This window comes from Halomonas sp. ANAO-440 (assembly GCF_019915905.1).
GTDB lineage: Bacteria > Pseudomonadota > Gammaproteobacteria > Pseudomonadales > Halomonadaceae > Halomonas > Halomonas chromatireducens.
On record NZ_JAHXBV010000024.1, the window covers coordinates 57,672 to 115,342 of the forward strand.

Below are 57,671 nucleotides of genomic sequence, written 5' to 3' on the forward strand. Positions count from 1 at the left end.
GCAGCTTGAAGGTCACCGGCGAGTCTCCCTGGCGATAGCTCGAAAAGGGAAAAGCGATACATGCTTGTTATAGGGAAAAATACCGTTTCCCTTGATTTTCCGTGACCTGGTCCCGTGTGCCATCAAGCAGGGTCAACGGGTAGAAGGTCAGGCAGGGCTCGGAGGCTTTCCAGCGGCATTGGCTTGGCGAAGTGGAAACCCTGAAGCAGGTCACACCCGCGCCGGATAAGATCTTGCTGCTGATCATGTTCTTCGACACCTTCGGCCACCACCACCAGGCCCATGTGATGGGCCATGGCGATGATGCCTTGAACGATGGCCGCATTGCTGTGGTTGGTGAGCATGTCACGAATAAAGGCACGGTCCAGCTTGATCTTGTGAATAGGCAGGTCGCGCAGGTAGCTGAGACTGGAGAAACCAGTGCCGAAATCGTCGATGGCAACCGTGATGTTCATGCCACGAAGGGTACGGATCATCTCGATGGCCTGTTTGGCGCCTCCCAGAAGAATGCTCTCGGTCATCTCCAACTCCAGCAGTTCGCTCGGGAGGCCGGTCTCGTCCAGAATGCGTCGTAGCTCATCGAGGAAACCGTCACGGCGGAACTGCAGCGACGAGATGTTGACGGCCACTGGAAACACGCGTTCGCCTTTGGCGTGAAGGTCGGCCAGGTTCTGGCAAGCCTGTCGAAGTACCCAGCGGCCCAGCGGTATGATCTGGCCAGTCTGCTCGGCGATAGGGATGAAAATTCCAGGCGACACCAGCCCATGTCTTGGATGGTGCCACCTGACCAACGCTTCGACGCTGCGGATCCGACCACTGACGGCATCAACGATGGGTTGGTAATAAAGCTCGAACTGGTTTTCGCATAGCGCGGTATAAAGGTCATGACGCAGCAGCGCGTGCTCGCTGATGTTTCGTCTTTCATCTCCTTCATACCACTGCCAGGTGTTGCGTCCCTGCTGTTTGGCCGCTTCCACAGCAATATCAGCGTTCTGTAGCAACTCATGGGCCTGATGAACATCCTCATCATTACTGGCAATCCCAATGCTGGTGCTGATATGCAAGGGGCGCCCTTTGATGTCGAACGGGCGCTCCAAAGCTGAAAGTATCTGCTCAGCGGTGGCTTTCGCTTCGTCTCGGCACTTGAAGTCGGGCATCAGGAAGACGAACTCGTCTCCGGTGAGGCGTGCCAGGGCGTCGTTGGCGCCAAGCAATAGACGAAGACGATCGGCCACCGCCATCAGCAGTTGGTTGCCGATGGCGTGGCCAAGGCCGTCGTTGATTGCCTTGAACCCATCAAGGTCGAGATACATCATCACCAGCAAGCTCTGATTGCGCTTGCTCGAGCGGAAGTCCTGCTCGAGTCGAGCCTCCAGCGCCGACCGGTTGGGCAAGTCAGTGAGCAGGTCGTGGGTGGCTTGATAGGCAATTCGGGCTTCCTGGTTTCGGTCTCGGGTGATGTCTACCATGGTGCCGATGAAGTGGGTGCAGCTGCCTGTCTCGTCGAAAACTGGGCTGATAGCCAGCCGATTCCAGAATGGCGTACCGTCCTTGCGATAATTGACCAGCGTGACTTGAACGCTATTGCAGCTCGACAGGGCTTGCCGGATCGCCTCGACATCGCCAGCGCGGGTATCGTTGCCTTGCAGGAAGCGGCAGTTCAAGCCGAGCACTTCGTCCATTGCATATCCCGTCAGGTGGCTAAAGGCCTCATTGGCATAGACGAGGGGCATGTCTGGCTGGGTGGCATCGGCCATGAGAACCCCATTGGGGCTGGCCTCGATGCCCCGCTGAAGCAGACGGAGCTCGGCTTGCTGACGCTTGCGCTGAGTGATGTCATGGCAAATGCCGTAGACGCCCACGATTTCGCCGTCGACCATCACTGGGAAGTTGGTCACTTCGAGGTGGTAAGGGTGTCCTTCCGCATGGGTGCCCACTGTTTCATATTGACGTGAAGTGCCGGCCTTGGCCGCATCGAAGGATTTCTGGGTCAGCTCGCGGTACTCAGCATCCACAAATTCGTTGAAGTGACGGCCAACCAGTGCCTTCTCGGGATAGCCGGTGATCCATTCCAGGGCGATATTGCCCCGCTGGAACCTGCCCTCGAGATCGAACTCGTAAACCCCATGGGGATGGTTCACGAACAACGAGCGGTGCCACTCGGAAAGCGTTCGGTGATGACGGCTGTCTCGATCCTTGACGATTGCCAGGGCGACCAGGGCCGCGGCTTGGCGAAGTCGTCTCTTGCTCATTTCGCTGGGAGCGCTGGACTCCTTGAAATACGTGCCGAATGTGCCCAGCAGTTCGCCCTTCGCGGTGACCACCGGGCTCGACCAGCAGGCACGAAGTCCCTCGGCAGAAGCCGCGCTACGGAAGCGCTCCCAGCGCGAGTCAGTCTGAATGTCCTCCGTGATGACCTGCCAGCGCAGATAGGCAGCCGCCCCGAAAGAGGCTGCCGCTGAGCCGATGGGAACATGCTGGAGCCGCTCGTAATAGTTTTGAGAAAAGCGACGACTGGGAAACAGGCTGAGGGTGCAATGTACCGGGTCGAAGCGCATGAAGGCCACCACGGCACCGGGGAACTGAATGGCGATCCAATGGGCAATCGCCTCAAGGGTCTGCTCCAGCGGGGCCTGCTGGGCAATGAGTTCGTGGACGCCCTGCTGGGCTTCCAGCAGGCTGAGCTCGTCGGTCACTTCAATATCTCCAGCAGTGTTAGTGCTCTCCCTGGGGTGAGGATCCCAGGGGGGCCCATCGGGCCTCAGGGTAAGCAAATTGTGAGGTCAAAAGGTCCTCTAATACTGCATTGGAGAATGAGTAAAGTAGGAATCACTTAACTGTGCCAACATTCCTGTGGCTGAGAAAAAATGCTTTTTCAGTGCTTTGGTCTGGAATGGATTGTTGGCGTTATTGATGAGGGTTTCATTCGATTCAGGTATGAAATGAAAGTGCAACAGTCAATCGCTGGGCTTATTGTCATTGCTGGTTTAATTAACGCTTATTAAGCGTGGTGTTCTTGGATGTTTTTCTAACTTAACTTTGGCTATGGTAGATGCTAGACGATTTCAGAATACTCTTAATCAAAGTGACCTGCATCAAATTAATGTCAAATATATTTATGATGGTATTGAACTGATGGCGTTTTAAGTGTTCGGGTCGGCTTTCGTCGTTGCGGCAGCAGGAAGACAGGGTGGCAACGGCTGACCGGCTGGTTGAGGCTTGGGCTAGTCGCTTTTGGGCAGTCGCTTTGGGCAGTCGCTTTGGATCGTCGACAAGGACCCGCGAGGTGAGTTTGCGGGTCTGTGTCGTTTCTAGAATTCCTCCAGCCCCTGCTCCCGCTGTGCCAGGGCCCAGCCGCCGAGATCCTTGTAGCGATTGACGATGGCGCAGAAAAGCTCGGCGGTACGTTCGGTGTCGTAGCGCGCCGAGTGGGCTTCCTGGTTGTCGAAGGCGATGCCGGCGGCGCGACACGCCCTGGCCAGTACCGTCTGGCCGTAGATGAGGCCTGAGAGGGTCGCGGTATCGAAACTGGAAAAAGGATGGAAAGGGTTGCGCTTGATGCCGCAGCGAGCGACGGCGGCATTGAGAAAACCGTGATCGAAGGCGGCATTGTGGCCCACCAGCACGGCCCGGGTGCAGCCATGGGACTTGATCGACTTTCGCACCGGCCTGAAGATCTCACCCAGGGCGTCGGATTCGCTGAGAGCGACACGCTGGCGCAGCGGGTCGTCGAGCTTGATGCCGGTAAAGTCGAGAGCCGACTGCTCCACGTTGGCGCCCGTGAAAGGCTGCACATGAAACGCGTAGGTGGCATCCGGGATCAGGTTGCCTTCCGGATCCATGGTCAGCGTTACCGCGGCGATCTCGAGTATGGCGTCGCGTTCGGCATTGAAACCACCGGTTTCCAGGTCTACCACCACGGGCAGGAAGCTCCGGAAGCGCTGGGCCATCAGCTCGCGGGCGATCGCTTCACTCATGCGCCTCTCCTTATCGTGAGCATCGTGTTCCTTATTGGTCGGCTCGAAAGAAGTCGGGGCCAGGCCCCGCCGAATCCGCGAAAGTCTAGCAGTTTGCCGCACGCACGTCCCGCCGCCGGTATTCGCCGGGCAACAGCCACGCTATACTTGATGGCTTATGACGCTTACCAGAAAGGAGCCCCGAATGTCCGATGTCAAGAAGGTCGTGCTTGCCTATTCCGGCGGGCTGGACACATCCGTCATCGTCAAGTGGTTGCAGGAAACCTACAGCTGCGAGGTCGTGACCTTTACCGCCGACATCGGTCAGGGCGAGGAAGTCGAGCCGGCACGCACCAAGGCCGAGGCCCTGGGCGTCAAGGAGATCTACATCGAGGACCTGCGCGAGGAGTTCGTTCGCGACTACGTCTACCCGATGTTCCGTGCCAACACCATCTACGAGGGCGAGTACCTGCTGGGTACCTCCATTGCACGTCCGCTGATCGCCCGGCGCCTGATCGAGATCGCCAACGAGACCGGCGCCGACGCCATCTCCCACGGCGCCACCGGCAAGGGCAACGACCAGGTGCGCTTCGAGCTGGGCGCCTACGCGCTCAAGCCCGGCGTCAAGGTCATTGCACCCTGGCGCGAGTGGGACCTGACGTCCCGCGAAAAGCTGATGGCCTACTGTGAGCAGCACGACATCCCGGTCGATTTCTCCAAGAGCAAGAAGAAGTCGCCGTACTCCATGGATGCCAACCTGCTGCACATCTCCTACGAGGGCGGCATCCTCGAAGACCCCTGGGCCGAGGCGGAAGAGGACATGTGGCGCTGGAGTGTGTCGCCTGAAGCGGCGCCGGATTCGCCCACCTACGTCGAACTCACCTATGAGAAGGGCGACATCGTCGCCCTCGACGGCAAGGCGATGAAGCCCCACGAGGTGCTCGAGACCCTCAACAAGCTGGGTGGCGACAATGGCATCGGCCGTCTCGATATCGTCGAGAATCGCTATGTGGGCATGAAGTCCCGTGGCTGCTACGAGACACCGGGCGGCACCATCATGCTCAAGGCTCACCGGGCCATCGAGTCGATCACCCTGGACCGCGAAGAAGCTCACCTCAAGGATGAGCTGATGCCCAAGTACGCCAAGGTGATCTACAACGGCTACTGGTGGAGCCCGGAGCGCCGCATGCTCCAGGCCGCCATCGACGAGACCCAGAAGAACGTCTCCGGCGTGGTGCGCATCAAGCTCTACAAGGGCAGCGCCAGCGTGGTCGGGCGCAAGTCGGAGCAGTCGCTGTTCGACGAATCCATCGCCACCTTCGAGGACGATGCCGGCGCCTACGACCAGAAGGATGCAGAGGGCTTCATCAAGCTCAACGCCCTGCGCCTGCGTATTGCTGCCGGTAAGGGCCGCAAGCAGGACTGATCCCAGGCGAGTCTCCCTCCGTGCAGGAGGGAGACTATGCTTCGCGAGCGCAGGAGAGACCCATGCTGAAGAAACTGTTTTCTGGCCTGTTCGGTTCAGGTGACGATACGCCCAAAAGCGCGCCGGCTGCCGAGGCCGTCGAGTACAAGGGCTACCAGATCATTTCCGAGCCGGCCGACCAGGGTGGTCAGTGCCGCGTCAGCGGCTGGATCCGCAAGCCGGGCGCTGACGGTGAAATGCTCGAGCACCGCTTCGAGCGTTCCGACCTGGTGCCCGGCCGCGAGGCCTGTGACCAGCTGATGGTCAGCAAGGCACAGCGCTATATCGATCAGGTCGGCGACGAGATGTTCAAGCGGGGCTGATACGCTCTTGCCATGAGGCTTGTCTATCGGAGCCCTCATCCATTCCTGATGACGCATAAGACTCAGCAGGCGCCTGGTGGAGGGCGCCGCGTTGGCGGTGATCGTTGGCGTCGGCAACACCGCTGGGAGGCCTGCGGCCTCCAGTCGTGAGCTAAAGCTACTCCTACAGCGGAGTGGCAACATTGGTGGAGAAAGCAGCTGTTGGAGCGCTCGGTTCGGCGTCCCGAGTCCCCATCGCGACTGGCGCCGATAGGCGCCTCGGCGGAGGCTGAAAGATTGGTTGTTGTCGCGAATACCGGCAACACCGCAGGGAGGCCTGCGGCCTCCAGTCGTGAGCTAAAGCTACTTATATGGACCTGTCCCGTTGAGCAAGCCCGAAACGTATGGGCTCTTATCCATTAGGACAAGGGAAAACAGCACGGTGCAGTCGTAAACTGGGGGTAGCCTATTTTGGGAGCCTCCATGCGCCTACTGCACCGTGCCTCGCCTTGGCGTGAACTCTTTGCCGCCGACACTTTGCCCGCCCCCGAGACGCTTTCTACCTTGCTTGCCCCCCTGCGTGATGCGCTGACCGAGCTGGGCTCCGCCCCGGACCTGGCGGTGGCTCATGCCTGGCAAACACGTCTGGTCGAGGCGCTGCAGCGGCTCGATATTCCCGCCTGGCGCATCAGCCAACTGATCAGTGACCATAACGAACTGCTCTACCGCAGGGCCATCCAGCTTTCGCTCAACGAGATGAAGGGACTGGGTTGGGGAGTGCCACCGGTCGCTTATTGTGTGTTGGTCCTCGGTTCCGGTGCCCGCCATGAGAGCCTCCTGGGCCCGGACCAGGACAACGCCATGATCATCGCCGACTACCCTGATACACGGCATACCGAGATCGATGGTTTCTTCCAGTCACTGGGGGAGCGGTTCACGGCACGGCTGGATGAGGCGGGGATCCCGCTATGCACCGGCCATGTCATGGCGCGCTGGCCGATGTGGCGAAAGCGGCTCTCGGAATGGCGCGATCAGTTGACGCTGTGGACCAGCGATCGGCGCATCAAGCGCGTCCAGCAGAGCAATATCCTACTCGATTTCCACCCGGTGCATGGCGACGTTGGCCTCGCCGAATCACTGAGCGACCACGTTCAGCAACTGATGCCTCGCTCGAGCCTGTTCCTCGATGAGATGGCGGCACTGCTGAATGAGATACCCGTGGCCCTGGACCGTTTCGGGCGCCTGGCGGGCAACGGGGAGGGAGCGCCCCACGAGAATGCCATCAACCTGAAGCTGCAGGGCTTGATGCCGCTGGTCAATGCCGTACGGCTGCTGGCGCTTCGCCATGGAGTGAGTGTCATGGACACGCGGCTGCGCCTGCCCGCATTGGTGCTGAAGGACGCACTGACAGCTGCCCAGGCCCGCGGTCTTATCGCCGCACTGGACCGACTTCAGGACATCCTGTTGACAGCGCAACAGGCCAGCGTCAAGGCCGAGTCCACTCCCGATGGGTGGATCGATCTGGCGCGTCTGGAAGATGACCAGCGCCTGTTGCTTCGCCATGACATGCAGGCGATCCGCAGCCTGGTCAGGCTGGCACAGAGCCAGTGAGCAGCAGGGAGAGAAGGGCACCCCTTGCTCTCTCTGCTTTTACTGGCAGGTAGAAGCGACGGCCTCAAGCAGGTCATACGATGGGCAGCCCTGCCGCTTTCCACTCGGGATACCCCTCCTCGAAGCGTCGAACTCGATAGCCGAGTTGACGCAGGCGCTGTACGGCCTCGTGCGACAGGACGCAATAGGGGCCTCGGCAGTAGGCCACGATCTCCCTGTCTTTAGGCAGCTTGCCCAGCATATCTTCCAACTGCTCCAGTGGGATGTTGATTGCCTGGGGCAGATGGCCGGCCTCGTACTCCTCCTCGGGGCGCACATCCAGCAGTGCCACCTTGCCGCTTGCAAGCGCTGCCAGCAGTTCGTCCCGGCTGACCGCCTCCATAGCGCTATCGGCGTCATCCTCCGCGAATAGCCGACCGACGAGACGCTCCATCTCCGCCAGGTTGGTCTCGGCCACCTGCCTGAGCAGGCCCAGCAGGTTGACGATCCGTTCGTCGGTCAGGCGGTAGATCATCTGCTTGCCTGAACGCTGGGCAGTGACGAGCCCCGCCCGACGCAGGTGTTGAAGGTGCTGGGAGGCATTGCCGATGGTCAGGTCGGCGGTGTTGGCCAGGGTTTCGACCGAGGCATCACCCTGGGCCAGGCGTTCCAGTAACGCCAGCCGATGCCCGTTTCCCAAAGCGCGGGCGACCAGGGCCAGCGTATCGAGCAGATCCTGTTGTGAGGTCATGGCGTCTCTCCGGGGGCATAAGCAACACAGCGTACGACTTGACAGGTGATGATATTTCTATCCATCATTCTATCAACTAACTGAATGATAGCAAGGAGGCGCCATGCAGACGCTAATCATTATCAACGATCCTCCCTATGGCACCGAACGGCTCTACAACGGCCTGCGGTTGGCGCATGCACTGCTGAAGCGCGAGGATGAGGTTACGGTCTTCCTGATGGGGGATGCCGTGTCAGGCGCCAAGGCAGGGCAGAAGACCCCGGACGGCTTCTACAACGCCGAGCGCATGATCAAGCGCGTCACCACCAAGGGCAGCGTGCTGTTATGTGGTACCTGCATGGATGCCAGGGGCATTACCGACGAGGAGGTGGTAAAGGGCGCCGAGCGCAGCACCATGGACGCCCTGGCTGAAGCCACCGAGCAGGCTGACAAGGTGCTGGTGTTCTAGTCCCATCCAAATAATCTCATTCCTCACGACCCATGGAGAGCATTGCTATGGCGCCGGTAAGCCGGGAAAAACAGAACGTGGCCATCCTGGTGACCAGCCAGGTGTTGTTCATGGTGGCGTCGATCACCGTGATGACGCTGAGTGGTGTGGTCGGCCAACAGCTGAGCCCCGATCCCGGTCTGGCCACGCTGCCCATCGCCATGATGATGCTGGGCACCGTGGTCTCGACCCTGCCGGCGTCCCTCTACATGAAGCGGGTGGGTCGTCGACATGGCTTCATCACCGGGGCCAGCCTGGGTGGCGTGGCCGGTGGCCTGCTGAGCTTCGGTGCCATTGCGCTGGGGTCCTTCTGGCTGTTTTGCGCCGGCAATCTCCTGTTGGGGCTCTACCAGGGCTTCGCCATGTACTACCGCTTCGCCGCTGCCGACGTGGCAAGTCCCGCCTTTCGCAGCCGGGCGATCTCCTTCGTCATGGCTGGCGGGGTTGCCGCCGCCTTCCTCGGCCCCTGGAACGCCAGCGCAGCCACCGGCCTGATCGCCAGCGTGCCCTCCGGTGGACCTTATCTGGTGATTGCCATCCTTGCGCTGCTGGCCATCGGCCTGCTGACTCAGTTGCGCGTACCGGCCAGCGGCGAGCCCCAGCCCGGCGAGACATCTCGCCCCATGGCGGTCATCGCCACCCAGCCCAAATTCAGGGTAGCGGTACTGGCCGGCGCGGTGGGCTACGCCATCATGGTATTGGTGATGACCGCCACGCCGCTGGCGATGCGCGCCCGAGGTTTCGAGATGAGCCAGGTTGCCTTCATCATGCAGTGGCACGTGCTGGGCATGTTCGCGCCGTCCTTCGTGACCGGCAGCCTGATCGCCCGTTTCGGCGTGCAGCGTATCCTGCTCAGCGGGGCGACGCTGCTCATCGGCACGGTGCTGGTGGCCAACCTGGGTACCAGCCTGGCGCACTTCTGGGTGGCACTGGTGCTGCTGGGGGTTGGCTGGAACTTTCTGTTCGTGGGTGGCAGCGCCATGCTCTCCACGGTTCATAGCGAGGCAGAGCGGGGCAAGGTACAGGGGGTCAACGACCTGATCATCTTCACGTTGGTGGCCATCGGCTCGCTGATGGCCGGGCAACTGCTGCACCACCTGGGTTGGGAAGCTCTCAACCTGGCCATGCTGCCGGCTATACTCCTGGTGGCCCTGGCCACCCTCTGGTTCAGCTTGAAAGCCAAATCACAGCTGGCCAGCCAAGTCTCTGGGCCACCTGAGCCATAAGGAACCCTCCACCGTGCGTGACGTCCTGTTGCATACCGATGGCTGCTGGCACCAGGCTACCATGACCCGGAGAAGTGGTGTCCAGGTCTCGAAAGGAACTTCACGTAATCCAGCTACCCAGTGAAAAACAGGAAACTGCGTTGGCGATTATTGGTAATCCGCTTCCCTCCCTGGAAGCGGCTCGGCTCAGTGGCTCTTTCTTCCAGCCGTCTTAAAAGGTCTCCCAATCCTCTTCCAGCTCGCGTGCGGACTGCTGACGCTTGGGCGCTGGCTTCACCGCCTGCTGCGAGGGGTTAGTGACCGCCGAGGGCAGGGCAAGCGCCGGCCGGTTCACCGCCGGGCCTGGCCGCGCTTCGGTCAATTCGGCTTCTCCGAGAATGAATTCGGACATTAGCTCATCAAGGCGACGGGCATTGTCTCGCATGGTGGCGGCCAGACCGGCGTTCTGATGCACCATGGAGGCATTCTGCTGCGTCATGGTATCCATCTCCGCCACGGCAGTGTTGACCTGCTCGATTCCCGACGTCTGCTCGCGGGCGCCGGCGGTAATTTCGCTGATCACGTCAGAGACCTGAATCACGCTCTGGCGCAGCTCCTGCATGCGTTCTGCCGCACCCTTGACGATCTGGCTGCCTTCCTGGGTGTGTTTGACGGAAGTATCGATCAGTCCGCGAATGTCCTTGGCGGCGTCGGCTGAACGGCTGGCGAGGTTGCGGACTTCCTGGGCGACCACGGCAAAGCCCCTGCCGTGCTCGCCGGCGCGAGCAGCTTCCACCGAGGCATTCAACGCCAGAATGTTGGTCTGGAAGGCGATCGAGTCGATCAGGCCGATGATGTCGCTGATCTTGTTGGCCGAGGCGTCGATGGATGCCATCTTGGCCTGCATCTCGGTCATGGCCTCATTGCCGCGCTCGGCAACCCCGGCGGCATTGGTGGCCAGCCCGTTGGCCTGCTCGGATGCCTGGGCGGTGTGCGAGACGGTGGAGTGAATCTCCTCCATCGATGCCGAGGTTTCCTGCAGGTTGGCGGCGGCCTGCTCGGTGCGCGAGGAGAGTTCCTGGGTGCCGTCGGCCATGTCGCTGGCACCGGCGAGGACGGTACGGGCGTTCCCGCGGACTTCCTGCAGGGTTCGCTGCATGCGCTCGACGAAACCGTTGAACTGTACGGCGAGTTCGCCCACTTCATCCTGGCTGTGGGCCGTCAGCCGGCGGGTCAGGTCGCCCTTGCCCTGGGCGATATCGGCCATGGCCTGGGCGGTCTGCTTGATCGGCGCCAGTGCCTTGCGCGCCGAGAAACCGACGATGACAAGCAGCACCAGCAGGATCACTGCACCCACGATCAGTAGGGAGAACAGCAGGTTCGTCGAGACAGCGGTAAAGACATTGCTGGGAATGGCCGCCGCCAGCGCCCAGCCACCGGTGCCTGGAATCGGGTTCCAGACCATGGTCACGTTGCCACCGAAAGGCGACACCACCTGCCCGATGCCGGCTTCACCGGAGAGCATGCGCTGGCCCAGGGCATTGGCACCCTGGAAACCGGCCTGGTCGGCTTCGGTGACGTTGAGGTTCATGCGCAGGTCGGGGTCGGGATGGGCCACGACCATGCCGCTGCTGTCGACCATGTAGCCGTAGCTACCTTCGCCCACGTCGATGGCGGAGGTGATCTCCGACACGGCTTCCATGGACAGGGTGATGCCCAGCAGCCCGACGCGGTTTCCCGCCTCGTCGAAGATCGTCTCGGCGATTATCGCAGTGGGCAGGCCGCTCACCAGGGAGAGCACCGGGTCGGCCAGCAGCCGGTCCGTGGTGCCATCGGTGACCAGCTCCTGGAAATAGCCGCGACCGGAGATGTCCGCCCTGGCGCCGCTATGGGTCACGGTATCGCCGCTGGCGTCAGCGAAGTAGAACGATTCAATGGTGGCATCGCCCGGATGACGGCTGGCCAGCCACTCGAGGTGCTCTTCCACGGGCACCGATGCGGCGAGTCGTTCGTCCTTGGCAAGCCCGGTCAGCAGGGTCCGGTAACCCTCGATCCAGCGGCCGACTTCATTGGCCCGGGCTTCGACCTGTCGGGCACTGGTGTCTTCCAGCATTGGCGGGATGGCATTGTTCAACTGGGTATTGACGATCAGGCCCAGCGCGATGAATGCCAGCAGTAGCGGCAGGCCGATCGCGCCCAGCAGCTTCTGCGTGAGTGATAGACGTGTGAGTCGACTCATTGTTGGGGGCTCTCTATAGGACAGTGCTTTTATGCTGGTCTGCATGTGCATGGCAAAGCAGCGAAACGAAATAAACGGTCTGGCCATCGCATCGCGTCAAGGCCACGAAATGCGTATGACCTTGCTGTCCGATTTCTTTTTGTTTTTTGGGATAAGCGGGCTGACCGAGGGCCTGGGCTGGCTGTTACGTCATTCCCTGGCACAAAGAGGTATCGGCGGAAGAGAGGGTTTCTTTAGCACATGCAGCAAAATCAGACTTGTCGCATGAAGTGGGCGGGATTGTGAGTCACTCAGGTGCCTGGGGTAGCTCCATGACCAGACAGGCGCCCTGGAGCTGGGGGGCATCCTCTACCCAGAGCCTGCCGCCCAAGTGGACGACAATGCCCCGGCTGATCGGCAGTCCCAGGCCGCTGCCCCTGGGGCGTCCCTTGGCCTTGCCGGCGCTGCTGCTCAGGCGTTTTATCTGGTGGAACTTCTCGAAGACTCGCTCGCGCTCCTCTTCGGCGATACCGGGACCATTGTCCTCCACGCTGAGCCGATAGTGTTGCTCGTGTCGAGTCAGCAGGAGACGCACCTGTGGATCGTCGTCGTCGGCAAACTTGCCGGCGTTGTCGAGCAGGTTGATGATGACCTGCTCCAGGCGGTCCGGGTCGCCGATGACCGGAGCCTCGTCCACCTCGATGTCAACTTGAAGCGTCACCCCGCGATCCTCCTGCAGGCGGTGGACGGCGTCGACGCTATGCCGGGTCAGCGACACCAGGTCCAGTTGCTGCGGCGTCAGGGTCAGCCTGCCGCTCTCCAGCCGTGCCAGGTCGAGTATCTCCTCGATCAGGCGGGAGAGCCGTTGGCTTTCGAGCACCACCACTTCGAGGAAGTGGGTGCGCTTGTCTTCCGGCAGGTCCTTGCCGTCGCGCAGGATTTCGGCAAAGGCGCGAATCGAGGTGAGCGGCGTCCGGAGTTCGTGACTGACCATGGCGACGAATTCGTCCTTCAATCGGTCGAGTTCGCGCAGTCGCTCGTTGGCGGCACGCAGCTCCTCGCCGATCTTGGCGAGTTCGTTGGACTTCTGTTCCAGTCGGCGGTTGTACTCGAGCGTCTGGGAGGTGGTGTCGAGAATGCTGAGGATCGACTCCAGGTCCAGGGCCTCGCCACGCACCACGGAATTGATCAGCACCCTTGCCGAGGCGCTGCCCAGTGCACCCGACAGGGCCTGTTCGGCGCGGGCGATCATCGCCGGGGGGGCCGGATCGGAGTTGTCCCGGCTGCTCTTCTGGTCGGCGAGTATCCGGGCGGTGGCGTTGGCCCCCAGGTAGCGGCTGAGCAGGCTCTGGAGCTCGCCGCGGGTTGTCTGGCCACGCCACAGGGAGGTGTGCTGCAGCCCCGGGTTCATGGCATTGGTGAACAGCGCCGCCTGGGTCTGCTCCAGCGGACTCTGTCGGGTAAACAGGGAAACGCCGACCAGAATCCCGACGTTGGCCAGCATGCTCCACAGCAGCGAGTGGCTGTAGATGTCCCAACCCTCGAGGCCGAACAGCGCATAGGGGCGCAGCCAGCCCAGCCCCCAGAGGCCTTGTTCGACAAAGCCGGGGTTCAGCCACCCTGACTGGGCAAAGCCCGGCAGCAGCAGGGTGTAGACCCAGATGAGAAAGCCGGCGATCAAGCCCAGGCTGGCGCCCAGCCGGGTTGCCCCCCGCCAGTACATGCCGATCAACAGGGCGGGGGCGAACTGGGCGGCGGCAGCGAAGGAGACCAGCCCAATGGTGACCAGGCTATAGGAGTCGCCGATCAGCGCATGATAGAGGTAGCCCAGCAGCAGGATCAGCACGATGGCTACCCGGCGAATGCCCAGCAGCCAGCCGGCCAGCTCGCCCTGGGAGCTGAGCTGCAGGCGCTTGGAGCGCAGCAGCAGCGGCATCACCAGCTGGTTACTGACCATGGTGGAGAGGGCGATGGTTTCGACAATGACCATGCCGGTTGCCGCCGAGAGTCCGCCGATGAAGACCAGCAGCGGTATGCCCTCCAGCCCTGCGGAGAGGGGCAGTGTCAGCACGAAGCTGTCCGGGTCGCTGTTGCCGACGGGCAGCAGCATGCCGGCCATGGCGATGGGAATCACGAACAGATTAATGGCGACCAGGTAGAGAGGGAAGAGCCAGCTGGCGCGGCGGAGGTGGCGTTCGTCCACGTTCTCCACCACCAGCACCTGGAACTGCCGGGGCAGGGTGAGAAACGCCAGGAACGCCAGCACCAGGGTGCCGACCCAGCCGGTGGCACCGCCCGGCACCGCATCCAGACCCAGGGCGCCAACCAGTCGCGGGCTATCGGCCACTTGGCTGAACAGGTCCATCGGGCCGTTGAACATCACGAACACCACGAATACGCCGACGGTCAGGAAGGCGACCAGCTTGACCAGCGACTCGAAGGCAATCGCCGCCACCATGCCTTCGTGACGCTCGCTGGCATCGAGGTGGCGTGTGCCGAAGAGGATGATGAACACCGCCAGGACCAGGGCGACCCAGAAGGACTTGTCGACCCAGAAGCTCTCGTCCGCCAGCTGGAATTCGGCGGCTTCCGGATAGTTGACCAGTACGGCATGGCTCAGGGTGATGGCCTTGAGCTGCAGGGCGATATAGGGGGTGATGCCGATCAGGGCGATCAGGGCCACCAGGGCGCCGAGGCTCGAACTCTTGCCGTAGCGGGCACTGATGAAGTCGGCAATGGAAGTGATGCGCTGGGTGCTGGCGATGCGCACCATCTTGCGAATCATGAAGGGGGCCATGAGCATGGCCAGGGTCGGCCCCAGGTAGATCAACAGGAAGCTGGGACCGGACTCTGCGGCACGCCCTACGCTGCCGTAGAAGGTCCAGGCGGTGCAGTAGACCGCAATCGAGAGGGCGTAGACGGTGGGCGACCCGATCACCGAGCGGCCCTTTTCGGCACGCCGGTCGCCCCAGGCAGCAATGACGAACAGCAGCGCCAGGTAGCCGAAGGCCACCGTCAGCACTACCGGATCCGTTCTCATCGCGTCAGCTATCCTCCTGCCGGTGTTCCATCAGCCAGGCTGCCAGTCCAATCACGATCAGCCAGATGACGAAGAGATAGAGAGGCAGCCAGGACAGGCCCTGCGCGGCGGGACGGTCGAAGATCAGTACCAGAGGGGGGGAGAAAAAAAGCACGGCTAGGCATATCAAGGCGATGAGCCGGGCATGAGTTCGGGCTTCACGCCTTGATTCGTTCATGTGCAGGCATCCTCCTTGTCGAAGGCGCTGGCCTGAAGGGCAAGCGCCTGCTCCAGGGTCTCGATGCCTCTCGCCTCGAGCCGCGGCAGCAGCGCCAGCCACAGCTCAGCCGTGACCCGGGCATCGCCCAGTGCGGTATGTCGCGTTCCGGGGGGAAACCTGAGGCTGTAACGGTCGGCAAGGGTGTCCAGGTCATGGCCGTCAAGACTCTCGTCCAGCGCACGCGATATGAGCAGGGTGTCCAGCACCGGCATATCCAGGGTGACACTGGCCCCCGGGGGCTGCAAGGCAAGCAGGTCGAAGGCGGCGTTGTGCGCCAGTACCACCGCGTCGCCGATATAGTTGCGAAAACGTGGCAGCAGGACGGGTAGAGGAGGCGCGCCGCTGACGTCACTATCGGTGAGGCCGTGGATGGCCGTGCTGGCCGGGGGAATCGGCTTGCCGGGGTCGACCCGAACGTCGAAGACGTCGCTGGCCAGCAGCCGGGCATTGACGATGCGGCAGGCGCCGATGCTGATGACCGTATCGCCGCGGCGCAGTTCCAGGCCCGTGGTTTCGGTATCGAAGGCCACGATCTCCAGGGCACGCAGGGGCCGGCGGGCGAGTTCGGCATCGGGCGGTGGCAGGTCGGCAATGCCGAAGTCGTGGAATTCCGGGCGGGGAGCCGCCAGCGTGCGGGGGGCGCCGACTCTTTCCACGGCGGGCAGCGGCAAGCGCAGCCTGGCGTACTTGCCGTCACTGTCGGCCAGGCTCCAGGCATCGCTGGCGTGCTGGCGCAGCAGGTCGCCGACACGGGGCGACAGCGGCAGGGCGGCCAGACGCTGATCGCTCCAGGTGGTCAGCTCGCGCTGGGAAAGCGGCTTTCCGGGCCAGATGAGGTCGAGATAGACACGCCGATTGCCGAGCAGCATCTCCCCTTCGAAGGAGGTGGTGCCGGCATGCTCCCGTAGTCGCTCCAGCAGCGACTCCAGAAGCACCAGCAGCGCGGGAGCGTCGCCCTTGAACCAGGCAGGCATGCCGATGGGTAGCACTTCCAGCGGGTCGTCACCGAGCCGCTCATTTAGCGATTGCCAGAGGTCGTTGGACCACAGCGGCACCAGACGCTCACCCTGTTGCTGCATGTCCTCGATCAACTTGCCGAGACTTTCGATGCCTTGTCCCAGGGCGAGGCTCTCCTCGTCGATCACCGACTCGAGACGGTTGCGAAGCGTGTCGTCCAGGCGGCCGGCATGGCGTGCGCTGCTCAGCGCCTCTGCGGCGCTGCTCAGACTGGCACCGTGGCGACGCAGTGGCGGAAGCATGTCGGCAAGTCCCGCCCGGGCCCCCATTTCGCTAGTCCATGCGGCAGTGGCATCGGTCAGGGTGAGCAGCGTTTCACCGTTACTGTTGGGCACCCGGCGCATGACCACGTGCAGCCAGCGCTCATCACAGGGAATCAGCAGTTCTCGTGGGGCACCGTCCTCCGGCAGCTGGGCCAAAGTATCCTGCAGGCTTGAGACTGGCAGCAGGGCGTCGAGCCGCTTGCCGAGTCCAAGGCCTGGGTTATCATCGAAGAGCGTCTCGGCCGCCTGATTGAACAGTAACAGGCGCCGGTGATGATCGCTGAGCAGCAGGGGGGTGTCGAGGACCTGCAGCAGCGTCTCGAGCTCCTGGCGGATACGCGCGGCGCTCCGGGCGCCCTCGGCGTGGGCGGTGGCCAGGCGCTGGCGGTCGGCTCGCCAGGCTTCGCGGACCCGCATCAGATCGGGACCCAGCCCGCGCAGCCAGCCCTCGGGGGGGTAGTCCTCGCGGGCGTCGGGGTTGGCGACGAGGCGAGCGAGCTGAACCTGCAGGTGGCGCAATGGGGTGAAGAGCATTCTTTCGAGCAGCAACCCCACCAGAAAGATGGTGCCGCCACCGGAGAAGCAGCCCAGCCAGAGTACCAGCCGGGCCAGTCCTTGAGGCTGAAACAGGCTATCCAGCCAGGCGGCGAAGATGGCTCCACCAAAGAGGCTGATTCCGCTGAGCAGCAGCCATAGCCCGATCAGGCGCTGGCGCCTGGGGAGCTTGCCACGCATCATCAGGCATCCTCGGCCAGCAGGGTCTTCACCTTCTCGACCAGCGCCTGGGTAGAGAAGGGTTTGGTCACGTAATCATCGGCCCCCAGGGCCAATCCCTTCTCTTTCTCTACCTCGCGACCATGGGCCGTGAGCATGATGATTGGCAGCCTGGCATGTTGTGGATCGTTGCGCAGCTGTTCCAGGACGTCGAAACCACTGATGCCAGGCAGGCTGATATCGAGCAGGATGAGATCCGGTGGCGAATCGGTAACGCTTTTGAGAGCGCTTTCACCATCCTCGGCGGTAACCACGTCGAAGCCGGCCTGCTGCATCAGGAACTCGATCGACAGAACGATGTTGGGCTCATCGTCTACCACCAGAACCTTGGCCATCGGTCACTCCTCATATAGGGTCTTTTATAGATTATTACCCATCAGTCTAGTGGGCATGGGGGTGCCGGCAAAGACGACCTTGGGCCAAACAGACTCTGTCATCCTTCGTTGCTTCCTAAAGAGAGAGCTGCCCAATGGTATACGGACCATCCATCGGGCTAGCGAATCGTTACGGCGCCCCTGTGCGGATTCGGTCCATGATGACTGATGCAATATCCTTGCGAGCCTGCGGATCGTGTTCGACGAGCTCCAACAGGGCATCGCGCTGGATAGCGAGGGTCTCTACGGGGCCATCCGGCGTAACCTGTACCGTTGCCGTTCGTGCTCTTGATTCGATAATGCCGATTTCACCAAAGTGGTCGCCTGCTTCAAGCGTCGCCACTTGCTGTGTCCCATTTGCATCCTCGATCAGGACTGCAACCTTCCCGGTGAGAAGAATGTAAAACCAGTCGGCCTCATCCCCCTGGCGAATGATGGTGTCGTCGGCCTCGAAGCGTTTCAGCGAGCCGGTCCCGGCCAGCGTTCTCAGCTGCTCTGAGGTGAGCGCAGGCAGGGCTTTGTGCATACGGGTGGTCAGGTAGCGCTGGCGCAGCGCAGCCGCGATTTCACCGGGCACCAGGTCATCCTTTAGCACGATGGCCAGGAAGTCTTCCCGCGTCATCTCCAGCACCAGTGTGCGGGTAGTCGACAGACAGTTGGCGGTTCTGCGACCCTCTCCGAGCAGGCCGATTTCGCCAAAGTAGCTGCCTGGCTCCAGGGTGGCCAGATGTTCATCCGACCCCGACGTCACCTCGACGGTGCCTTCAATCAGAACATGGAATGTCTCGGCCCGCTCTCCCTTGCGCAGGATGTAATCACCCGGCTCATGGCGGCGGGCGGTCACATGGTCCAGCCGCTCGCGCATGGCGGGCTTCGCCAGGCGGCCACTCTCGAAAAGCTCATCGAGTGCGTTGACGGCGAGTTGCGTGTGATCCGTCTTTCCCGCGGCATGCTTGCTGCGCTCTTCATTAAAACGGATACGGAACTTGCGATCCGGTGCTGGCAGCGGAGCGAGGACGGTGCGCAGCGGATCATTGGCCGGTACGCGCTCGAAGGTGCGTCGGTGAATGATCCGGCTGATCGAAACCAGGGTACACGTCTCCACCAGCCCCCCTGCGGGGCAGACGCGTTTGCCATATCCGTAAGGCGCGTATGCCCGGCGCTGTTTGTGTTCATTGCGTGGTGCGCGGCACCGGTCTGGATCGAATCGGTGTGGTTCCGGATAAAAGTCGGCACTAAAGTGGTTAGGGACCCCGCTATAGACGCAGAATTGCCCCTTGGGAACCGTGTGGCCGTTGAACTCGAAGGGTTCATCGACCATGAATGGCATGCCAAGCGACACCGGGTGTAGCCGCATCGACTCCTTGAGCGCCGCATTCAGCGTGCTCATGCCGCGCAGATCGAGGCTGTCGGGCAGCCCGTTGGCATAGGCGCCGTCGACTTCTTCGCGTACGCGTTCGTAGTGTTCGGGGTTCGATAGCAGGTCGTGCAGAAGGAAGGCGACGGTGCGGTTCATATACACCACGGTGCCGATAATGCCGTACTGCAACGTTGCCACCAGATCCTTGCGCGGCAACGGGTTTCCGTCATCGTCTGTGGCGCTGACGAGGGCATCCAGGATCGTGTACGGCATGCCATGGTCTGCCGGGCGATTTTCATAACGCGTGAGTACTTCATCCGCCATCTTCATGACGTCCCGGCGCAGCTTCTTGTAGGCCGGCAGATGGACGCTGAACTCCGGCACCTTCTTGACGCCTATGTTCATTACCCACACCGCGTAGCGGTTGGCGGTATCGAAGTAGGCGTCCAGGCTCTCACCACACAGTAACCGGCTGTATTGATCGAAGCTTACGCGTGTGCATAGATCCATCACCGACACGGTGCTGCCCGGCGGATGCCGATCCAGGCCCTCATCCACGCAGCCGACGAGATCGGGAATAAACTCTGCGGCCAGCTGGCGGGAAAACGCGAGACGTGCCTGATTGCGTAGATTCTGATACGCCCCAACGGGCTGCGTCAGCAGCACGACCCCCCCGATCTGTTTGTCCACCGGACCGAAAAACGCCTCTCGGCTCATGCCCTGTTCGCGGAATTCCAGCAGATGGTTCAGCGATTCCGGCCCCGCCATGATGGTGTAATTGCGAAACAGGTAGTTGACCTGAAACACCGGGCCGAGCTTCTCGTAGGCCTCACTGAAAAACCGATTGGCGTCTTTGGTCAGCAACTCGATGGTGTTGCCGAGCAGGGGTAAGCCAGGCAGGCTGGGTGGGGGCGTGGACTCGGTGGGCTTCGAATCAGTCATCAAGCGGATTCCTGTTATTGGGTGCTTGTCCGGCTATATGCCGCATGCGGGTGGCGTTGCGCCAGAATAAGAAAAGCGTGGGGCGCATCTTCATGCATTTCCGTCATGGCCCGCCTGCAGGCGGCCGAGTTCCTGTTCCTGAACGCTGGGCAGTCGGTAGCAGCTCAGCCGAAAGACACCTCGCAGCAGCATATCGTTGACGACCGTGAGGTTATTCGTGGCCACGATCATTCGCAGGCGTCGCCGCGATATCTTGACCTGCTCGCCGGCAGTGAAACCTGGGTTGTCGGCAATGTTGCGCAGCGTCGAGAGCGCCATGCCGATCGACCAGCTGCAGAAGCGGCGAATGCCGACCTCAGAGGCGGGAATGCGCAGCGTGTACTCTTGCGCCTGGCGCAGATGATGATGCGCAACGGCCACCAGAAAGCGGATCCCGTCGCGATAGCCGGGATGGTCCTGCCAGTCATGTGTCCGCCTCAGGTCAATGCCACGCGCCTCGAAGACGTCACGCGGGAGCCAGCAAATATTGCGCTGGCGATCATCCCAGACGTCTTTCAGAATGTTGGTCAACTGCAGTCCCTGGCCGAAGGCCAACGACAGGCGCCGAAGCTCTTCGCGCTGGGCGTGGATTTTCGGATTGATGTCGGCGAACAGGCGAGTCAGCATTTCGCCAACGCAGCCAGCAGCCACGTAGCAGTAATCGCGCAGGCTGTCACTGTCTTCGAGCCCATAGGGGTTCTTGAGACGTTCGAAATTCGCCATGCCGTGGCACATGGTGGTTAAGCAATCGCGCAATGCCCTCTGCTGATCGACCGGCAATTCTCCGAAGGCGAGCAGCACGCCGGGTGTCTGAACGATGAGTTCCCGTTCCAGGGGGTCTTGTACCAGCCTGGTATCGAGCAGCGCCTCGGAGAACTTCCGGGCGGCGATGGGGTCACTCAGCCCTTCCAGCAGGCGCTGGTAATGAGCGTCTTTTTCGTCGGGCGCCATGGCGGTGCTATCTTCCACCGTGTCGGCAATACGACACAGGAGATAGGCATTGGTGATCGCCGGGCGCAGGGGCATCGGTAACTGTGGAATGGTCAGAGCAAACGTCCGGGAGACACCGGGCAGCAGCCGGTTCTGTAGGGCGAGCGAGGCAGGCCTCATAGCAGTCTCATCTCCGATGTCGGGAACAGGGTATTTCCCGCTCGAGCCAGATCATGTTGAATGTCTCCGATATCTCGGGATTGGCGTGAAAAAAGCGATGAGCGCTAAAAAAAGGCACATTTTTCCACGAGCATGCAGCTGGGCTATTCTAATCAATTGGCCGCATCAACAGGCGTTAACCAGTCATACACTGAAGGAGGCCGTCGGAATGAAAGCGTACCGGTCCGCCCAGCGACCTGCAACGGCCCCGTTCATGTTACCCCAGCTTTTTCATCAGGGTGTCAGACCGGCCCTTTCTGCTGGTGCGGGGCAGGCGCTGGCCACTGAGACGTGATCAAGCCACCTGATGATCATCAGTTCTCTTGCATTTCTATCTACGGCTTTTCCGGAAAAATGCTGTGCATAAGCGTAGGCGGGCTCATCGACCATCGACAGGCTTTCCCTGTTTGTGATTGGATTGATGGGGAAGGCCAGAGCGGATAGCGGCGCGGTTGTGGCGCTGGTAGTGTGTCGACGATTCAATCGGGAAGGCCTTTAACCAGACGCTGGCAGGGCGTAACCTGATTTTTGAGATCGACAATTCCGTCGTTGAGCTGGGGCTGACCCCATTAAACGCGCTGTTTATTGTTAACGGCACTCTCCATTTTTTTGCGATGCAGTGGCATCAAGGGGTGAGCATGGCTTCTAAAACAGCTTCCAAGACGCTCCCGGAGACGACATCTGAAGCCCCTGTGCAGATCAAACTGGCCAACCCGCGCGGTTTTTGCGCAGGAGTCAACCGGGCAATCGATATCGTCAATCGCGCGCTAGATGTGTTTGGCCCGCCAATTTACGTGCGCCATGAGGTCGTCCACAACCGTTTTGTGGTCCAATCGCTGCGCGAGCGTGGCGCGGTGTTCGTCGAAGAGCTGGATGAAGTGCCGGATGACGTCATCGTGATTTTCTCCGCCCATGGCGTGTCGCGTGCGGTGCAGCAAGATGCAGAACGGCGCGGGCTGAAAGTCTTCGACGCCACCTGCCCATTGGTCACTAAGGTTCACATGGAAGTGCTGCGCTACGCCAAGCGCGGCCAGGAGTGTGTTCTGATTGGCCACGAAGGACACCCCGAAGTGGAAGGCACCATGGGGCGCTACGACACCTCCCATGGTGGCCGCATCTATCTAGTCGAGAATGAACACGACGCGGCCAATCTGGATGTCAAGGATCCCACCCGGCTGGCATTCGTGACCCAGACTACGCTCTCGATGGATGACACCGCCAAGGTTATTGACGTCTTGCGGAATAAATTCCCCGAGATCAGCGGCCCGCGAACGGATGATATTTGCTATGCCACCCAGAACCGCCAAGATGCGGTGCGTGAGTTGGCCGCAGAGAGCGATTTGGTGCTGGTGGTCGGTAGTGCCAATAGTTCCAACTCCAATCGGCTGCGTGAGCTATCAGAGAGCATGGGAAAACCAGCGTACTTGATCGACAGCGCCGAGCAGATCGATGCGAGCTGGCTGGATAACGTGCAGCGCGTGGGTGTCACCGCCGGGGCCAGCGCGCCCGAGGTGCTGGTAAAAGACGTAATTGAACGCTTGAAGTCACTCGGCGCCGCCGCACCAAAAGAACTGGAAGGCCGCGAAGAAACCATCACTTTTTCCATGCCCCGTGAGCTGCATCAGCTGGTAATTGCCAGGAGCTGATGAAAAGGGATCCTACCCAGTTGCAGTGGACACCCCGTTAACGTGGCTCACTACAACGAGGTACCGCATGGCGAAGCAAGCTATCCGAAGGAAGTCGTATATTGCAATTATGGCAGCATCGTTTTATATATTCATGCTGCTTATGTTGTGGCATATTTCATAAAATGATTGACGCAAATAAAGTTTCATTTATCAGGATAAGTCTTTGCTGAGTCGGTCGGATTAAAATGCAGCGGATTTGTACTAGTTGTTAGCATCGATAGGACGGATGATTGATATGCTGGAGCTATTTTTATTCGTAGGGGATGTTGCGCAGAAGCTTCAGGTCAGTCAGCCGCGTGACGTAATGTTTTGGAGGGTCATGTGCACACAGTAGCATTGTTTTTCTTTGCTAATGTATTGTTCTGTCTTGCTTATATGGTTCGTGATATGGCCTATTTGCGCGCCATTACAATTCTTGCAGCGTGTAGTACGCTGCCTTATTTTTATTTTCAAGCAGTACCGCTCTATTCTGCAATGGGGTGGCAGGTGGCTTTTATCGTTATTAATTCCTTTAACCTGATTGTTCTGCTGCTTCATCGCCGCCCCATCAAGCTTAATGAACAGGAGCAATGGCTGCATGAAAGCACACTGCGTTTCCTCAAGCCAAGAAAAATGCGTCGTTTGCTGCGGCTGGCCAAGACCCATGATAGAAAAAAGGGCGAGGTCCTCATCATGAAAGACCAGGAGCTGAATGCGCTGCTGCTTATACTGTCTGGGAGAGCCAGGGTCGAAGCCAACGGCCAGCAACGCGCTATGCTATATCCTGGTGATTTTGTCGGTGAGATGAGCTTTGTCAGCCGCAAGCCTACCAGTGCAGATGTTATTGCTGAAGAGCCACTACGCTATTTAGTGTGGGAGGCTGAAACCCTTGAGCAGTTGTATGTGCGTGACCCCGAAATGAAAGATGCCTTGCAAAGCGCTATTGGCATGGATATGGCGAATAAACTTGCCCGTTGATTGTTGGCCTTGATGTCTGTGTGCCGAACCCAGGAAGATGGCCGAACGAAATGGTTGATTTCCGCTCATCCTGGTACTGGAGGTTATTTACGCTGTCGGCCCCACCAGTAGTGACCAGGCTTCTGTTTCAATAAGCTAATCGTGGTAGGGTGAAGAAAACCTTGAGGAATGTTCGGGCATGGCGTCAAAGGCTCCCATCCATACCCGCAAGCGCTATTGGCACTGGCTGCAGTACGCTGGCGGTCTGCTGATCGTGATGCTGTTGCTTGTCGAGAAAACCGGCCTGTTGCCCTTTCCGTTGTTGGAACGCCTGGAGTGGCAGGCATACGACATGAAGGTGCGCAGCACCTTGTCGGAACAAGCGGACCCCTCACTGGCCATCATCGATATTGATGAACGCAGCCTGTACGAGGTGGGCCAATGGCCATGGCCGCGGGCTACGCTTGCGGATTTGGTGGACACGCTGTTCACCGAGTACGAGGCTGGGTTGCTGGGTATCGATGTGGTCTTCGCTGAACCGGAAACCTCACTATGGCAACAGCACTGGGAGGAGCTCTCCCGCGATTATCCTGCGCTCGGTGAACTGCCGCCGCCTGTCGATGGCGATGAGCAGTTGTCGAACGTCTTGGCGGCCCACCCCGTTGTACTTGGGTACTATTTCCAGGCATCACGCCAACCCAGTGATCCGCCATCTGTCGGGCAGTTGCCCCGCCCCGCAATGGTTGAAGAAACCGACCCACTTCCGTTTCCTGCGCCCGAACGCTATACCGCCAACCTGCCGGTTCTGCAGCAGAGTGCGATGAGTGCGGGGTTTTTCGATAATCCCCGTGTGGACGATGACGGCGTGTTTCGTCGTGTCCCCATGTTGCAGCGCTGGGAGGGGGAGCTTTACCCCAACCTTCCGCTTGCGATGTTGCTCACGCTGCTGGGCGAACCCCCGGTTACACCGGTACTGGGGGAGGGCGCTGGGGTGACACAGCTGGAAGCCCTCGACGCGGGCGGATTTGAAATTCCGGTTGATGGCCGTGGCGCCGCGCTGGTGCCGTGGTACGGACCGCGTGGGCATTTTGACTATTTTTCGGCAGTCGATGTGCTGGAGGGGCGCCTGGAACCGGGGACGCTGGCGGGTAAGACGCTGATACTGGGGGCCTCCGCCCCGGGATTGATGGATTTGCGCTCCACGCCGGTGGGGGGCGTCTATCCCGGGCCCGAGATCAATCTAAGTCTGCTGGCCGGCATGCTGCACCAGAGCATCCACGCCCAGCCGCCGTGGGTACTCGGGTTCGAGCTTGTGAGCCTGGCGGCCCTGGGCATTCTGATGGTGCTGCTCTATCCGCATCTCAATGCGCTGCTGCTGGTCGCAATCAGTAGCGTACTGTTGGCGACGGCGATAGGCGGTAACCTCTGGGCGTGGTACCAGGGTCTTGCATTGCCAGTTGCCGGGTTGCTGGTGCTGCTGGTGGCCCAGTTGATGTGGCACCTGGCGATGAACTTCCTGCGAGAAACCCAGCAGAAGCGCTGGGTGGCCGAGCGCTTCGGGCAGTATATTCCGCCACAGCTGGTGGAGGACATGGTCGATAGCGGCGAAAGCTTCGGGCTGGAAGGAGAGGAGCGTGAACTCACTGTGCTGTTCTCGGATGTGCGCGGCTTTACTGCCTTCTCGGAGGCCATTGCGCCTGCAGAGCTTACTGAGGTGATGAACCGGCTGTTGACGCCCCTGACCGGTGCGATCCATCAGCACCGCGGTACCATCGACAAGTACATGGGCGATGCCATCATGGCGTTCTGGGGCGCACCGCTGCACGACGCGCGACACGCCGAACATGCGCTCGAGGGCGCCTTTGCCATGCTCGACGCGCTCGACGCCGTCAACCGCGAATTCATTGCCGAGGGCAAACCCGCACTGGCAATGGGAGTCGGACTCAATACCGGCCCCATGAGCGTGGGTAACATGGGCTCCAGCTTCCGCATGGCATATACGGTGATGGGCGATAACGTCAACCTTGGCTCGCGCCTGGAGGGGTTGACCAAGGCCTATGGCGTGAGTGTGATCGTCAGCGAAACCACAGCCGAGCGGGTGCCCAACTGGTGTTTTCGGCGCTTGGATAAAGTACGGGTGAAAGGTCGCAGCGCGCCGCTGTGGATTCTCGAACCGCTCGGCCGCCGGGAGGCGCTTGGTGATTCACGGCGCGAGTGGCACGCCGCGTACGAGCAGGCGCTGGAACTCTACCACGCGGCGGAATTCGATTCCTCTGAGGGCGCCTTCAAGGCGCTGACCGACCAGCAAGACGCCCCCACGCAGATGTACCTTGAACGGATCGAGCAGTTCAAGGCAGATCCACCCCCATCCGACTGGGATGGGGTATGGACCCATACGGAGAAGTGAGGATTATTCCGGAATGCCTTCGTTGAATCGCTCGAAGACGCCGGTACCGCTGTAGTTGCCGATATCGCCCCAGGCTTCAATCAGGCTCATTATGGCGGTAGCTTCTGCACCAATATATCGGCCTGTTAACCTTCCCTCATCGAAGCAGCCGCTAGCCTCGCAGTTCGCATGCTCAAGCGGGATTTCAGTGAGATTGAAAGACTCCCCGGCTCCCCATAGCGTGCCAAAGTCATCCAGGAGAATCTCAATCTCAATACCCTCCATGTTGGAAAGCGTAATAGAACTGTCGCTGAGAATGGGTATGACATCGCCTCCCTCGGTGGACACCAGGCCAGTGCCACCCACCCAGCTAAAGGTGACGAACGTCTCTCCCAAATCATCAATCACCTCTGGACTTAGCGTCGGGCTTAGTAAGTCTGAAAGTTCATCGGAGGCAGCGATAAAGACCACCGACTCCGGCAATACATCGGTAAAGCCATCCAGAGTCACTTCCTGGCCGCTTTCCCAGTAGCCCCAAACCACTTCGCCCGAGTCATTAGCCGTTTCAATCACGGTCGACCCCTGAGCAGTAGGCGGGGTATTGGAATCATATAGAGAGCCTATAAAGTCAGTTCCGGCTGCTGTGGTTAGGGTGTTTTCAAAAGCAACGGGCTCAAAGTCTATCCAGCGCTCTGGCTTAGGCTCGCGTCCAAAACCGAGGCTGCCGTAGCCACTGCGGGCGCCATCATCAATTTCGACATAGAGGTTGCCGATCACACCGTCGACAGTGCCAGCTTCTTCGTCACTACCAAAAGTGCCGAGAAAGCGAGAAGTAAAATAGCCGCCGCTAACAGGAGTCGGTGACTCAGGATCTATAGATTCGGGAGTCAACTCACCACCATCATCGCCGAATAGCAAGCGCTGTGAACCTTCATCGCCATCGAAGAAGAAATTTTCTAGCCACTGACTCGCCTGAGCAAGATAGACGTTACCGGAATCATCAATAAGATAAAAACGGGCCTGGGCATGGAGTTGTGGCACGAACGTATCTAACCCCTCTACGTATGCCAGAGAGAACGTCGAGTCATCGCGGACTGAGAGTGTGCCGTCGTTGGCGGTAATTTCTCCGGGAGTGACTAGAGAAAAGTCGACGCGGTTCAGTGGGTCGTGTGGCGCTTCAGGGTCCAGTCTGGCTAAGTTTTCAATAAACTGGGCAGGGCTGTCTATGTTGTCAATGTCGAGGGTCTGGTTACTACCGATATAGTGGAGGTCGCCCACGTTGCCTAGCGGTGTCAGCAGGGTTTCACCATCACTGCTTAGCTGCGCAACATCCTCGCTGGCCCAGCGGCCCCAATAGATTACTGTGGTGCTATCTGTGGTGGCATCACGTTCGCTGAGTGATATCACTTGAAAGTCCCCTGACGCCGCATCCGCACGGGTTTGAAGGCGCTCATCATTAATTTCAGCTGAGCGCAGGCGACTGTTCCAGCGGGTGGCGTCTGGGGAGAGCACTTGATCATTCTCGCCGGTGGTGAGCATGAGCTTTCCGCTCTCACCAAGCAGGCTTTCATCGCTACCGCTAACGCCTTGTTGGAGCATTGTATCGGTATCTTCAAAGCCGATTTGTTGGGCTGGCTCGGGTTCCGGTTCTGGCTCGGGTTCCGGTTCGGGCTCAGGTTCCGGTTCGGGCTCAGGTTCCGGTTCGGGCTCAGGTTCCGGTTCGGGCTCAGGTTCCGGTTCGGGCTCTGGTTCGGGCTCTGGTTCGGGCTCTGGTTCGGGCTCAGGCTCTGGCTCAGGCTCTGGCTCTGGTTCGGGTTCGGGCTCAGGTTCGGGCTCGGGCTCCGGTGTGGACACTATGCGCTCCTCGGCATCACGCTCTATCTCGATCAGTTGCTCATCGGTGCCGGATTCACTCAAGGTGGCCTGCAGATCCGTCGTGTCCAGTGGTATCAGCGCTAAATCGTCGAAAAACGTGCCCTGTGTGGCAGCCGTATCGGTAGGGGCGTCCGGGTCGGTAGGTGTGGTGCCGCCTTGTGACGCCGGCGTTGGCGATGCGGTGTCATCTTCCTCGCGGCCCTGGGGCATGCTCTCATCCAACTGCTCGAAAATACTGACACCACCGGGTACCAGACGCGGCGGTTCACCCCGTTCCGGGGAGAAAAAGACCTGGCCGGGTCGCACCAGGGTTTCACCGGCGTCGGTGGACATGACCAGTAGTCCGCTTTCCACGTATAGATAACTGCCGGCTTCGACGCCGGGCGGGGAAGGGCTCCCTTCCTCGGGAATATGCAGCATCTGGAAGCTGGTGCCGCGAATGCCCATGGTGGCGACCGGTGTGCTGTTAGTGACATTGTTCGGCGCGTTTCGACCAATGGCTCCAGTGATGGCACGCAAGCCGCCGCGCACAAGTTCGCCACTCTGGGCGGACTCTTCCGGGCTATCGTCATCGAGCTCATAGCGCTCGAGCGTGTAGGTGCTGCCTGGGCGAATGGCCTTGGTGCCGCCATCGCTGTAGCGCAGCTGCAGCGTGCTGGCATCGGCGGTATGGAAGGTGTCACCGGCAAAGAAGTCGGCACCGCGCTCAGCGGCTAGGCGCTCGCCATTGCGTTCGATGGTGGCGTCACCGTGAATGAACATGACTTGCCCGGCAGGCGTATCTGCATAGGCGAACACGGGCAGCAGCGCGAAACCGCCGACACTCAGGGACATGAAGCATGACAGGGGGGGCTTGGGGAAGTGACTCATGACCGGCTCCGTCAGAAAAGGTAGCGAATGCCGACTTGTGTCTGGCGGCGGCGGTTATCAAAGAAGTCGACCGACGAACGTCGGCGCTCGACATCGGCACTGGCTTCCACCAGCCAGTCGCTGCTGAGCTGGTAAAGCCAGGTGAGGCGCGCCTGCCAGATGCGGTCGCGGCGCTGAATGGCGTAAAAATCATTGAAGCGTGCGAAGCCATCGTCTTGATAGGTGCGCACGCGATGATTCAGGTCGGCGCGCAAAAGTTGACGGTCGCCGATGGGGTAGTCTATGCCGCCACCCAGACGAAGCTGGGTCAAGTCGCCCCCCTCGCGGTCGTCGTTGGCCCACTCGTGTTCGATCTGGGCAACCAGGCGTGTGCGCCATGCCGAGTGTCGGCTGTTGAGTTGAATGCCAAGCAGGCCGGTATCGTGGTCGTTTCTCGCTTCACTATAGCGGTTGTGCTGCGCGCCCAACTGCCATCTCAGCTCGCTATCGAGCCCAATGGGTTGGCTCAGTTCCGCGTGGCTGCCCCAGCGAGTCAGCAGTCGGTCCTGGCTGCGCCCACTCCAGCCCTGCAGCGCAGAGCCCCGCAGCGTAAAGACACGCTGGTGAGGCAGATCGCGTTGGTAGCCCAATTGGGCCTGCGCCAGGGTAAGGTCGTAATCCTGAGCTGATTCCTGGGTGTAGCGCTGCGCCTGGCCCACGGCATTGATTAGCCAGCGTGACTGCTCGTCCACTGGGAATGTCCCTTGGTAGCTCCCTTCTAACCGCTGGTATGTGCTGGAATCAGGGCTGAATACCTGCTCATCCAACCGAGACAGGTCGCCATCGGGTACCAGTCCCATCTCGCTCAGCGCTTCAATCGCGCTACGTAAGCTCGGTTGCAATGGATCAATCGCGACCTCACTGGGAAACCGCTGGGGGTTAGTGTCGTAGCCGATGTCGATGCCAAAACGCCCCTGATGTTTCGGGCTGTCTTCCACGTGCCGGCGCTGCGTGATTACGGCTTGAAACCGAGCGATCGCTGCCTGTGCTTCAGGGGGCGGCGAGAGTGCCTGCAGGCGCTCGATCTCACGCTCTGCGGCGGCACGCTGGTCGAGTTGCAATAGCGCCGCCACACGCTCCATGCGGGCACCTGCGTGGCTTGGTTGTCGGAGAATTACGCGGTCCAGCGCGATCAGGGCGTGGCTTGGCGACCCGGCACGTAGAGCGGCCACGCCCAGCCAGTAATCGAATTCAGGTTCTCCACCGTGTTCAAGTTCAAGTCGTTGAAGCTGGTCGTAGGCGGCCAGATGTTCGCCTTGTTCGAGGGCCTGGCGGGCTTCATTGAGATCGGCTTGATACGCCAAGGCGTTTGAGCAGAGCAGTACGAAGAGAACACTCGCCCAGGAGGCGATCCGGGCCGGCGAGAACGTGAAAATGCGCCTCATGATGGAAGGCTCCAGGTCAATGTATCGGGTAGCGCATGCTGCAGTTCGGTAAAAATCTGCTCGCGAAGGCCAGGCTTCAGGTGGGTGACCCAGAGCGTCTTGGGAGGTGAATCGAGCGTGGCAAGCAGTGCCGCAAGGCGTTGTGGCGTCAAGTGGCACGCGATTTCGGCTAGGTCATCAAGGTGGTTGGCAAAGGCGCACTCGATGACCAGGCAGTCGAGGGCGCCTAACCGATTGAGTGATGTTGTCACGCTGACATCCAGGCCGGTGTCGCCACTGAAAGCAAATTTCATTGTGTCGTCACTCACCAGGTAGCCGCATGCGGGCACACTGTGGGAGACGGGAAAGGGGGTGATGGTTAGTGGCTCTCCCTCATCAGTGGGGAGCGTGAGGGATTCCCATGGGCTTAGGGGGGAAAAGCGCAATACGGCTTTCTCGGAAGAGGGCAGCACGCTGAAGTCCGGCCAGATGGCGTCATTGAAGACATGCTGCTTGAGTGTCTCGATCACCTGGGGCAGTGCGTAGACAGTCAGGGCTTTCCCTTGCTCGATCATTCTTTCGTATTGGGTGTCGATGAGCAGAGGCAGGCTTGCAATGTGATCGAGATGGGCATGGGTGAGGAGCACGCTATCGATACGTGCCATCTGGGCCGGGGTGAGTTGCTGGGCGCCGGTGCCAGCATCCAATAGCAGGTTAGGCGCGAGCAGGAAAGCGGTAGTGCCTTCCCGGCTTTCCATTCCGCCGCTGGCCCCGAGTGTTTGAATGTGCATTGTCTCTGTCCGTAAGCGATGGTTGTCAAATCAGCACTATCGAAGGCACCATCGCTGCCTTAAGAGGGAGGCCAATTGAATGAGGCTTTCTTTCCATGTTGTCAGCTGAAGTCAAGCCCTAGGCTATACGGAATGATCGGTGAGTGTCGAGTTATAGGGATGGAGCTCTGTGAGATCGTGGGAGAGCGCTCCTTTCGGGCAAGCTCAATGCTCTCCTGGCACCAGTTTGCCTCTTGAGTCAAGGCGTATCAGGTGGAGTTCGCGGGGCCATTTTTGCAGTGTCTCGATCGTTGCTGCGAGCGTAGTGGCTACCATCGATTGGCGGAAAAGGGCGCTGAGTTCCGTATCACCGACATTCAGCATTAACGGCTTTCATCGCCGTTTTCCGCTTTGCGAAACTTCGGCCCCAACGGTCCGAGCCATAGCCAAACCTGAAGCACGATGAGTATTGGCAGCAGCCACGTGGGTGCGCCGGTGGTTGAGGCGAGGACATAAAAGATCATGTAGGCGGTAATTCCGGCGATCAGACCCACGACCGGAAACATGAACGGACGCTCGTAGCCGGGCCGGCGGGTAAGACGGAACAGCGAGCCGGTAAAGGCACCGAAGGTGGCGGCCATGGCGAAGTGAAGCAGGATCTCTTGCATTGGAATCTCATTGTCTTGTGAGCGATCGACCGTTGTGAGCAGCGTAGCGTGTTCGCCATGGTAAGGGCATTACGACCTTGGACTAGCCACCTGTCGACGCTGACGCGGATCTGATTTCCATCCCCCTGAACCGTGCCTCATCCTGATGTCCCATTTTGACCGTTGTGTAATGGAATGGTGAAAATGACCAATCGTGGTCTAGGCTTTGGGTGATCCGACGCCACCTTGGGGTGATTCTGGCCTTTGCCTTTCATCCTCGATCTTGCATTCCCGTTGGACTGCATGGTCCAGCGCTCGCGCAACACGTGAGCCGACAAGAACCAAGAATCCTGACAAAGGAGCCGACCAAAATGAGCGCAATCATCTTATTGGTTCTGGGTCTTGCCGCGATGGCAGCGGGGTACTTCCTGTACTCCAAGTTCATCGCCGAGAAGATCTACCGCCTGGACCCGGACTTCAGGACGCCCGCCCACGAGTACGAAGATGGCGTCGACTTCGTGCCAACCAATCGCTTCATCCTCTGGGGGCATCACTTCACCTCGGTGGCCGGGGCGGCTCCCATCGTGGGGCCCGCTATCGCCGTGATCTGGGGCTGGCTTCCGGCCTTTCTCTGGGTGGTCTTCGGGACCATCTTCTTTGCCGGTGTACATGACTTCGGCGCCATCTGGGCCAGCGTGCGCAACAAGGCGAAGTCCGTCGGGGCCTTGACCGGTGACGTGGTCGGCAAGCGCGCCCGCAGCATCTTCATGATCGTCATCTTCCTCGTGCTGCTGATGGTCAATGCGGTATTCGCCGTGGTGATCGCGGGCCTGATGATGAACTTCTCCAGCGCCGTGGTGCCGGTATGGGGCGCCATCCTGGTGGCGTTGATCATCGGGCAACTGATCTATCGTCGCGTGCTGAGCCTGCCCATGGTTTCGATCATCGGGGTCATTGCGCTCTATGCCCTGATCGGCATCGGACCCTCCGTGCCGTTGCAGATGCCAGCCGAGGTGGGCGGGCTTTCCGGCAATGCGGTATGGATTCTGATCCTTTTTGCCTATGCGGCCATCGCCTCGCTGCTGCCGGTGTGGGTTTTGCTGCAGCCCCGCGACTACATCAACGGGCTACAGCTGTTCATCGGCCTGATCGTGCTGTACGGCGCAATCGTGCTGCTCAACCCGACCCTGGTGGCGCCGATGGTCAACGACAACGTGCCCGCCGGGACGCCCTCGATGCTGCCGCTGCTGTTCGTCACCATCGCCTGTGGTGCCATCTCGGGTTTCCATGGCCTGGTCTCCTCCGGCACGACTTCCAAGCAGCTCAACAAGGAAACCGACGCGCGCTTCGTGGGCTATTTTGGGGCGGTGGGCGAAGGCATGCTGGCGCTGGCCGCGATCCTTGCCGCCACCGCCGGTTTTGCCACCTTTGCCGATTGGGAAGCCATGTACACCGCCTTCGGAGCGGGTGGCGTCACGGCGTTCGTGGAAGGCGGAGCCTTCATGATCCACAACGGCCTTGGCCTGCCGGAAGCGACGGCCGCGACCCTGCTCACGGTGATGGCGGCGCTGTTTGCCGGCACCACCATGGATACCGGGCTGCGCCTGCAGCGCTATATCTTTCAGGAGTGGGGCGAGATATATAACCAGCCCTGGATGAAGAAGAACGTGCCGGCAACGCTGCTGGCGGTGGGTAGCTGCCTGCTGCTGGCCTTTGGTGCCGGTGGCGCCGACGGCACCGGTGGCATGATCATCTGGCCGCTCTTCGGCACCACCAACCAGCTGCTTGCCGGCCTGACGCTGCTGGTCATCACCGTGATGCTGGTGCGCCTGCGTCGTCCCATGTGGTACACGCTGGTGCCGCTCTGCTTCCTGCTGGTAATGACCATAGCGGCCCTGTTGATCCAGCTGCGCACCTTCTTCGAGCAGGGCAACTATTTCCTGCTGGTTGTCGATATCGTGGTGCTGATTGCCGCGATCATGGTGGCAATGGAGTGCGCGTCGGCCCTCAAGCGTTCGCGGGCCGAGATGGCTGAGCAGGGCGACAATTGACAGTGGAGGAGCAGCGTATGCACGACGATCATGGCAGCGGTCATGATCCTCGTCTCGAACGGATTCGGGCCTGGCTCGGCCAGGCCCGTTTCTTCGCGGAGGAGGTCTACTCTTCGCGCTACCGCGGTGCAATTGCCCGGGCACGGCGAGACGAAGACGACCTGTTCATGCTGCTGGTGTTCTCCGAGATGATGGGCGTACCCAATCCCGCCGCCTACTACACCCTGGAGCTCCAGCCGCTATTGCTCGAGCGCTTCCACGACTGGCACTGTCGCATGGGCATGGAGCGCTCGCCGCTGGATCATTTCAAGTGCTGTTAGGCACATGTTGAGAAAAGCATGCCAAGAGGCCCGGGGACAGGTCATAGAGGAGGTCATTTGCCATGGATGGCAAATGTAGCGTCCAGGGAAGGATTCACAGCGCCTCCTCAATGACCTTTGTCGTCGGGGCTCACCTCGGCATCGGCCAAAGGCTGAGAATGCATGAAGGATCTTCTAGATAAACGCCTGCTCTGGGTCGGCGGCAAGGGCGGTGTCGGCAAGACCACCGTGGCCGCCTCGCTGGCGGTGCTGGCGGCGCGGCGCGACCGCCGCGTGCTGGTGGTTTCCACCGACCCGGCGCACAGCCTGGGCGACGTCTTCGACCGTGAACTGGGCGACACCCCGCGTCGGCTGCTGCCGAACCTGGATGCCATGGAGATCGACCCGGACATCGAGGTCGAAGCGCACCTGTCCCGTGTCACCGAGCAGATGCGCCGCTATGCCGCGCCGGAGATGATGAAGGAACTCGAGCGGCAGATGCGTTTGACGCGGCAGTCGCCCGGCACCCAGGAGGCCGCGCTGCTGGAGCGACTCTCGCGACTGGTGACTGACGACGAGGCGCCCTATGACCTGATCATTTTCGATACCGCGCCCACCGGCCATACGCTGCGGCTGCTGACGCTGCCGGAGGCGATGGCCGCCTGGACCGATGGGCTGCTGTCCCATAATCGCAAGTCCGAAGAGTTGGGCAAGGTCCTCTCGCACCTGACGCCCAGGCGTGGCCGCGATGTGGCGACCCCCTTCGACGACCCTCAGGAAGATCCGCTGAGCGACCTGGATGAGAAGACCCGGGATGTGGCTCGCACCCTGATCGACCGGCGGCGGCTGTTTCATCGCGCACGTCGACGGATCGAAAATCCGGAAGAGACGAGCTTTCTGTTCGTCATGACACCGGAGCGACTGCCGATCCTGGAGACGGTGCGTGCCGTCGAGGCGCTGGAGGCAGCCAATATTCCGGTGGCCGGTACCCTGGTCAATCGGGTGATACCCGATGATGCCGATGGGGAGTTCCTGCGTGCTCGTCGCGAGCAGGAGGCTACCTATCTGGCACGTATCGATGACCAGCTGACAAGACTGCCACGCCCGCGCCTTCCCTGGCTGCCCACCGACGTGCAGGGAATCGACGTCCTCGAAGGGCTGGCCGATCGACTGGAGGCGCTGGGTTTTTGAGGGGTTTTGTTGCTGCTACAGCGGCAGCCTGTCGCGCATGGCTAGCCAGGCGCGACCCAACCACTCGTTCAGTGCCCGGGTACTCTGATTGAGGTGATACGCCCGCGGTATCCAGGCGTGCCACCCCTGTGGCGGCGGGCTGGTGAATTCCGTCGGCGCAGGGATGACGGTCAGCCCGGCGGCTTCGAACTCCGCCACGGCACGGGGCAGGTGCCAGGCCTGGGATACCAGTACCACATGGCTGATATCCGCGGCGAGCAACATGTCGGCGCTGAAGCGGGCGTTCTCGGTGGTATTTCGGCTCTCGCCCTCCATCCAGTGAACCGGCACGTCGAAGACCTCGCGCAGCGCTGCCGCCATCAGGCTGGCTTCGGCGCTGTGCTCGTCATGCACACGGCCACCGCTGACCAGTATTGGCAAGTCGGTGCCACGATGCAGATGCGTCCCGTAGGCAAGGCGTCGCCAGGTGGCGTTGGCGGGGGCATCGCCCCAATCGAATTCCGGGGCATTGTAGTCACGGCCGCCGCCCAGGATCACGATGGCCTGTGCGGTCTCCAGCTGGCTGGGCAACGGTACGGGGTAGGGCTCCAAACCCTGGCGCAGGGCGTGGCTGGCCAGAGGGGTAGCGAGAGCGAGCAGCCCGACCAGGCCCAGCATTGCCAGCAGTGCGCCAAGCAGACGCCGAAGCCCGAGCATCAGCCCGAGCAATACCAGCAGCACATTGATGGTGGGGGGCAGCAGCAGGAGTTTGAGTAGGCTCATGTCGATCTCCGGCGAGTTCAGGCGTCGCTGAGCAGTTCCAGTCGGCGGCTGGGCCAATGAACAATGGCGGTGCGCCGGATCATGCGCTTGGCCAGTTTTGGATGTTCGCGGGCAATGACCTGGGTGGCGAACTCCGCGAGAAAGTGGGATTTCATTTCGGCTCGAGCACGGTCCACGCCGACCTCCTGGTAGGGGGTCGAGGCCAGCAGGAGAAAGCCGTCATCGGGAATGCGGCCGGTTTTCATATTCGCATCGATAATGGCGGCAGCGGTGCCGATGGGCTCCGAAAGATCCGGACTATAGGGTCCGACGATCAGTGCGGTATTGGGCAGGTGGAGGAAGTCGAAGCCACGGCCCACGCAGATTACCCACTCTCTATGCTCGATATCGAGCTTGCGGGGGACGCCTCGAAGCGAGTCCACATGCTGTAGGTTGCCTTCCAGTAGTGGCAGCAGGTCGCGACGAATATCGGAAGGCATGTCGGGGCACAGGGCGGCGACCCGGCGGTCAAGGTCGCTGGAATCGGCCAGGCTCAGTTCGCCGATGTCGAGACGGGTATCGGTATTGCCATGCACGATCAAGGCGTCGCCGTCGGTTTCGAAGCCACAGACCAGGGGATAGACATGGCGGTGGTCATGGCCGAAGAGTTGCTCGGCCTGGGCACGGATCGCTCGGGCATGGGCCAGGGCCGCCTCGGCGTCACAGTCAAAGCCAGCACAGCCGCGTTTTTTCTCGCCCCGCGAAAAGTGGTAGGTGATGATCATCAGGACCCCATGGCCGCTGTGGGTCGCTTCGTAAACCGTGTCGGTCAGCATGTCACCCAGATAGGGCCAGCCGAGATTAAAGATGCCGCCAAGGTTACGGAAGGGCGTGATGATCCCCAGCGGGGTGCGGGTGGCATGAGGAAGATGAATGCGGCCATCCATGCATTTCATCACCACAATACGGGTGGGATGTGCCGCCAGATAGCGCTCTCGAGCCAGCCCGGCAGAGGGGCTGCAGAAGGTGTCGGCGTGCTCCCGGGAGAGGGAGAGCAGGGCCTCGATTCGTTCTTGAATGGGGCGGTCGTGGATGCGCATGGAGCGGCTCGATAGTTGTTGTTGTCGACTTGCCGAGTGGCTATCGTCCAACAGCTTGCGCGAATATGCAAAGCCGCCCTTGGTCGCAGATGGCTCAGGCGATGTCGACCTTGTCCTTGAATTCGCAGAGATCCTCGATGACACAGCTGCCGCAGCGCGGCTTGCGTGCCACGCATGTGTAGCGTCCGTGCAGGATCAACCAATGGTGGGCATCCTGCAGGAACTCCCGGGGGACATGACGCAGTAGCTTCTTTTCCACCTCTACCACATCCTTGCCCTTGGCAAGGCCGGTGCGATTCGACACCCTGAAGATGTGCGTGTCTACGGCAATGGTAGGTTCGCCAAAGGCGGTATTGAGGATCACGTTCGCGGTCTTGCGGCCGACGCCGGGCAGCGCTTCCAGGTCGGTACGGGTTTTCGGGACTTCGCCGCCATGCTGTTCGACCAGTATGCGGCAGGTCTTCATCAGGTTCTCGGCCTTGGTGTTGTACAGGCCAATTGTCCTGATGTGCTCCTTGAGCCCATCGATACCGAGATCGAGTATCGCCTGCGGCGTATTGGCCACCGGGAACAGCCTGGCGGTGGCCTTGTTCACACCGACGTCCGTGGCCTGGGCAGAGAGCAGCACCGCCGTGAGCAGCTCGAAAGGAGTCGACCAGTGCAACTCCGTGGTGGGCTCCGGGTTGTGCTCGCGTAATCGTGTGAAGATCTCTAGGCGTTTCTGGGCATTCATCTCGGACGATTCTCAGGTGGTCAGCGTGCGGGCGTGTTGTCCAGGGAAGTGCGGGCATCGTCGAGCAGTCTGGTTGCCTGTGCTACTCGATCCTGGGCCATCGCGATCGCCTCGGCAGTGTCCTGTCGCTCGGCATGGGCCAACTGCTGCCTGGCGCGGCGCAGGGCCTGTTCGGCAGCGTTGACGGCCATCTGGCGTTGACGTCGCTCGGGCCGGTTGTCAGCACTGCTACGGCTGGTGCGAGAGGTTTGGCGGATCAGGCGGCGCTGGCGTTCCAGGCGCTTCTCACGTGCCTGCCTTGTCAGGCGCCGATTGCGCGCCTCGAAGCGCCGTCGCCCCTTGCGAGCCCGGGAATCCAGATAGCCTTGCCTGTCCGCTTCGCTGTCGGCGGCAAGCCAGTCGGGATGGGGTAGCAGATCGATGCAGTCGACCGGGCATGGCGCGACGCACAGTTCGCAGCCGGTACACTCTGCGGCGAGGACCGTATGCATGCGCTTGGCTGCGCCGAGGATGGCGTCTACGGGGCAGGCCTGGATGCACTTGGTGCAGCCGATGCACTCCGCCTCGCGGATCCAGGCGACCAGGGGGGGCTGGGCCGGCTGGTCGAGGGGCAGCGGGGGGCGGCCTGTCAACTGGGCAAGCTGCGTCACGGTTTGCTGGCCCCCGGGAGGGCAGAGGTTGATCGCCTCGCCGTCAGCAATGGCCTCGGCGTAGGGGCGACAGCCCGGATGGCCACACTTGCCGCACTGCGTCTGCGGCAACAGGGCGTCGATGGCTTCAATCAGCGTTGAGTCGCCCCTCACTTTTTCTCCTGATGACTACGGTGAATCGAGGGGGCCTATTATATGCCCCAGGGCACCTGGGGCATACCGCCTGGAATCAACCCGTTCTTACAGGAAGCTGCATGGGCGATTGGCGCTAGCGTTCGATGCTGCTGGTCTGATCCTGGGCCTGGTAAGCCGCTACTCGGTTCCGCCCGCCGGCCTTGGCCTGGTACATGGCTTGGTCGGCGGCGCGCATGATATCGCTCGGCGTCGACAGGTTGTCCTGCCTGGCGGCAACCCCGATGCTGACTGTCACGTAGGGGCTGGTTGGGGAGTACTCATGGGGCAGCCCCAGTGAATTGATTGCCTTCAGCAGCTCGTTGGCATGGTCCAGTGCTTCATTCAGTGAGGTGCCGGGCATCAGGATGCTGAACTCCTCGCCTCCGGTGCGGGCGGCCAGAAACCGGTGAGAGGCCAAGTGGCCTTGCATGAATTCAGCAAGTGTGGACAGGCAATCATCGCCGGCAAGGTGGCCGTAGTGATCGTTGTAAAGCTTGAAATGGTCGATATCGATCATCAAGGTGGCTACCTGCGTGCCATGGGTCTGTGCCTGATGCATGGTCTGTTTGAGTTGTTCATCGAACAGGCGGCGGTTGGCAAGTCCGGTCAGCGAATCATGTTGTGACAATTCGAGCAGAAGGGTGGATTGCTGGTACTGATGGTCGAGCAGGTGGCGAAATTCCTGGGCCAGGGTGCCGATCTCGTCGTGCCGCTTCAGCAACGAGGCTGGCATGGGAGAAGGCGTCGTATCGAGATGCAGTCGCTGGGTATAGCTTGAGAATTGGCGAAGGGGGGCCAGTACGATGCTCTCGAGCAGCCACAGCACCACCAGCAGTGTCAGGACCAGTACCCCGCTGGTCCAGTAGAGCGCAAAGCGAAAGGTCTCCAGGCTGGCCTGGTAACGCTGGCGCGGGAGAGTCGCATCGATGCGAACCAACCGGTCGTCGGGCATGGCGTCGACCGCTCGGCTTGCCGCCATGTGAGTCGCTGAAACCCGCTCCAGGCTTTCGTGGACTGCTTCGTTCTCCGCTGCGATGCTGGTCAGGTGCAGATCGATGCCGGTTGTGTCGCGGAGCTGTTCAAGCCACGGCGCCGAAAGGGGGCGCACCATCATCAGCCAGCCGGCCGAGGGAGACGTTTCCCGGCTCTGGTAGATGCCCGACATGGCCGCCATGGCGAGCCCGGGCTGGGCGAGTAGCCAGGTTTGTGACGCTTCGTCTTCGCTGTCGAGTCTGGCTTGCAGGTAGTCGATGTAGGTAGTGGCCCAGTCGCAGGGGGGGGCGGTGTCGGGGCAGGACGTGAACTCGCCATCCTCGTCATAGCCCGCTACCCAGCTGGGCTGGTTGCGGACATCGAGAAAGATCATCATCTTGAGATCGAGGGTTTCCAGGGTACTTTCATAGATGTTGGAGTCGGTATACTCCGGGCGCTGACCCTGGACGAAGTCGTAGGTATCGTCCCACCATGCCCAGTCCTCCACCAGGCGCCGCATATGGTTAAGTTCGCTGCCCAGGGTACGCTCGACCCGATCGAGTTCGCCGCTGGCATACTGCTCCTCGTCCTCCAGCAGGATCGGCATGATCTGGTAGCGTGCCACCAGTATCAGCGCCAGCAGCGCGAAGCACAGCACGCCGCCGAGAGCGAGGAAAAAGCGGTGGCGGAGTGACGAGAAGGGTGGGGTCATGGCACACGCCTGAGGCTTAATTGTTGTTAGAGATGTTTGTTAGCAGTTATATCGGCCGCTAACGGTCGAGCTTGAATTAGGCGAGGCAGGCGAACGATGCGCGGCAGGGCCGCGCATCGAGCGGGTGGTTATTTCACGCGCTGGCCGGGTTCGGCACCCGAATCCGGCGACAGCAAGTAGATGCCGTCGTCGTTGCCCGCAGCGAGGACCATGCCCTCCGAGATGCCGAAGCGCATCTTGCGCGGGGCCAGGTTGGCGACCATGACCGTCAGTCGGCCCTCCAGTGCCTCCGGGGCGTAGGCTGCACGTATGCCGGCAAACACGGTGCGGCTCTCGCCGCCCAGGTCCAGGGTCAATTGCAGGAGCTTGTCGGCTCCCTCGACATACTCGGCCTTGGCGATACGGGCTATGCGGAGATCCACCTTGGCGAAGTCGTCGAAAGTGATCTCAGGGGCGATGGGATCATCGGTCAGCGGCCCCTTGGGGGCATTCTTGAGCTTCTGTTCTTCCACCAGATCCTCCTTCGAGGCCTCGATCATGGCATCGATACGATCACGTTCCACGCGGGTCATCAACGGCTTGAACTTGGCAATCTCGTGGCCCAGGAGCACGTCGTGACGGCTATGCCAGTCGAGCGTGTCGAGTTGCAGGAACTGCCTCGCCTCTTCCGCCATGGCCGGTACCACCGGCGCCAGGTAGACCATCAACTGGCGAAACAGGTTGAGGCCCACCGAGCAGATATCGAGTACTTCCTGCTCGCGATCCTCCTGCTTGGCCAGTACCCACGGCTCCTTCTCGGCGATGTAGGTATTGGCCTCGTCGGCCAGATCCATCACCTTGCGGATCGCCCGGCCGAATTCCCGGGCCTCGAAATCGTCTGCGATACCGTCACCGGCGGCGATGAAGCGTGCCACGAGTTCAGGCTCAGCGCAGTGAGCTGATAGCGCTCCCCCCCCCAGTTTCTTGACGAAGCCGGCGCAGCGGCTGGCGATATTGACCACCTTGCCCACCAGGTCCGCGTTGACGCGAGCGGCGAAGTCCTCGAGGTTCAGGTCGAGGTCGTCGACCCGCGAGGTCAACTTGGCGGCAAAGTAGTAGCGCAGGTACTCGGGGTTGAGCTGCTCTGCATAGGTGGCAGCCTTGATGAAGGTGCCGCGCGACTTCGACATCTTGGCACCGTTGACGGTGACGAAGCCGTGGCAGTTCACTGCCGTGGGGGTGCGGAAGTCGGCGCCGTGGAGCATGGCGGGCCAGAACAGCGCATGGAAGTAGACGATATCCTTGCCGATGAAGTGGTAGACCTCGGCCTTGCTGTCCTTCTTCCAGTAGGCGTCGAAGTCGATGCCCTCGCGGTCGCACAGGTTCTTGAAGCTGGCGAGATATCCGATCGGGGCATCGAGCCAGACATAGAAGTACTTGCCCGGTGCATCGGGAATCTCGAAGCCGAAATAGGGGGCATCGCGGGAGATATCCCACTCGTTGAGGCCGGACTCGAACCACTCCTGCAGCTTGTTACCGATCTGGGTCTGGACATGGTCGCTGCGGGTCCAGCGCTTGAGGAAGTCGGCGAAGTCCGGCAGCTTGAAGAAGTAGTGGGTAGAACTGCGAACTTCCGGAGTGGCGCCGGAGATTGCCGATACCGGATTGATCAGTTCAGCGGGGGTGTAGGTGGCACTGCAGACCTCGCAGTTGTCGCCGTACTGGTCCTCGGCGCCGCATTTGGGACAGGTGCCCTTGATGAAGCGATCGGCCAGGAACAGCCCCTTGACCGGATCATACATCTGCTCGATATCGCGGGTGGCGATATGCCCCTTGTCGCGCAGGCGAGTGTAGATCAGCTCACTGAAATAGCGGTTCTCGTCGGAATGGGTCGAGTGATAATTGTCGAACGCCACGCCGAAGCGGGCAAAGTCCTGCTGGTGTTCGCGGGAGACCCTTTCGATCAGTGCCTCGGAGGTGATGCCTTCCTGCTCGGCACGCAGCATGATGGCGGTGCCATGGGCATCGTCGGCGCACACATAATGGCACTCGTGGCCACGGCTTTTCTGAAAGCGTACCCAGATGTCCGTCTGGATGTACTCCAGCAGGTGGCCAAGGTGAATCGAGCCGTTGGCGTAGGGCAGGGCACTGGTGACCAGGATCTTGCGCGGGGCGCTTGCGTTGTTCGACATATCGGCTCTGATATTTCCAGGAAAAACAGTCCCCGATTGTAGCCCTGTTGGAACATGACTGCACCCGGTCGGTGGGATCGGCAAATGGATCGCACACGACTGGTCGTCCTGCACTAGGCTGACACTGGACTCGCTGCCAAGGAGGCTCGCTTGGATCCGATCTTCTTCGACGCTCCTGATGCCCTGCTACGCACGGTGGTACTGGGCGTGCTGGGTTATGCCAGCCTGGTGATCCTGCTGCGCATATCCGGACGTCGCACCCTATCGAAAATGAACGCCTTTGACCTGGTCGTGACAGTGGCACTGGGCTCGGTGCTCGCCACCGTCATGCTCAGCAAGGACGTCACCCTCGCCCAGGGGGTGTTGGCTTTCGCGCTTCTCGTTGGCATGCAGTACCTCGTGACCTGGACCAGCGTACGCTGGCGCTGGGTACGGCGACTGGTCACCGGCGAGCCGGCACTGCTCTTCTTCCGTGGCGACTATCTGTCGAACGCCTTGGTGAAGGCTCGCGTGACCCGGGAGGAGTTGCGTGCAGCTGCCCGGGCAGCCGGAGTGGCCGATATCAGCGAGATCGAGGCTATCGTCCTGGAAACCGATGGCTCATTCAGCGTGCTGGGCCAGCGAGCAAGGAGCGATCGGTCTAGCCTGGAGGGAGTGGCAACGCCAGGGGCTGCCGAACGGCGCCCATAAGGTGTTGATTAGCGGATTAGCGTCTTTCCCAAGGCTGGTTTAGAATGTCTGCATCTGGTGGAGTTCATGGATTGAGCCTGCTAGATCTTTTCGCATCGCTCGTTACGCATCATCCATGAAACGATTGCTTTTGAGGATGATACGATGAAACTGCGACTCTCAGCTCTTTCCCTTCTTCTGATAGCTGCCCTGCTGGTGGGCTGCGGCACCAATGCCGTGGCGCCGCGCTATACCAGCGAAAATCCCGATATCATGCGGATCGGCAACGACCGCCCGGCGGATCCTGAACGAACTGTCGAGGATCTCGGCTCCTACTGCGTGGAAGTTACCGAGAGCTGGAATTCCCATGGCAGAACGCCAGACGGCCAGACCCTGTGGGCCAAGAACACCAGTCGCGCCGTTGTGCCTTGCGACTGAATCGGGGGTCACCTTTTATTGGTTCTGCATCAATAAAGGCTCAAGTAATTCCCACAAAGGCCGAAGTCTGCTTTATACGTGTGTGGAGCGCGCCGTTTCATTGATTCGGCACGTTCCCCATACAGCAAGTTTAAGCATATCTCTCGAGGGCCTATCAACGGTGCATTCAGACGCGGCCGAAAACTCTCCAGTTTCTGACAGTTCCCGCACACGCTGGATGGGAGTGGGGCATTCTCCTTCGAGGGACTCGGCCGAGGCAGCGCATGATGCGATAGCCAAGGCATTGGCGGGGCGCCAGCCCAAGGCGCTGCTGCTTTTTTGTTCCTCCTCGCATGACATGCAGGCTGTAGCTCTAGCCGCGCAATCTGAAACAAGTGAAGAAGTCGTGGTGGCCGGGTGCAGCACGGCAGGCGAGATATGCGGGCTGACCGCAGCATCGCGCAGCCTGGTGGCAATTGCACTTGGCGGTGAAGGCTTCGCCGTCCGCAGCAGCGTCGGCTTTCTCGAAGAGGGACCGCGAGAAGCAGGTCGCCTAGCGGCTCAGGCTCTCCTGGGTATCGAAAGTCCTCACAAGGCTCTGGTGCTGCTCAGCGAGGGCCTTGGCGGGCTGCGTACCGAGCTGATTCGGGGTGCCTACGGCGTGGCTGGTGCCTCGGTCCCTCTGGTGGGTGGCTGTGCCGGTGACGACCTTGCCTTGAAACAAACCTTCCAGTTGCATCGCGGCCAGGTGCTGACGCAGGCGGTCATCGGTATCGCGATAGGTTCCAATGCTCCCATGTCGGTTGCGGTAGGGCACGGTTGTCATCGCATCAGCGAGCCGGTTGTGGTTACCGAGAGCGACGGGACCTGGATCCAGCGGCTGAATGACGAACCAGCGCTCGACTATTTCCTGAAAGCCGTAAATGCTCCCGAAGAGGCGTATCACAGCGGGGACGCACTGCTGTACGGCGGGCTTGACCACATGCTGGGGCTGCTGCGTCCAGGGGGAGAGGAGATCCGCGCGACGGTGGGAGCCGATTATGTCGAGCGCGCGCTGCTGTGCGGGGACGTTCCCAAGGGCACCCTGGTTGCGATCATGAAAGGCACGGCGGAGTCGACCCTCATCGGTACTCAGCACGCGTGTCAGCGTGCCAGGGTATTATTGGGTGAGCATGAGGCCCTTGGTGTGCTCGCCTTCGAATGCGTCGCGCGCCTCTCGCTACTGAACCAGGCCGGCCTCGACTCTGGACTGAAAATCATTGCCGAGGCCTTTCCCCAGGCGGCGTTGGGTGGCTTCTATACGTATGGCGAGTTCGCTCGCGACAGCGGCTCGCGAGGCATTCACAATGCCACTCTGGCACTTCTGGTGCTGACATGAGCCTGTCTGCTCACGATCTTCAATCACCTCACCAACTGGTCGAATTTCTTACCGCCATCAGTCGATGCGAGAACGTTATAGAAGCTACCCGCACAGGGGCAGAGCTGATCGCGGAGGAGTTCGATGCCGAAGTCGGCGCGGTGATCAGCAACGGGAAGGTGGTAGCCGCCATTGGTTTCGGTCAGCAAAGCGTACCGGAATCATCGCTCAAGTCGGTGTCAACCGGTACCGGTCAGGCAACCTTCGAAACCGTTGGCCCATGTCATACTCTGGCTGCGGATTGGCATGCTGGCGTTGTTGGCAGGCTGATCGTGGCAAGATGCCAGGGAGGGTTCGGCTACGCTGAGCGGCAACTGCTGCTTGGCATGGCCGGTGCCTTCGGTCTGGCACTCGACATGATTACTGTCCTCGAGCGTCAACGGCGGGAGCAGAAGGTACTCGAGGTGCTCCTTGGCATTCAGCGTGCCATCTCGCATCGTGCACCGCTGCCTGACATCCTCGAAGCGGTGACCCAGGGAGCCAGCCAGGTGCTTCGCGGCCGGCCGGTTTCACTGTTACTCGAAGATGCTCAGGACCCCGGCTATCCGATCATGTCAGGGGCTGACCTCTCCTCGTCCACTGAGACGGCTCGTGCAACGGTCCATATTCATGGTGTAACAGCGGGTACCCTTGTCGTCGAAGTTGGTGATGAATTCCTGGACAACGAAAGTGACCAGGCACTTCTGAGCACCTTCGCCGAACATGCCAGCCTGGCACTCGCCGATGCGCGCAGCCTGGAGGAGATGCAGAAAGCCTTTCGGGATCCGCTCACGGGGCTGCCCAACCGCCGCCTCTTCCTCGATCGCTTGTCTCAGGTACTGCGCCACCACAAACCGGGCCAGCCCGGGCCCGCTGTACTCTTCATCGACCTCGACCGCTTCAAGGCCATCAACGACACCATGGGGCACGATGCCGGCGACGAATTGCTGTGTGATGTGGCCGAGCGAATCCGCAGCGTGATTCGTGCCGACTCGACGGCCGCACGCTTTGGCGGCGATGAATTTGCCGTATTGATCAATGAGGATTACCCCTCGCAAAATACGGCAGCCCATGTCGGCGAGCGCATCATCGAGGCGCTCAGGCAGCCCTTCAGTCTGAATGGTCAGTTGGCTTACATCGGCGGCACAGTGGGGGTCGCCCACGCCGAGGTTCCGGGCCTCAGGGCGGACGTTATGCTGCGCAATGCCGATATCGCCATGTACCGCGGCAAGGCTATCGGTCGCAATGTTGTCATCACCTATCTTCCGGCCATGGCGGAAGCGCTCCTTGAGCGCCAGACGTTGCAGACCCACCTGCAAAGTGCGCTTGCGCACGATGAGCTGCTACTGCATTACCAGCCCATTGTGGAGCTGGGCAGCGGGCGACCCAAGAGCCTGGAGGCGCTGCTGCGCTGGCAGCACCCCTCCCGCGGCCTGGTGCCACCTTCCGATTTCATTCCTCTTGCCGAAGAGACCTCAGCCATTGTCGAAATTGGTCGCTGGGTGTTGAACCAGGCGTGTGCTCAACTGGCAGAGTGGCACCATATCGACCCCAGCTTGACCATGAGCGTTAATGTATCGGCACGCCAGCTGCGTCACGGTACCTTCGCTGACGACGTTCAAGCCGCGCTGCGGCTAGCCGGATTGCCGGGTAGTGCGCTGACGCTGGAAATCACGGAAACAGCACTGCTCGAGGACGTGGAGCTGGCGCTTGCCACGCTGAGCACGCTCAAGGAGGTGGGCATATCCTTGGCACTGGACGATTTCGGTACTGGCTATTCGGCGCTGAGCCACCTGCGTGACTTCCCGGTCGACATACTCAAGATCGATCGTTCCTTCGTCTCTTCTGCGACCAGCATGACCGGAAATGACCGACTGGCCGCCATGGTCGTGAGTCTGGGCCATGCCTGTCGACTCATGGTCGTTGCTGAAGGTATCGAGCAGATTGAACAGCTTCAGCGCTTGCGTGAGCTCGGCTGTGACTACGGCCAGGGCTATCACTTCCTGCGACCCGCTGAACCGGCTGCCATCGAGGCCTTTCTCACAGTCTGGGCTTTGAAGCGGTGAAGCTGGCTGGGCCATCTGTCGGTCTGGCAGGAACATATTCCGGATATACAGGATATCGTGATCCCGTGAGGCGACGGTGAAGGAACAGCAGGGTTTTGTGTTGACCCGCCATTGGCGGGATACACACGCAGGTACCGAAGTTACCTTCTGGCTGGCGACCGATGCTGGCCCGTGCCATGTGCGTCTCCCGGCGCAGCCTTCGGTGGCCTTCATTCCCGTCGAGCAGCGCGTTCAGGCGGAAGTCCTGCTGCATGGCGAACGGGACGTCGAGCTGCGCCCGCTCAAGCTGCGTGATTTCCAGCAGCGCCCGGTGCTGGGGCTCTACTGCCGCCAGTATCGACAGCTGATGAATCTGGAGAAACGGCTGCGCGAGGCCGGTATCGATGTCTTCGAGGCGGATGTTCGTCCACCTGAGCGCTACTTGATGGAGCGCTATATCACCGCTCCAGTATGGTTCGCGGACCAAGAGACTTCCCGGAGTGCATTGATCGAGACCCAGCTCAAGCCGGCGCCTGAGTACCGGCCACGGCTCAGGCTGGCGTCCTTGGACATCGAGACCAGCGAGCGGGGTGATCTCTACTCCATTGCCCTTGAGGGCTGCGGTCAGCGCCAGGTCTTCATGCTGGGACCGGCGAATGGGGGGGAGGCAGCGTCGGGCGATGCGCCCGAGTCCCGGGACTTTTCCCTGCTCTACTGCGATGACCGCAAGGCGCTGCTGGTCCGATTGAATGAATGGATCGCACGGCACGACCCGGATGCGATCATTGGCTGGAACCTGGTGCAGTTCGATCTGCGAATCCTGCAGCGCCATGCTGAGCAGCTCGGCGTGCCGATAGTGATGGGCCGTGGCGGCGAGCCCATGGAGTGGCGAGCCCACGGTAGCAACGCCAACCACTTTTTCGCCTCGGCCGCTGGGCGGCTGATCATTGACGGTATCGAGATGCTGCGCCAGGCAACCTGGCGTTTCGCTTCGTTCAGCCTGGAGCATGTTGCCCAGGAGCTGTTGGGCGAGGGCAAGGCCATCGACAGCCCCTACCAGCGCATGGATGAGATCAACCGCATGTTCGCCGAGGACAAGCCCCGGCTTGCCCGTTATAACCTCAAGGATTGCGAGCTGGTCACGCGCATCTTTGCCAAGACCGAGCTGATCGATTTCCTGCTCGAGCGGGCCGCGGTGACCGGCCTGCCCGCCGACCGGAGCGGCGGCTCGGTGGCGGCATTCTCTCACCTCTACCTGCCGCGCATGCATCGGCTCGGCTACGTCGCCCCCAATCTTGCGCCACGCCACGGCGTGGGAGTGAGCGAGGAGAGCCCCGGCGGTTTCGTGATGGACTCACGGCCCGGGCTCTACGACTCGGTGCTGGTACTGGATTTCAAGAGCCTGTATCCCTCGATCATCCGCACCTTCCTGATCGACCCGGTAGGGCTGGTGGAGGGCCTTGGTGAGCCGGAGGAGGATAGCGTGCCCGGCTTCCGAGGGGCCCGTTTTTCACGCACGCAGCACGCCCTGCCCGGTATCGTCGAGCGGGTGTGGCAGGGCCGCGAGGCGGCCAAGCGCGACCGCAACGCGCCCCTGTCCCAGGCGTTGAAGATCATCATGAACGCCTTCTATGGTGTATTGGGTTCCCGGGGTTGTCGTTTCTTCGATCCACGGCTCGCCTCGTCGATTACCCTGCGCGGCCACACCATCATGCATCGGACGCGGGAGCTGATCGAAGAGAAGGGATATACCGTTATCTACGGTGACACCGACTCGACCTTCGTCTCGCTCGGCGGCCAAAGAAGCGAGGCGGAGGCCGGTGCCATCGGGCGTGATCTCGCTGCGAGCGTCAATCGCTGGTGGAACGAACACCTGGCATCGACCCTGGCTCTGGAAAGTAGACTGGAATTGCAGTTCGAAACCCACTACTGCCGCTTCCTCATGCCCACCATCCGCGGTGCCGAGCAGGGCAGCAAGAAGCGCTATGCCGGGCTGGTGCGCGGAGAGGATGGCGACGAGAGCATCGTCTTCAAGGGTCTCGAGGCGGTGCGCGCGGACTGGTCTCCACTGGCCAAGGTTTTCCAGCAGGAACTGTATCGTCTGGTTTTCACCCTACAGCCGCACCGCGAGTTCGTGAGGGACTACGTGCGGCGCACGCTGGCCGGTGAGTTCGATGAGCGGCTGGTCTATCGCAAGCGGCTGCGACGCAGGCTCGACGACTATCGTCGCAACGTGCCGCCCCATGTGCGTGCGGCGCGGCTGGCCGACGAATACAATCAGCAGCTGGGCCGGCCCAGGCAATACCAGAACGGCGGCTGGATCCGCTATGTGATGACCATGGCGGGTCCTGAGCCACTGGAAACACGGCGATCACCTATTGACTACCATCACTACCTGAGCCGGCAGCTGCAGCCGGTGGCCGATGCCATCCTTCCTTTCATTGGCGATGATTTCTCCGGCCTGGTCGACCAACAGCTGGGGTTGTTCTGACACTGACCGCGCCACCGTTCGTTGGCGGTGTTGCCTTCTGGCTGGCCCCTGGCTCGCACTATTGCAGCCTAGGAATCATTTCGTCCCTCCAGCATTTGCTTCCGCCTTGTCTTAATCCGTTCTTCGTCGAACGTAGCCCCGCTGGCCTCGTGGACTTCCTGCAAGAAGCGCCGGGGCCTGCCTCGCCATTTACCGCTTAGCACCGTGGCGATGGTCAAGGTCTCGAGAACCCAGCGTGTCTCTACCTCGTCGAGCTTGCCGAGTTGGCGTTGATGGCTGGGCCAGTCGATGTCCAGTTGCCTGTCGCTGACGTCGAAGGCATCAAGCAGTCGGGAGAGGAGATAGACGTGATTGGGGTGGGCATCCTGGTTGCGCATGATCATTTCGCCCATGCCCTGGAGGATCACTTCTCTCGCGGTATCGCCTAGCTGATCGAGGTCGGTTTCCAGGCGGTGCATCAAGGTTTCTATCGTATAGGGCCCGAGTGCCTGGACCTTGGCCTTGCGCATGATGCGCCAGGTGATGATGGCGTTCCAGATGGCATAGAGTGGCCCGGTAGCCAGCGGTAGCAACCCGCGCATTGCCATGCGGCCGAAGACACGCCTCAGCAGTACGCGCAGGATGAAACTGCTGACCCCGACCTTCATCCGGTACATGACGGAGATGGCAGCCAGCTTCCACCGGCCCATCTGGGCGTAGGGGTCGATGCCGTAGATACAGTGCCTGGGGCTGGGAAGCTCTAGCGCCACGCGTGACATGCCACTCAGCAGCAGTCGTGCGTGTTCGCTGTCCTGGAGCGGGATGCCGGCGACTTGGCTGGTCTTGGCGACGCCACGCAAGGCGTTCCAGTAGAGGAATAGGATTTCCACCAGGCTGACCATGCCCGCGACCACGGAGAAGCCGGCCCAGTAGGGTAGTTGCTCCATCAGGGTCATGTCTTGCATGCCATCGAGCATGCCCTGGCGCATGAACCACTCCATGCCGCCGATGATGCCCCCCGACAGGATTCCCGCGACAGCCGCCCAGGTTATCGCCCGGTTGTTTGCCCGCTTGAGCGCTTCCCGCTCTTCATTACTGCAATCCTGTGTTGGATAGCGGGCCCTGGGGTACTGTTTTTTCAGATAATCCGCTGCGCGGCGCTCGAGAATATTGGGCTCCGGAGAGTACTGCTGATCCGGGGGTTGGGAGGGTATGGATTCTGCCATTTGAAATAGGCCGCCGTCGGTTGGTTTCAAACTGCGATGCCTTGTCAATCAGGCTGGTTGCAGTCCGTTGGTTCAATTAACGGCTAGGCAGTTGGCGACATCTGGCACGCAGAGCCCCAGGGGCCGCTACGGTGCGGCCCCTGGTGTTGCGCCACTCAGTCGTCACGCCGCATGCAGTTGTCGTAAAACGCCACTGTGGCGGGCCAGTCAGTGAAGATGGCATTAATGCCCACATCCTGAACCAGCACGTCCAGAGTGATCAGCTTGTCGCCTTCCCGGCGTATGACATCCTCGGTGGTGTTGTGGTACCACTGGCCGCCTGCTGCCAGGGGGCCAGAGCGCTCCAGGGTCCAGGTCATCAGCTCGAGTCCCGCTTCCTTGGCACGCTCGGTATAGACCGAAGGGACGATCCGGCTGTCGTCTTCTCCGAAGCCGGGGTTCGAAGCCAGTAGCATCCAGGTCGGCGGGGCGATGGTGTGTACGCCCATCTCGACGAGCTCTTCCATGTTGGGCGACCAGCTGTCCGGGTCCGCGTGGTCGAAGTCGTCGTCGTTGTAGCGCCCGTCCAGGTAGTAGGCCTGTGCGCCGAATTCGGGTTCATTCTCGAGCCAGTACAGCACATCGTCGAGCAGGAAGGATTGGGCATAGACGTCACTGGCGGGGACACCGGCCTCCTTGTACTCATCGATCATCTTCTGGGCATAGTCTTCCTGAGAAAAGCCGTTGAAGGGCATCTCCACGCTGGGCTCCTTGAGCTCCGGCGTCATCTTCACGCCCAGGTCCTTGAACAGCGCAATGGTATCGGCGTGGCTCATCAGGGTGCCGCGGGTGGCGTAGAGATCCGAGCGCCAGCGGGGGTTGCCGTCAAGATACTCCTCGATGCTGGTAGCCTCCCGGTTGGCGCCTTCCATGGTGCCCTGAAGAGTGCGGAATTCGGCCAGGGTGATATCGCTGGTGCAGCACTGGATATCGGCGGCATTGGTCAACTCGCCGCTGTCCGGGTCGAACTCGGGAGGAACGCTGCACTTTTCGACGAGATCGGTCTCGACGATATTGGTGGTGTAGTGCAGGTCGCATTGGCCATGGCGACAGACCAGCTCGTGGTCGGCGGTAAAGGTGACGTCGCACTCGATGATGCCGGCGCCGCCCTGTGCGCCGGCTAGATAGGATTCCAGGGTGTGCTCGGGAAACTTGAGGGGGGCGCCACGATGGGCAATGGTCAGCTCGGAAGGCTGCCAGTCTGTGGTTTCTGCGGCGCAGCGCATCAGTCTCGACTTTAGCTCCCGTTCGCGGCTTGTCTCTTCACTCATGTCATTGACCAGGAACAGTGGGCGCGGACCAAGTGTCACGTTCTTGGCGGCTGCGACAAGGTCATCGTCCCATTCGGGGGCATTGGGGTCGTCGGCGTGGACTGTCAGCGTAAGCATCAGGCAGAGGAGTAGGGCAGTAAGACTGCCCAGCGGGGCCAGGGGTTTCTTGTTCATGGTATGTCTCGCTCGCTTCCTTGTTAGCGGTATGGGGACCCTCCACTGTCAACGCCGCGCATGACAAGCGTATGGCGGTGTGGAGACAGCCAAGGGAACCTTTACTAGCGTAGAAGCTTTGGCGGACTATGCGACCCATGGGCAGGACACGGCCTTCATATCGAGGGTCGCCAGGGTGAGATCAATACCTACGAACGCTGTTCGAAAAAGATTGACTGCAGTGAGAAAGCGATGCTATTTAGCGCTACCGGCAATATCTGCCGGAGCGATCATCGTAACTTCCGAGGGTTTGTGAACATGCCGCTGCGCCGCTGTTTGCCCATTCTGCTGGTGGCTCTCTTCGTCACCGGTTGTGCCAGCAACACCACCATTGCTCCACGTTACACAACAGACAACCCCGATCTCTTGAGAATCGGCGGTGACCGCCCATCCAATCCGGACGTGCGTACGGAAAATGCCGGCTCCTTCTGCGTCGAGATTACCGAACGCTGGAACGAGCACGGCAAGACGCCTGATGGCCAGGTGCTTTGGGCCAAGGACACCCTGCGCAAAGTGGTGCCTTGCCGCTAGGCGTCCTCAACGTCTGATGCTACAGCCAAGCCCGGTGCGTCTGCACCGGGCTTTTTTGATTTCCGGTCGGAACATTTCATGAACGTGACTCGAATATCAAACGTGTGTTTGAATATGGTGTGCCAGGCGCTACCCTGATCGTGGAAGGCCACTTTCTAAACTATGTTGTGTTGTCTAGTCTGCCGCTGGGGTGCATATCGACAGGCCGGGTCGCCGGTAAGGCAGGGGCGGGGGTACTACAGGGAGGTGGAAACATGAAGCCGGCGTTAATGATCTTGGTGACACTGCTGCTAGTGGGCTGCGGTGAACGATCCACCCCGGGGGATGAGGAACGTGCCCCGCGCGTCGTCAAGCTTGTCGAGGTGAGTGGAGACACCCACCTGCCAAGCCGGCGTTTCGTTGGCCGGGTCGAGGCACTGCGGACGGTGGACCTGTCGTTTCGTGTGGGCGGGCAACTGATTGAATTGCCTGCGACCCAGGGCGAGGTGATACCCGAGGGAGAGCTGATCGCGCGTCTCGATCCTGCCGATTATGAGCTGGCGGCAAGGCGTGCAGAGTCGGAATATCAACTGGCCAGTAGGGAAATGGAGAGAACCCGGCAACTGCTCGAGAATCAGTCCATCTCCCAATCCGCTTTCGATGAGATACGTACTACCTATGAGCTTGCCGCCGTGCAGCGCGACAGCGCACGGCAGGATCTCTCCTACACAACCATCAATGCCCCGTTCGATGCGCTTGTGACAAGGCGCCTGATCGAGAACCACAGCAATGTCCAGCCCAATACCGCCATCTTGCGTGTGCAGGATGTGACCGAACTGCGGGTTCGGTTCAATGTGCCTGAGTCGCTCATGCATTACGTGGTCGATCCCGAGCGCTTCGAGGTCGAGGGCGAACTGCTTTCCCTTCCCGGTGAGCGATTTCGCCTGGCGTACCGCGAGCATGTCACGGAGCCCGACGAGGTTGCCCAGACCTACGAGGTTGACTTCGCCATCGTCGATCACGACGCGGTAGCTGCATTCCCGGGCATGACGGTAGCCGTTACGGTGGCGCTGACCGATGCCGTCGAGCATGGTGCGTTGATGGTTCCGCTTGCCGCTCTGGACAAGGACAGTGAAGGCAATTTCCGGGTCTGGATCTACCGGGATGACGATCGGCGGGTCGAGCCGCGTAGCGTTCTGGTGGGTGAGGTGCATGGTGAGACGGTGCCGGTAGTGGCTGGCCTGCAGCCGGGGGAGCGCATCGTTGCGGCGGGTGCTCACCTGCTGCAGGAGGGGGAGCGCGTACGACCGATGGAAGAGTCGCTTTGACCGGGAGCAGGATATGGATATCGCCAGGACATCGATCGAGAGGCCGCTATATACATGGCTGATCGTCGCTATTTGCCTGCTGGGAGGCATCTGGGGCTTCAATAGCCTGGGTAAGCTCGAAGACCCTTCGTTCACCATCCCCAATGCCATCATCACTACCCCGTACCCCGGCGCGACCGCCCAGGAGGTCGAGGAGGAGGTCACCGAGCGCCTGGAGATGGCGATCCAGGAGCTACAGCAGATCGACGTGATCGAGTCGCTGTCGATGCCGGGCCGGTCCGAGATCGAGGTGGAGGTGGCCTCGACCTATCGTAGCCATGAGCTGCCGCAGATCTGGGATGAGTTGCGGCGCAAGGTCAACGATGCCCAGGCCACATTGCCGGAGGGGGCCTCGGCCTCGCGGGTCAACGATGACTTCGGTGAGGTCTATGGCATTTTCTATGCAGTGACCGCGGAGGGCTACTCTCACGACGAGATCCGGGATATCTCGCGCCTTCTTCAGCGCGAGGTGCTGACCGTGCCCAATGTGGCGAGGGTCACTACCGCTGGTGAAAGGGAAGAGACGATCTACATCGAGATTCCCAACGAGCGCCTGACCACACTGGGGATTCCGGTCGATCACGTCATCAACACCATTCAGACCGAGAACCGGGTCACCGACGCGGGCTCGATGCGTATCGGTGATGGTCATGTTCGTATTGTCGCCCGGGCCGGCGTGGATAGCGTGGCCAATATCGAGGCGATTCGCATCGGCCGGCCCGGTACCACAGAGCAGATATCCCTGGTCGATATCGCCAACGTCTACCGGCAGCCGGTTGAAGTGCCGGGGCATGTCATACGCCATAACGGCGAGCAGGCCTTCACCCTGGCTGTGGCGGGAGTGGCGGAAGCCAATATCGTCGAAGTGGGCAATGCCGTCGAGCGTCACCTCGAGTCGCTGGAAGGGCGCATCCCCCTTGGGGTCGAGCTTCACCCCATCTATGAACAGCACCATGTCGTCGATGATTCGATCAATGACTTCCTGATGAACCTGGCGATCTCGGTGACCATCGTGATTGCCGTCCTCTGCCTGTTCATGGGTTGGCGAGTCGGTATGGTCGTCGGCGCTACGCTGCTGCTCACGGTCTTGGGAACGCTGTTCTTCATGTGGATATTCTCCATCGAAATGGAGCGGGTCTCCCTGGGGGCATTGATCATCGCCATGGGCATGCTGGTGGACAACGCCATCGTCGTGGCAGAAGGCATGCTGATCAACATGCAGCGTGGCAAGTCCGTCAAGGAGGCTGCCAGCGAGGCGGCCCGGCGAACCCAGGTCCCTCTGTTGGGAGCCACCGTCATCGGTATCCTGGCCTTCTCCGGCATTGGCCTCTCCGACGATGTCACCGGGGAATTCCTGTTCTCGTTGTTCGCGGTGATCGCGATCTCGCTGCTGCTGAGCTGGGTGCTGGCCATTACCGTCACCCCCCTGTTCGGGCATTACCTATTCCGCGGCGCCGATATCGAGGATGAGAGTGATCCCTATGATGGCCTGGTCTATCGCCTTTATGCCCGTTTCCTGATCGCCGCGGTGCGTCTGCGTGTCTTGACCGTGGCGGTCCTGGTTGCACTTACCGCAGCCTGCATCTGGGGGTTTACCTTTCTGTCGCAGTCGTTCTTCCCCGACTCGAATACGCCGATATTCTACGTCAATTATCAGCTGCCCCAGGGCAGTGATATCCGTGCCACGCAGCGTGATGCCGAGGAAATCGAATCCTACCTGCTGGACAAGCCTGGCATCGAAGCCGTATCGACGTTCATCGGTCGCGGGGCGACCCGGTTCATGTTGACCTATGTTCCCGAGCAGCCCGACCCTGCCTATGCCCAGTTCGTCGTGAGGGCAGAGAGCCTTGAGCGAATCGCTGAACTCGACCCCGAAATCGATGCCGAGTTGCAGGCGGCTTTTCCCGCGGCGAGAGTCAGAACCGAGCGTATCCAGTTCGGTCCCGGGGCAGGGGCGCAGGTCGAGGCGCGTTTCCACGGCAGCGACCCTGCCGTCTTGCGTGGGCTGGCCGATGAAGCCGAGGGCATCATGCGCGCCAACCCCGCTCTGGTCGACGTGCGTCATGACTGGCGCGAGCAGGAGACGGTGGTTGTGCCCACCTTCAACGAGGAGCGCGCACGAATGGCCGGCGTCAGCCGTGACGAACTGGCCCAGACCCTCGAGTTCGCCTCTTCCGGGGTGCGTGCCGGCACCTATCGGGAAGGCGACAACCTTATCCCGATCGTGGCACGCCCGCCCGCTGGCGAACGCCATGATGTCTCGCGGCTGATCGATCGCCTGGTCTGGAGCAATGCCGAACAGCGCTTCATCCCCATTGCCCAGGTGGTCGATGCCTTCGAGACTCAGAGCGAGGAGGCGCAGATACATCGCCGCAACCGGGTGCGGACGCTGACGGTACAGGCGGAGCCGGCACAAGGGCAGACATCGGCGGGCGCGCTGTCGGCGGTTCGCGGCGACATCGAGGCCATGACGCTGCCGCCGGGCTATTCGCTTTCCTGGGGCGGTGAGTACGAGAACTCGACCGACGCCCAGGAATCATTGGCCCGTCAGCTGCCACTGAGTTTCGTCGCGATGCTGCTGGTATCGATACTGCTGTTCGGCAAGTTGCGCCAGCCGCTGATCATCTGGCTGGTGGTGCCGATGTCGATCTGCGGCGTGGTGATCGGGCTGTTGCTGACCGGGCTGCCATTCTCGTTCACGGCCCTGCTGGGCATGCTCAGCCTGTCGGGTATGCTGATGAAGAACGCCATCGTATTGGTGGATGAGATCGATGCCCAGATCCAGTCCGGCAAGGAGCGCCTGGGAGCCCTGATCGATGCCAGCATCAGCCGCCTGCGCCCCGTGGCACTGGCGGCGGGCACCACAAGCCTGGGCATGCTTCCGCTGCTGGCCGATGCCTTCTTCAACAGCATGGCGGTGACGATAATGGCAGGCCTGGCCTTCGCGTCGCTGTTGACGCTGATCGCCGTGCCGGTGCTCTACTCGCTGTTGTTCGGCATTCCCTATCGCCGTGCCAGTTCCCCCGACGAGGAAGGGGAAGCGGCCGAATCCGGGGCGTGATATGCCGGCCTGGCGAAATAAAATACATCCGTCGCGTCGGTGGGCACACAGGTGCTTCTGCCGGGTTGGAGGTGGGGGCGCAGAATCGGCTCCATGCCCTTGAGTACCTGTACCGGTAGCGCCGAGGTGAAACGGAAATTGTCCGATTCACTGCCCGCCACATAGGCGGTGAGCGTGCCGAAATGGTTGTCACCGAGATAGAACACGAAGGTTGCGGTGCGGTTGCGTGCCCTGGAGTCGATGACCTGGCCGCCTCGGGCCACGGTCTCGATACGGTTATTACCGGTGCCGGTCTTGCCGCCCAGGGGCAGGGGTGTTCCATCCTCCAGCGTAAAGCTGCCCTGCAGTCGCCGGGCGGTGCCCCCATCCACCACGCTGGAAAGCGTTTCTCGTAGCGTTGCAGCCACCTCCGGCTCCATGACCTGAT

At 60.9% G+C, this 57,671-nt stretch carries 43 protein-coding genes (2 of these 43 cut by a window edge); 19 read left to right on the forward strand and 24 right to left on the reverse strand.

What is annotated here, in order from left to right; genetic code table 11:
• The 3 genes from KZO25_RS15700 to rnt all read right to left on the reverse strand — a co-directional run.
• Positions 1–16, reverse strand: partial view of a diguanylate cyclase gene (locus tag KZO25_RS15700; RefSeq protein ID WP_316935714.1) — the beginning only. It extends 1,973 nt beyond the left edge of the window; the window shows 16 of its 1,989 coding nt (coding positions 1–16); the start codon lies at positions 14–16; its stop codon lies beyond the left edge, outside the window.
• 106 nt (positions 17–122) lie between these two features.
• Entirely contained in the window at positions 123–2,696 is a 2,574-nt protein-coding gene (locus KZO25_RS15705) for an EAL domain-containing protein (RefSeq protein WP_316935715.1), read from the reverse strand.
• Positions 2,697–3,311: 615 nt separating this feature from the next.
• Positions 3,312–3,977, reverse strand: a complete 666-nt coding sequence (gene rnt / locus KZO25_RS15710; protein ID WP_066450400.1) for a ribonuclease T — start codon at positions 3,975–3,977, stop codon at positions 3,312–3,314.
• Positions 3,978–4,161: 184 nt separating this feature from the next.
• On the opposite strand from rnt, the gene KZO25_RS15715 reads away from it, so the two are divergent.
• The 3 genes from KZO25_RS15715 (at position 4,162) to KZO25_RS15725 (ending at position 7,334) form a co-directional block, all read left to right on the forward strand.
• On the forward strand, positions 4,162–5,382 hold the full coding sequence (locus KZO25_RS15715; protein WP_223137687.1) for an argininosuccinate synthase: 1,221 nt from the start codon (positions 4,162–4,164) through the stop codon (positions 5,380–5,382).
• Positions 5,383–5,444: 62 nt separating this feature from the next.
• Positions 5,445–5,744 (forward strand): HlyU family transcriptional regulator, encoded by a 300-nt coding sequence (locus KZO25_RS15720; RefSeq protein WP_223137688.1) that lies wholly within the window; start codon positions 5,445–5,447, stop codon positions 5,742–5,744.
• A gap of 462 nt (positions 5,745–6,206) precedes the next feature.
• The gene (locus KZO25_RS15725; protein WP_223137689.1) at positions 6,207–7,334 is read left to right on the forward strand and encodes a DUF294 nucleotidyltransferase-like domain-containing protein; all 1,128 of its coding nucleotides are present in this window, start codon (positions 6,207–6,209) and stop codon (positions 7,332–7,334) included.
• Positions 7,335–7,407: 73 nt separating this feature from the next.
• Here KZO25_RS15725 and KZO25_RS15730 read toward each other — a convergent pair whose 3' ends face one another.
• Positions 7,408–8,064: an ArsR/SmtB family transcription factor gene (locus tag KZO25_RS15730; RefSeq protein WP_223137690.1), complete on the reverse strand. Its 657-nt coding sequence runs from the start codon at positions 8,062–8,064 to the stop codon at positions 7,408–7,410.
• Between the two features lie 103 nt (positions 8,065–8,167).
• Between KZO25_RS15730 and KZO25_RS15735 the strand changes: the two genes are divergently transcribed.
• Positions 8,168–8,512, forward strand: a complete 345-nt coding sequence (locus tag KZO25_RS15735) for a DsrE/DsrF/TusD sulfur relay family protein (RefSeq protein WP_223137691.1) — start codon at positions 8,168–8,170, stop codon at positions 8,510–8,512.
• 47 nt (positions 8,513–8,559) lie between these two features.
• Positions 8,560–9,777, forward strand: a complete 1,218-nt coding sequence (locus KZO25_RS15740) for an MFS transporter (protein ID WP_223137692.1) — start codon at positions 8,560–8,562, stop codon at positions 9,775–9,777.
• Positions 9,778–9,988: 211 nt separating this feature from the next.
• Here KZO25_RS15740 and KZO25_RS15745 read toward each other — a convergent pair whose 3' ends face one another.
• The 7 genes from KZO25_RS15745 to KZO25_RS15775 all read right to left on the reverse strand — a co-directional run bounded on the left by KZO25_RS15745 (position 9,989) and on the right by KZO25_RS15775 (position 21,152).
• Positions 9,989–11,995: a methyl-accepting chemotaxis protein gene (locus tag KZO25_RS15745; RefSeq protein ID WP_223137693.1), complete on the reverse strand. Its 2,007-nt coding sequence runs from the start codon at positions 11,993–11,995 to the stop codon at positions 9,989–9,991.
• Between the two features lie 286 nt (positions 11,996–12,281).
• Entirely contained in the window at positions 12,282–15,014 is a 2,733-nt protein-coding gene (locus KZO25_RS15750; RefSeq protein ID WP_066447063.1) for a sensor histidine kinase, read from the reverse strand.
• 4 nt (positions 15,015–15,018) lie between these two features.
• Positions 15,019–15,231, reverse strand: coding sequence for a hypothetical protein (locus KZO25_RS15755; RefSeq protein ID WP_066447061.1), 213 nt, complete (start codon positions 15,229–15,231; stop codon positions 15,019–15,021).
• A complete protein-coding gene (locus KZO25_RS15760; protein WP_223137694.1) occupies positions 15,228–17,291 on the reverse strand; it encodes an exonuclease domain-containing protein in 2,064 nt (687 codons plus the stop codon). The genes KZO25_RS15755 and KZO25_RS15760 overlap by 4 nt, the downstream gene beginning before the upstream one ends.
• A complete protein-coding gene (locus tag KZO25_RS15765; RefSeq protein WP_066451774.1) occupies positions 17,291–17,662 on the reverse strand; it encodes a response regulator transcription factor in 372 nt (123 codons plus the stop codon). Before KZO25_RS15765 ends, KZO25_RS15760 begins: the two co-directional genes overlap by 1 nt.
• A 169-nt stretch (positions 17,663–17,831) precedes the next feature.
• Positions 17,832–20,003, reverse strand: coding sequence for a cytochrome P450 (locus KZO25_RS15770; RefSeq protein ID WP_066451772.1), 2,172 nt, complete (start codon positions 20,001–20,003; stop codon positions 17,832–17,834).
• Positions 20,004–20,093: 90 nt separating this feature from the next.
• Complete coding sequence (locus KZO25_RS15775) at positions 20,094–21,152, reverse strand: phytoene/squalene synthase family protein (protein ID WP_223137695.1); 1,059 nt, start codon at positions 21,150–21,152, stop codon at positions 20,094–20,096.
• A gap of 677 nt (positions 21,153–21,829) precedes the next feature.
• Here KZO25_RS15775 and ispH point away from each other — a divergent pair.
• The 3 genes from ispH to KZO25_RS15790 all read left to right on the forward strand — a co-directional run bounded on the left by ispH (position 21,830) and on the right by KZO25_RS15790 (position 26,222).
• Positions 21,830–22,837 carry a 4-hydroxy-3-methylbut-2-enyl diphosphate reductase gene (gene ispH / locus KZO25_RS15780; RefSeq protein WP_223137696.1) on the forward strand — a complete coding sequence of 336 codons (1,008 nt, stop codon included), beginning with the start codon at positions 21,830–21,832 and terminating at the stop codon, positions 22,835–22,837.
• Positions 22,838–23,200: 363 nt separating this feature from the next.
• Positions 23,201–23,836, forward strand: a complete 636-nt coding sequence (locus KZO25_RS15785; RefSeq protein WP_223137697.1) for a popeye domain-containing protein — start codon at positions 23,201–23,203, stop codon at positions 23,834–23,836.
• Between the two features lie 178 nt (positions 23,837–24,014).
• Positions 24,015–26,222, forward strand: a complete 2,208-nt coding sequence (locus tag KZO25_RS15790) for a CHASE2 domain-containing protein (protein ID WP_223137698.1) — start codon at positions 24,015–24,017, stop codon at positions 26,220–26,222.
• 3 nt (positions 26,223–26,225) lie between these two features.
• On the opposite strand, the gene KZO25_RS15795 is transcribed toward KZO25_RS15790, so the two are convergent.
• The 4 genes from KZO25_RS15795 to KZO25_RS15810 form a co-directional block, all read right to left on the reverse strand.
• Positions 26,226–28,946 (reverse strand): FecR family protein, encoded by a 2,721-nt coding sequence (locus tag KZO25_RS15795; protein WP_223137699.1) that lies wholly within the window; start codon positions 28,944–28,946, stop codon positions 26,226–26,228.
• 11 nt (positions 28,947–28,957) lie between these two features.
• The gene (locus KZO25_RS15800) at positions 28,958–30,370 is read right to left on the reverse strand and encodes a hypothetical protein (RefSeq protein ID WP_223137700.1); all 1,413 of its coding nucleotides are present in this window, start codon (positions 30,368–30,370) and stop codon (positions 28,958–28,960) included.
• A complete protein-coding gene (locus KZO25_RS15805; RefSeq protein ID WP_223137701.1) occupies positions 30,367–31,140 on the reverse strand; it encodes a 3',5'-cyclic-nucleotide phosphodiesterase in 774 nt (257 codons plus the stop codon). The genes KZO25_RS15800 and KZO25_RS15805 overlap by 4 nt, the downstream gene beginning before the upstream one ends.
• Positions 31,141–31,502: 362 nt before the next feature.
• Positions 31,503–31,787 (reverse strand): hypothetical protein, encoded by a 285-nt coding sequence (locus tag KZO25_RS15810; protein ID WP_066448286.1) that lies wholly within the window; start codon positions 31,785–31,787, stop codon positions 31,503–31,505.
• A gap of 350 nt (positions 31,788–32,137) precedes the next feature.
• On the opposite strand from KZO25_RS15810, the gene KZO25_RS15815 reads away from it, so the two are divergent.
• From KZO25_RS15815 to KZO25_RS15825, 3 genes are all read left to right on the forward strand, one after another.
• Positions 32,138–33,817, forward strand: coding sequence for a carbon starvation protein A (locus KZO25_RS15815; RefSeq protein ID WP_223137702.1), 1,680 nt, complete (start codon positions 32,138–32,140; stop codon positions 33,815–33,817).
• A 17-nt stretch (positions 33,818–33,834) separates the two neighbouring features.
• Positions 33,835–34,137 (forward strand): cory-CC-star protein, encoded by a 303-nt coding sequence (locus tag KZO25_RS15820; RefSeq protein ID WP_066445353.1) that lies wholly within the window; start codon positions 33,835–33,837, stop codon positions 34,135–34,137.
• Between the two features lie 162 nt (positions 34,138–34,299).
• Positions 34,300–35,307: an ArsA family ATPase gene (locus KZO25_RS15825; protein ID WP_223137703.1), complete on the forward strand. Its 1,008-nt coding sequence runs from the start codon at positions 34,300–34,302 to the stop codon at positions 35,305–35,307.
• A 15-nt stretch (positions 35,308–35,322) separates the two neighbouring features.
• Here KZO25_RS15825 and KZO25_RS15830 read toward each other — a convergent pair whose 3' ends face one another.
• From KZO25_RS15830 to metG, 6 genes are all read right to left on the reverse strand, one after another.
• On the reverse strand, positions 35,323–36,069 hold the full coding sequence (locus KZO25_RS15830; protein WP_223137704.1) for a YdcF family protein: 747 nt from the start codon (positions 36,067–36,069) through the stop codon (positions 35,323–35,325).
• A gap of 17 nt (positions 36,070–36,086) precedes the next feature.
• The gene (locus KZO25_RS15835; RefSeq protein WP_223137705.1) at positions 36,087–37,148 is read right to left on the reverse strand and encodes a carboxysome shell carbonic anhydrase; all 1,062 of its coding nucleotides are present in this window, start codon (positions 37,146–37,148) and stop codon (positions 36,087–36,089) included.
• Positions 37,149–37,242: 94 nt separating this feature from the next.
• A complete protein-coding gene (gene nth / locus KZO25_RS15840) occupies positions 37,243–37,881 on the reverse strand; it encodes an endonuclease III (RefSeq protein WP_223137706.1) in 639 nt (212 codons plus the stop codon).
• A 20-nt stretch (positions 37,882–37,901) separates the two neighbouring features.
• Complete coding sequence (rsxB, locus tag KZO25_RS15845; protein ID WP_223137707.1) at positions 37,902–38,684, reverse strand: electron transport complex subunit RsxB; 783 nt, start codon at positions 38,682–38,684, stop codon at positions 37,902–37,904.
• Between the two features lie 115 nt (positions 38,685–38,799).
• Positions 38,800–40,389, reverse strand: coding sequence for a diguanylate cyclase (locus KZO25_RS15850; RefSeq protein ID WP_223137708.1), 1,590 nt, complete (start codon positions 40,387–40,389; stop codon positions 38,800–38,802).
• Between the two features lie 128 nt (positions 40,390–40,517).
• A complete protein-coding gene (metG, locus tag KZO25_RS15855; protein ID WP_223137709.1) occupies positions 40,518–42,560 on the reverse strand; it encodes a methionine--tRNA ligase in 2,043 nt (680 codons plus the stop codon).
• Positions 42,561–42,710: 150 nt separating this feature from the next.
• On the opposite strand from metG, the gene KZO25_RS15860 reads away from it, so the two are divergent.
• From KZO25_RS15860 to KZO25_RS15880, 5 genes are all read left to right on the forward strand, one after another.
• The gene (locus KZO25_RS15860) at positions 42,711–43,250 is read left to right on the forward strand and encodes a DUF421 domain-containing protein (RefSeq protein ID WP_223137710.1); all 540 of its coding nucleotides are present in this window, start codon (positions 42,711–42,713) and stop codon (positions 43,248–43,250) included.
• A gap of 144 nt (positions 43,251–43,394) precedes the next feature.
• A complete protein-coding gene (locus KZO25_RS15865; protein WP_223137711.1) occupies positions 43,395–43,667 on the forward strand; it encodes a hypothetical protein in 273 nt (90 codons plus the stop codon).
• A 217-nt stretch (positions 43,668–43,884) separates the two neighbouring features.
• Positions 43,885–45,024 (forward strand): FIST signal transduction protein, encoded by a 1,140-nt coding sequence (locus KZO25_RS15870; RefSeq protein WP_262489079.1) that lies wholly within the window; start codon positions 43,885–43,887, stop codon positions 45,022–45,024.
• Positions 45,021–47,108 (forward strand): putative bifunctional diguanylate cyclase/phosphodiesterase, encoded by a 2,088-nt coding sequence (locus KZO25_RS15875; RefSeq protein WP_223137713.1) that lies wholly within the window; start codon positions 45,021–45,023, stop codon positions 47,106–47,108. The genes KZO25_RS15870 and KZO25_RS15875 overlap by 4 nt, the downstream gene beginning before the upstream one ends.
• Positions 47,109–47,184: 76 nt before the next feature.
• On the forward strand, positions 47,185–49,578 hold the full coding sequence (locus KZO25_RS15880; RefSeq protein WP_223137714.1) for a DNA polymerase II: 2,394 nt from the start codon (positions 47,185–47,187) through the stop codon (positions 49,576–49,578).
• Positions 49,579–49,646: 68 nt separating this feature from the next.
• On the opposite strand, the gene KZO25_RS15885 is transcribed toward KZO25_RS15880, so the two are convergent.
• Positions 49,647–50,783 (reverse strand): LBF_2804 family protein, encoded by a 1,137-nt coding sequence (locus KZO25_RS15885; protein ID WP_223137715.1) that lies wholly within the window; start codon positions 50,781–50,783, stop codon positions 49,647–49,649.
• A gap of 155 nt (positions 50,784–50,938) precedes the next feature.
• Positions 50,939–52,267 carry a glycerophosphodiester phosphodiesterase family protein gene (locus tag KZO25_RS15890; protein WP_262489070.1) on the reverse strand — a complete coding sequence of 443 codons (1,329 nt, stop codon included), beginning with the start codon at positions 52,265–52,267 and terminating at the stop codon, positions 50,939–50,941.
• Between the two features lie 297 nt (positions 52,268–52,564).
• On the opposite strand from KZO25_RS15890, the gene KZO25_RS15895 reads away from it, so the two are divergent.
• From KZO25_RS15895 to KZO25_RS15905, 3 genes are all read left to right on the forward strand, one after another.
• Positions 52,565–52,837 carry a hypothetical protein gene (locus KZO25_RS15895; protein WP_043511071.1) on the forward strand — a complete coding sequence of 91 codons (273 nt, stop codon included), beginning with the start codon at positions 52,565–52,567 and terminating at the stop codon, positions 52,835–52,837.
• Positions 52,838–53,091: 254 nt separating this feature from the next.
• Positions 53,092–54,144: an efflux RND transporter periplasmic adaptor subunit gene (locus KZO25_RS15900; RefSeq protein ID WP_223137716.1), complete on the forward strand. Its 1,053-nt coding sequence runs from the start codon at positions 53,092–53,094 to the stop codon at positions 54,142–54,144.
• 13 nt (positions 54,145–54,157) lie between these two features.
• The gene (locus KZO25_RS15905; protein ID WP_223137717.1) at positions 54,158–57,244 is read left to right on the forward strand and encodes an efflux RND transporter permease subunit; all 3,087 of its coding nucleotides are present in this window, start codon (positions 54,158–54,160) and stop codon (positions 57,242–57,244) included.
• On the opposite strand, the gene KZO25_RS15910 is transcribed toward KZO25_RS15905, so the two are convergent.
• Positions 57,187–57,671, reverse strand: the 3' portion of a protein-coding gene (locus KZO25_RS15910; protein ID WP_223137718.1) for a transglycosylase domain-containing protein. 2,734 nt of this gene lie beyond the right edge of the window; the window shows 485 of its 3,219 coding nt (coding positions 2,735–3,219); the start codon falls outside the window, past its right edge; its stop codon occupies positions 57,187–57,189. The two genes, KZO25_RS15905 and KZO25_RS15910, sit on opposite strands and share 58 nt — an antisense overlap.

Excerpts from the sequence above, each read along its gene's own strand:
- metG (WP_223137709.1), bottom strand. The coding sequence starts at position 42,560 with ATGTCGAACAACGCAAGCGCCCCGCGCAAGATCCTGGTCACCAGTGCC.
- ispH (WP_223137696.1), top strand. The coding sequence starts at position 21,830 with ATGGCTTCTAAAACAGCTTCCAAGACGCTCCCGGAGACGACATCTGAA.
- KZO25_RS15835 (WP_223137705.1), bottom strand. The coding sequence starts at position 37,148 with ATGCGCATCCACGACCGCCCCATTCAAGAACGAATCGAGGCCCTGCTC.
- KZO25_RS15830 (WP_223137704.1), bottom strand. The coding sequence starts at position 36,069 with ATGAGCCTACTCAAACTCCTGCTGCTGCCCCCCACCATCAATGTGCTG.
- KZO25_RS15850 (WP_223137708.1), bottom strand. The coding sequence starts at position 40,389 with ATGACCCCACCCTTCTCGTCACTCCGCCACCGCTTTTTCCTCGCTCTC.
- KZO25_RS15775 (WP_223137695.1), bottom strand. The coding sequence starts at position 21,152 with ATGAGGCCTGCCTCGCTCGCCCTACAGAACCGGCTGCTGCCCGGTGTC.
- KZO25_RS15750 (WP_066447063.1), bottom strand. The coding sequence starts at position 15,014 with ATGAGAACGGATCCGGTAGTGCTGACGGTGGCCTTCGGCTACCTGGCG.
- KZO25_RS15725 (WP_223137689.1), top strand. The coding sequence starts at position 6,207 with ATGCGCCTACTGCACCGTGCCTCGCCTTGGCGTGAACTCTTTGCCGCC.
- KZO25_RS15740 (WP_223137692.1), top strand. The coding sequence starts at position 8,560 with ATGGCGCCGGTAAGCCGGGAAAAACAGAACGTGGCCATCCTGGTGACC.
- KZO25_RS15865 (WP_223137711.1), top strand. The coding sequence starts at position 43,395 with ATGAAACTGCGACTCTCAGCTCTTTCCCTTCTTCTGATAGCTGCCCTG.
- KZO25_RS15745 (WP_223137693.1), bottom strand. The coding sequence starts at position 11,995 with ATGAGTCGACTCACACGTCTATCACTCACGCAGAAGCTGCTGGGCGCG.
- KZO25_RS15810 (WP_066448286.1), bottom strand. The coding sequence starts at position 31,787 with ATGCAAGAGATCCTGCTTCACTTCGCCATGGCCGCCACCTTCGGTGCC.
- KZO25_RS15735 (WP_223137691.1), top strand. The coding sequence starts at position 8,168 with ATGCAGACGCTAATCATTATCAACGATCCTCCCTATGGCACCGAACGG.
- KZO25_RS15805 (WP_223137701.1), bottom strand. The coding sequence starts at position 31,140 with ATGCACATTCAAACACTCGGGGCCAGCGGCGGAATGGAAAGCCGGGAA.
- KZO25_RS15800 (WP_223137700.1), bottom strand. The coding sequence starts at position 30,370 with ATGAGGCGCATTTTCACGTTCTCGCCGGCCCGGATCGCCTCCTGGGCG.
- KZO25_RS15765 (WP_066451774.1), bottom strand. The coding sequence starts at position 17,662 with ATGGCCAAGGTTCTGGTGGTAGACGATGAGCCCAACATCGTTCTGTCG.
- nth (WP_223137706.1), bottom strand. The coding sequence starts at position 37,881 with ATGAATGCCCAGAAACGCCTAGAGATCTTCACACGATTACGCGAGCAC.
- KZO25_RS15885 (WP_223137715.1), bottom strand. The coding sequence starts at position 50,783 with ATGGCAGAATCCATACCCTCCCAACCCCCGGATCAGCAGTACTCTCCG.
- KZO25_RS15875 (WP_223137713.1), top strand. The coding sequence starts at position 45,021 with ATGAGCCTGTCTGCTCACGATCTTCAATCACCTCACCAACTGGTCGAA.
- rnt (WP_066450400.1), bottom strand. The coding sequence starts at position 3,977 with ATGAGTGAAGCGATCGCCCGCGAGCTGATGGCCCAGCGCTTCCGGAGC.
- KZO25_RS15905 (WP_223137717.1), top strand. The coding sequence starts at position 54,158 with ATGGATATCGCCAGGACATCGATCGAGAGGCCGCTATATACATGGCTG.
- KZO25_RS15720 (WP_223137688.1), top strand. The coding sequence starts at position 5,445 with ATGCTGAAGAAACTGTTTTCTGGCCTGTTCGGTTCAGGTGACGATACG.
- KZO25_RS15730 (WP_223137690.1), bottom strand. The coding sequence starts at position 8,064 with ATGACCTCACAACAGGATCTGCTCGATACGCTGGCCCTGGTCGCCCGC.
- KZO25_RS15870 (WP_262489079.1), top strand. The coding sequence starts at position 43,885 with ATGGGAGTGGGGCATTCTCCTTCGAGGGACTCGGCCGAGGCAGCGCAT.
- KZO25_RS15900 (WP_223137716.1), top strand. The coding sequence starts at position 53,092 with ATGAAGCCGGCGTTAATGATCTTGGTGACACTGCTGCTAGTGGGCTGC.
- KZO25_RS15820 (WP_066445353.1), top strand. The coding sequence starts at position 33,835 with ATGCACGACGATCATGGCAGCGGTCATGATCCTCGTCTCGAACGGATT.
- KZO25_RS15770 (WP_066451772.1), bottom strand. The coding sequence starts at position 20,003 with ATGACTGATTCGAAGCCCACCGAGTCCACGCCCCCACCCAGCCTGCCT.
- KZO25_RS15760 (WP_223137694.1), bottom strand. The coding sequence starts at position 17,291 with ATGATGCGTGGCAAGCTCCCCAGGCGCCAGCGCCTGATCGGGCTATGG.
- KZO25_RS15815 (WP_223137702.1), top strand. The coding sequence starts at position 32,138 with ATGAGCGCAATCATCTTATTGGTTCTGGGTCTTGCCGCGATGGCAGCG.
- KZO25_RS15790 (WP_223137698.1), top strand. The coding sequence starts at position 24,015 with ATGGCGTCAAAGGCTCCCATCCATACCCGCAAGCGCTATTGGCACTGG.
- KZO25_RS15795 (WP_223137699.1), bottom strand. The coding sequence starts at position 28,946 with ATGAGTCACTTCCCCAAGCCCCCCCTGTCATGCTTCATGTCCCTGAGT.
- KZO25_RS15715 (WP_223137687.1), top strand. The coding sequence starts at position 4,162 with ATGTCCGATGTCAAGAAGGTCGTGCTTGCCTATTCCGGCGGGCTGGAC.
- KZO25_RS15825 (WP_223137703.1), top strand. The coding sequence starts at position 34,300 with ATGAAGGATCTTCTAGATAAACGCCTGCTCTGGGTCGGCGGCAAGGGC.
- KZO25_RS15895 (WP_043511071.1), top strand. The coding sequence starts at position 52,565 with ATGCCGCTGCGCCGCTGTTTGCCCATTCTGCTGGTGGCTCTCTTCGTC.
- KZO25_RS15890 (WP_262489070.1), bottom strand. The coding sequence starts at position 52,267 with ATGAACAAGAAACCCCTGGCCCCGCTGGGCAGTCTTACTGCCCTACTC.
- KZO25_RS15755 (WP_066447061.1), bottom strand. The coding sequence starts at position 15,231 with ATGAACGAATCAAGGCGTGAAGCCCGAACTCATGCCCGGCTCATCGCC.